Origin of the sequence: Paenibacillus wuxiensis (genome assembly GCF_040195695.1) — a bacterium.
GTDB lineage: Bacteria > Bacillota > Bacilli > Paenibacillales > Paenibacillaceae > Paenibacillus_B > Paenibacillus_B suaedae.
The window spans coordinates 1-57,671 of the sequence record NZ_JBEFZI010000016.1; the positions used below are offsets into that span (position 1 = coordinate 1).

25 protein-coding genes and 2 tRNA genes (1 of these 27 running past the window's edge) are annotated in these 57,671 nt (G+C 50.8%); 11 read left to right on the forward strand and 16 right to left on the reverse strand.

The genetic code is table 11. The features are described 5' to 3' along the window. Together ABN764_RS26960 and ABN764_RS26965 are read right to left on the reverse strand one after the other, a co-directional pair. On the reverse strand, positions 1-25,850 hold a 25,850-nt coding region (locus ABN764_RS26960; protein ID WP_446673666.1), incomplete at its 3' end, for a non-ribosomal peptide synthetase. Positions 25,851-27,634: 1,784 nt separating this feature from the next. After that, positions 27,635-30,661 (reverse strand): adenosylcobalamin-dependent ribonucleoside-diphosphate reductase, encoded by a 3,027-nt coding sequence (locus ABN764_RS26965; protein ID WP_446673703.1) that lies wholly within the window; start codon positions 30,659-30,661, stop codon positions 27,635-27,637. Positions 30,662-30,927: 266 nt separating this feature from the next. Here ABN764_RS26965 and ABN764_RS26970 point away from each other — a divergent pair, with 266 nt between their 5' ends. The 3 genes from ABN764_RS26970 (at position 30,928) to ABN764_RS26980 (ending at position 35,398) form a co-directional block, all read left to right on the forward strand. Next, a complete protein-coding gene (locus ABN764_RS26970; protein WP_446673667.1) occupies positions 30,928-32,817 on the forward strand; it encodes a DEAD/DEAH box helicase in 1,890 nt (629 codons plus the stop codon). A 25-nt stretch (positions 32,818-32,842) separates the two neighbouring features. Continuing rightward, positions 32,843-33,982: a YqhG family protein gene (locus ABN764_RS26975; RefSeq protein WP_446673668.1), complete on the forward strand. Its 1,140-nt coding sequence runs from the start codon at positions 32,843-32,845 to the stop codon at positions 33,980-33,982. A 180-nt stretch (positions 33,983-34,162) separates the two neighbouring features. Then, positions 34,163-35,398 (forward strand): hypothetical protein, encoded by a 1,236-nt coding sequence (locus tag ABN764_RS26980; protein ID WP_446673669.1) that lies wholly within the window; start codon positions 34,163-34,165, stop codon positions 35,396-35,398. A 66-nt stretch (positions 35,399-35,464) separates the two neighbouring features. Here the strand turns inward: ABN764_RS26980 and ABN764_RS26985 are convergent, their stop codons facing one another. Further along, positions 35,465-35,779: a YqzE family protein gene (locus ABN764_RS26985; RefSeq protein WP_021253182.1), complete on the reverse strand. Its 315-nt coding sequence runs from the start codon at positions 35,777-35,779 to the stop codon at positions 35,465-35,467. Positions 35,780-35,953: 174 nt separating this feature from the next. On the opposite strand from ABN764_RS26985, the gene ABN764_RS26990 reads away from it, so the two are divergent. Further along, positions 35,954-36,763: an N-acetylmuramoyl-L-alanine amidase gene (locus ABN764_RS26990; RefSeq protein ID WP_446673670.1), complete on the forward strand. Its 810-nt coding sequence runs from the start codon at positions 35,954-35,956 to the stop codon at positions 36,761-36,763. Between the two features lie 324 nt (positions 36,764-37,087). Here the strand turns inward: ABN764_RS26990 and ABN764_RS26995 are convergent, their stop codons facing one another. Continuing rightward, positions 37,088-37,495 carry a hypothetical protein gene (locus tag ABN764_RS26995; protein ID WP_021253184.1) on the reverse strand — a complete coding sequence of 136 codons (408 nt, stop codon included), beginning with the start codon at positions 37,493-37,495 and terminating at the stop codon, positions 37,088-37,090. A gap of 729 nt (positions 37,496-38,224) precedes the next feature. Here ABN764_RS26995 and ABN764_RS27000 point away from each other — a divergent pair. Then, positions 38,225-38,461, forward strand: coding sequence for a DUF6953 family protein (locus tag ABN764_RS27000; protein ID WP_065293771.1), 237 nt, complete (start codon positions 38,225-38,227; stop codon positions 38,459-38,461). Between the two features lie 62 nt (positions 38,462-38,523). Here ABN764_RS27000 and ABN764_RS27005 read toward each other — a convergent pair whose 3' ends face one another. Then, positions 38,524-39,549, reverse strand: coding sequence for a hypothetical protein (locus tag ABN764_RS27005; RefSeq protein WP_446673671.1), 1,026 nt, complete (start codon positions 39,547-39,549; stop codon positions 38,524-38,526). Between the two features lie 147 nt (positions 39,550-39,696). On the opposite strand from ABN764_RS27005, the gene ABN764_RS27010 reads away from it, so the two are divergent. Continuing rightward, positions 39,697-39,984: a hypothetical protein gene (locus tag ABN764_RS27010; protein WP_446673672.1), complete on the forward strand. Its 288-nt coding sequence runs from the start codon at positions 39,697-39,699 to the stop codon at positions 39,982-39,984. Between the two features lie 519 nt (positions 39,985-40,503). On the opposite strand, the gene ABN764_RS27015 is transcribed toward ABN764_RS27010, so the two are convergent. Next, complete coding sequence (locus tag ABN764_RS27015; protein WP_446673673.1) at positions 40,504-41,952, reverse strand: amidase; 1,449 nt, start codon at positions 41,950-41,952, stop codon at positions 40,504-40,506. Positions 41,953-42,105: 153 nt separating this feature from the next. On the opposite strand from ABN764_RS27015, the gene ABN764_RS27020 reads away from it, so the two are divergent. Both ABN764_RS27020 and ABN764_RS27025 read left to right on the forward strand, forming a co-directional pair. Further along, a complete protein-coding gene (locus tag ABN764_RS27020) occupies positions 42,106-43,374 on the forward strand; it encodes a MerR family transcriptional regulator (protein ID WP_446673674.1) in 1,269 nt (422 codons plus the stop codon). A 367-nt stretch (positions 43,375-43,741) separates the two neighbouring features. Then, positions 43,742-44,605, forward strand: a complete 864-nt coding sequence (locus ABN764_RS27025; protein WP_446673675.1) for an EamA family transporter — start codon at positions 43,742-43,744, stop codon at positions 44,603-44,605. A 318-nt stretch (positions 44,606-44,923) separates the two neighbouring features. Here the strand turns inward: ABN764_RS27025 and ABN764_RS27030 are convergent. The 4 genes from ABN764_RS27030 to ABN764_RS27045 form a co-directional block, all read right to left on the reverse strand. Continuing rightward, a tRNA-Leu gene (locus ABN764_RS27030) sits at positions 44,924-45,010 on the reverse strand. 260 nt (positions 45,011-45,270) lie between these two features. Beyond that, positions 45,271-45,357: transfer RNA gene (locus tag ABN764_RS27035), tRNA-Leu, on the reverse strand. A 183-nt stretch (positions 45,358-45,540) separates the two neighbouring features. Then, on the reverse strand, positions 45,541-45,756 hold the full coding sequence (locus ABN764_RS27040; protein WP_072729734.1) for a hypothetical protein: 216 nt from the start codon (positions 45,754-45,756) through the stop codon (positions 45,541-45,543). A 79-nt stretch (positions 45,757-45,835) separates the two neighbouring features. Further along, positions 45,836-46,162 (reverse strand): hypothetical protein, encoded by a 327-nt coding sequence (locus ABN764_RS27045; protein WP_268626305.1) that lies wholly within the window; start codon positions 46,160-46,162, stop codon positions 45,836-45,838. Between the two features lie 259 nt (positions 46,163-46,421). Here ABN764_RS27045 and ABN764_RS27050 point away from each other — a divergent pair, with 259 nt between their 5' ends. Further along, positions 46,422-47,069 (forward strand): hypothetical protein, encoded by a 648-nt coding sequence (locus ABN764_RS27050; RefSeq protein ID WP_021253192.1) that lies wholly within the window; start codon positions 46,422-46,424, stop codon positions 47,067-47,069. Between the two features lie 41 nt (positions 47,070-47,110). On the opposite strand, the gene ABN764_RS27055 is transcribed toward ABN764_RS27050, so the two are convergent. Next, a complete protein-coding gene (locus ABN764_RS27055) occupies positions 47,111-47,725 on the reverse strand; it encodes a DedA family protein (protein ID WP_174810535.1) in 615 nt (204 codons plus the stop codon). A gap of 123 nt (positions 47,726-47,848) precedes the next feature. Between ABN764_RS27055 and ABN764_RS27060 the strand changes: the two genes are divergently transcribed. Next, positions 47,849-48,982, forward strand: coding sequence for a YkvI family membrane protein (locus tag ABN764_RS27060; protein ID WP_021253194.1), 1,134 nt, complete (start codon positions 47,849-47,851; stop codon positions 48,980-48,982). A 69-nt stretch (positions 48,983-49,051) separates the two neighbouring features. Here ABN764_RS27060 and ABN764_RS27065 read toward each other — a convergent pair whose 3' ends face one another. The 3 genes from ABN764_RS27065 to ABN764_RS27075 are packed head-to-tail and all read right to left on the reverse strand — an operon-like array spanning position 49,052 to position 54,904. Beyond that, positions 49,052-52,369: an AAA family ATPase gene (locus ABN764_RS27065; RefSeq protein ID WP_446673676.1), complete on the reverse strand. Its 3,318-nt coding sequence runs from the start codon at positions 52,367-52,369 to the stop codon at positions 49,052-49,054. After that, the gene (locus ABN764_RS27070) at positions 52,366-53,766 is read right to left on the reverse strand and encodes a metallophosphoesterase family protein (protein WP_446673677.1); all 1,401 of its coding nucleotides are present in this window, start codon (positions 53,764-53,766) and stop codon (positions 52,366-52,368) included. Before ABN764_RS27070 ends, ABN764_RS27065 begins: the two co-directional genes overlap by 4 nt. A gap of 4 nt (positions 53,767-53,770) precedes the next feature. Further along, on the reverse strand, positions 53,771-54,904 hold the full coding sequence (locus ABN764_RS27075) for a glycosyltransferase family 4 protein (RefSeq protein WP_072729739.1): 1,134 nt from the start codon (positions 54,902-54,904) through the stop codon (positions 53,771-53,773). A gap of 100 nt (positions 54,905-55,004) precedes the next feature. Here ABN764_RS27075 and ABN764_RS27080 point away from each other — a divergent pair, with 100 nt between their 5' ends. Beyond that, on the forward strand, positions 55,005-56,171 hold the full coding sequence (locus ABN764_RS27080) for a GGDEF domain-containing protein (protein WP_446673678.1): 1,167 nt from the start codon (positions 55,005-55,007) through the stop codon (positions 56,169-56,171). A gap of 67 nt (positions 56,172-56,238) precedes the next feature. Here the strand turns inward: ABN764_RS27080 and ABN764_RS27085 are convergent, their stop codons facing one another. Both ABN764_RS27085 and ABN764_RS27090 read right to left on the reverse strand, forming a co-directional pair. Next, a complete protein-coding gene (locus ABN764_RS27085) occupies positions 56,239-57,000 on the reverse strand; it encodes a DUF2705 family protein (RefSeq protein ID WP_174810842.1) in 762 nt (253 codons plus the stop codon). After that, positions 56,997-57,671 carry the 3' portion of an ABC transporter ATP-binding protein gene (locus tag ABN764_RS27090; protein ID WP_036590707.1) on the reverse strand. 255 nt of this gene lie beyond the right edge of the window, so 675 of the gene's 930 nt are visible here — the last part of the coding sequence; its start codon lies off the right edge, out of view — the gene reads right to left on this strand; the stop codon is at positions 56,997-56,999. The genes ABN764_RS27085 and ABN764_RS27090 overlap by 4 nt, the downstream gene beginning before the upstream one ends.

Consider the following 57,671-nt stretch of genomic DNA (forward strand, 5'->3'; position numbering starts at 1 on the left):
GGCGTCGTCTGCATCAGCTGTACCGGATGCTCCGCCAGCAAATCGCCCAGCAGCGCAGGGTCCTGAAGCTCCGCTTCATTGGCGAGAACGATCTGCATCCCGTAGCTTAGCGGTACCCAGCTCTCGGTCACGAAGATGTCGAAGGACACCGTGGTGACCGAGAGGATCGATGCAGATGGCGCAAACGGCAGCGAGCGCACCATCCCCGCGATAAAGTTCACGACGTTCCGGTGTTCTACCACCACGCCTTTCGGCTTGCCGGTGGTGCCCGACGTGTAGATCACATACGCGCTGTTCATCGGCGTTGTCGGTACATTCGACTGTACATCCGTTGATCTCGTGGAGGTCGGTGAATAGGCTTCCAGTTCCTCCGCGGAGGCGAATCTCACCATGGCGGAGCAGTTCTTCTGCCCTTCGGCATCCGTGGCGGCCAAGCGTTCCTTCTTTCCTTCGACAGCCGCAGCGGCTATTTCCGTAACGGCAGAGCGTTCCTCATCCAAGCACGTAACAGCCAAACGTTCCTTATCCAAGAACAGGACATGTCGCAGCGGCGTTTCTTCCCAGTCTGCCACCGTTTCCGTCTGTGCCCCTTCGCTCAGCAAGATTTGGATACCGGCATCCTGAATCATCCCCTCGATGCGCGCTGCCGGCAGCGCCGGGTCCAGCGGCACATAGGCCGCGCCAGCTTTCAGCACGCCTAGCAGACCGGCGATCAGTTGCGGTGAACGGCTGAGCAGCACCCCGACGCGGTCTTCGCTTCTCACCCCGTGCGCACGCAGCCAACCGGCGATGCAGTTGGCTTGCGCTTCCAGCTCGCTGTACGTCCATACCGCCTCGCCGCTTACGAGCGCCGGTTGCTCCGGCGTCCGTGCAGCCTGCTGTTCGAACAGCATATGCACCGTTGCTTCCGCCGGCAGCTCAACCGCCGTATCGTTGAATGTCACCAGCAGTTCTTTCCGCTCTTCGGCCGTCAGCACTTCCAGCTTTTCTACCGCCACGTTCGGGGTGGACACGATCTGCTCTACCATCCGCATCCAGTGACCTTGCAAGCGCTCCATCGTGCATTGCTCGTACACCTGTCCGTTGTAGTCGAAATGAATGTGCAGCTCTTCTCCCGGCTGAATCATCACATTCAGGTCGTAATTCGTTTGTTCGTCCGCCTGAACCCCCGTAATTTCCAGTCCGCTTGCATCCGCTGACGCTTCCGTCTGCGCGGTTTGCATCGGGTAATTCTCGAACACAAGAATATGGTCGAACAGCTCTCTCGTTCCGGCGCACTGCGCCTGGATCTCGTGCAGCGGATAGTAGGCGTAACCTTGCGAGGCCAGCGCCTGCGCCTGCATGCGGCGCAGCAGGTCCGCAACCGTTTCCCGGCCCTCGCACACTACCCGGACAGGCAGCGTATTGATAAACAGTCCGATCATCCCTTCCACGCCGGGCAGGTCTGCCGGTCGGCCCGACACGACGCCGCCAAATACCGCATCCCTGTTGCCGCTGTAGGCGTGCAGCACCAGTCCCCATGCCGTTTGCATCAACGTGCTTACCGTTACGCCGTGCGCAGTGGCCGCTAGTGCGATGGCTTTGCTCTGCTCCCGAGGGACACTCCAGCTCACTCGTTTCGCTTCAAAGCCTTGCCCCTGACGCTGCCGCTTCGGCAGCGATGATAGCGCTTCGCTGCCCTCCAACTCCTCCTTCCAGTAGCTTCGTGCCGAATTCGCGTCCTGTTCGGACAGCCAGCGGATATAGTCGCGGTACGCGCGGACGCTGCGTAACGGCGGCTCTTCTCCGGCGCGCAAGGCGTTGTAGATCCCCAATACTTCTTCCATCACCAGCGGCAAGCACCAGCCGTCCATCAACAGGTGATGGAAGCTCCATATCACCTCGTGGGTTTGCTCTCCTGTGCGGAGCACCGCCACACGCATCAGGCTCTCTGACGCTACCGCAAAGCCTTGCTTTCGGTCGTCTAACTTCCACTGCGCTATGCAAGCTGCCTGCTCGCCCGCGTCGTGCATCGTCAGATCGCGATAGGCGATGTGGAACGGCCGTTTACGGTATACGACTTGCAGCGGCTCGCTTCGCCACTGACTGTCGATGCTCGTTCGCAGCACCGCATGCCGCTGCACGACGGTTTGCCAGCTTTGTTCAAACGCTGCCGGCTGCAGCTCACCCTGCAGGGTCAGATGGATCTGGTTCACGTAGGCACCAGCTTGCGGGTCAAGACGGCTGTGGAACAGCATCCCTTGCTGCATCGGCGTCAGCGCGTACACCTCTTCGATCTCACCTAACGCTGCGCTGCGCTGCATGAGCGCATCCAGCTCTTCTTGCGTAAAGCCAGGCTGCAGCACATCGCTTGGCGTCAGTTCCGTCCTCTCCTGCGTGACACAATGGGCTAGCAGCTCTTGCAAGCTGATCTGCAACTCGTACGCAAAGCGCTCCATCGTCGCTTGGCGGTACTGCTCTGCGCTGTAGCTGATGTGCAGGCGAAGTGCTCCATCCGCGATCATGCCGTTGCATTCTAATGCCGCCGCACGCTGTCTTCTGCCGCTTATCGCCTCTCCCGTAGAAAGCGACGAGACTCGCAGCGCACTGCGCTCCAAATCCTGATCGAACTGTCCCAAATAGTTGAATGATATGTCTGGATCGCACGCCCACTCCGCCTCATCCGACGCGGACATGTAGCGCAGAAGACCATAGCCGATCCCTTTCTGCGGAATCGCACGCAGCGTTTCCTTCACACGCTTAATCCGCTGCGACAGGCTCATCTTCGGCTCGATCTCCAGCACCACCGGATACGCGCTCGTAAACCAGCCGACCGTCCGGCTTACATCCACATCCTCCGCAATCGGTTCTCTGCCGTGCCCTTCCAGCAAGACCGCCACGCGTTCGAGTCCGCTCCACGCTTGAACCGCCATCGCCAGTGCGGTCAGCAGCAGATCGTTGACCTCCGTACCGTAGGCCCGGTGTGCTTCTTTCAACAATTGCTGCGTCTGTGCCTGCGACCACTCCACCGTCAGCGTCCGGCTGACGGCCAGCGTGGACGCGCCTTGCTCATCATCTTTAGGCAGAGGCACTAGATCCTTCTCTACAATCGATTGCCAGTAAGCGCGCTGCGCCTCCATCGCCGGACTTGCCGCATAGGCGCCAAGCTGACGCGACCATGTTTGAAACGAGTCCGTTTTCAGCGGCAGCCGAATGTCCTGTCCTTGCGCCGCTTGTTCGTAAGCTGTAGCTATATCCTCAAAAAGGATGCGCCAAGATACTCCGTCGACGACCCAATGATGAATCGCGATCAGCAAATGATCCCCGTCCGGGCACTGGAACAAGCCCAGTTTCAGGAGCGGACCAGCGGCCAGCGAGAAGCCGGCCTGCAGCTTGCCTGCCTCCGTCTCTACTCGCTGGCTCCATGTTTCTTCGCCACGGAAGTCCAATACGTCCAGACTGTAGTTTTCGCCGTCTTCCACGCTGCGGTTCCAAGCAGCGTAGCCGTCTTCCGTCTGCGTGACAATCATCCGCAGCGCGTCGTGATGCCTAGCGATGCGCTGCATCGTCAGGCGCAGCGCCCCGATGTCGAACCGGTCTTCCCGATGCAGCATGACCGCATGGTTGAAATGATGCAGATCCACCGGATCATGCTGCACAAACCAGCGCTGGATTGGCGTAAGCGGCACTGGACCATGCACCTCTTCTTGTTCCGCACGGCGAGTGACCGCTGTCATCTGGGAGCTAAGCTCGGAGACGACCGGATAGCGGAACAGATCTTTCATCTCGACCTTATACCCTGCTTGCAATAGCCGTGAAGCGACTTGAATCGCTTTGATCGAATCGCCGCCAAGCTCGAAGAAATGATCTAGGATGCCAATCTTCTCTACGCCCAGCACCGACTGCCAGACGGACACGAGCGCTTTTTCCTCGCCCGTGCGTGGGGCGACGTATTCCGTCCCCGCACTCAGGCCTGCTTCCGGCGCTGGCAGCGCTTTGCGGTCCACTTTGCCGTTGGGCGTCAGCGGCATCTGCGCAAGCTGCACGAAGTACGACGGGATCATGTAACCTGGCAGTTTTTGCGCCAGAGGGTTTCGAAGTTTATCGGCCTCTAGATCACGTGTCGCTTTGATGTACGCACACAGCGCCTTCCGGCCGGTTTCGTCCTCGCGGGCGATGACCACCGCTTCCTGAACGTCCGTTACGCGAAGAAGCTGCGCTTCGATTTCTCCAAGCTCAATACGATAACCGCGGATTTTCACCTGATCGTCCATGCGACCTGCATACTCTATTGTTCCATCCAGCAGCCAGCGGGCCAAATCGCCTGTTCGGTACAACCGCTCGCCTGCTGCATACGGATGCTCCACAAACTTCGTCGCTGTTAACTCCGGATTGTTCAAGTATTCGCGTGCCAGTCCGCTGCCGCCGGTATACAACTCTCCAATCACGCCAATAGGCAGTATCTCTTTGGCTTTGCCCAGCACGTATACTTGCGTGTTGCTGATCGGACGGCCGATCGGAATCGACGCGCGCTCCACATCCGACATGCGGATTTCATGGCAGCACGTAAACGTCGTGTTTTCCGTCGGACCGTAACCGTTGATCAGCCGTATTTCGCTGAATCGCTCCAACACTTTTTTCGCATGCGGCCTTGAAACAACGTCACCGCCAACCAGCAGCTGCTTCACCCCGTGCAAACCTTCCAACTGCTCTTCCACCATTACATGAAACAAGCCAGCCGTTAGCCACAAAATACTGACGTGATGCTGCTGAATCGCCTGCACCCAGTCCGTTAGCGACAATTTGCCGGGCGGCAAAATCGCCAGCGCCGCACCATTCAGCAAGCTTCCCCATATCTCAAACGTCGCAGCGTCAAAGGAAATCGTCGAGCCCTGCAAAAATACGTCTTGTTCGCTAATGTCCACATAATTCGATGACAAAACAAGTCTGACAACCCCGCGATGCGTCACGCATACCCCTTTAGGCGTTCCTGTTGAACCCGACGTGTAGATGATGTACGCCAGATCATCGGCCATTGCCGCCACAGCCAAGTTCGCACTGCTTGCAAGGTATTCTTCTGTACCGGCCAACGGCTCTTCTTCCAGTTCCACCTGGATTCCCGCAAAAGAAGCCTTCTCCTTCAAATGCTTCTGAATCAGCAGCACCTGCGCCCCTGAATCCTCTAACATATAGGAGATGCGTTCCTGAGGATACTCGGGATCGATCGGCACATACGCTCCACCAGCTTTTAGTATCGCCAGTATGCCTACGATCATCTCCAGCGAGCGTTCGGCCATGATGCCTACCAACTGCTTACGCTGCACCCCTTGCACCTGCAACCTTCTCGCCAAGCGGTTCGCCCGCTCGTTCAACTCTCGGTACGTCAGCTGCCTATCTTCAGATGCCACAGCTACCGCATCCGGATTCCATGCAGCATGCTGTTCGAATAATGCATGCACCGTTGCTTCGACGGGCAGCTCCACCTCCGTATCGTTGAATGTCACCAGCAGCTCTTCCCGCTCATCAGCCGTCAGCATCTCGATGCTACCCAGCATCGCCTGCGGATGACGGACTGTTTGACGCAGCAGCTCGGTGAAGTGACCCGCCCAGCGCTCGATCGTCGTCCGTTCGAATAGTTTCGACGCATATTCCAGGGAGCACCGCATCCCCTGTTCGTGCTCTCTGACCGATAGCGTCAAGTCGAATTTCGCCGCTCCGCTCTCGATCGGGTACGGCGCCCATTGCAGTCCCGCCAGCTCCAATTCGGTCTGCTCGGTGTTTTGCAGCACCAGCATGGCGTCGAACAGCGGATTGCGGCTCATATCCCGCTGCTTCACCACCTGCTCCACCAGCTCCTCGAACGGGTAGTCCCCATGCTCCAATGCTCCGAGCGCCGTCTGCTTCACTTCCTGCAAGTAAGCCGAGAACGGCTTTTCTCCGGACGGGTTCATCCGCAGCGCCAGCGTGTTCACAAACATCCCCATCATCCCTTGCAGGTCCGCATGGGAACGTCCGGCGATCGACGTACCGAGAATCAGTTCTTCTTGACCGCTTAACCGCCCGAGCAGGGCGCTGTATGCGGCCAGCAGCACCATGTACACGGTCGCGCCGTTTTCCCGCGCCAGCTCTCTGACCGCTTCCGCCAGCATACGATCCAGCTCGAACTCCACCCGATCCCCCTCGAAGCTGCGCACCGCCGGTCGCGGAGCATCTGTCGGCAGGCTCAGCACCGGCAGCTCGCCTGCAAACTGGCTCAGCCAGTAGCTTTCCATCTTCCGGTAAGCCGCACTTTGCCGGTAGCCTTGCTGCCAGAGCGCATAATCTTTATACTGCAGCCGCAGCGGTTCCAGTTCTTCTCCCGCATACAGCTTCGTCAATTCCTGCACCAAAATGTTCATGGAGGTGCCGTCGGAAATGATATGGTGCATATCGAACAGCAGCACGTGCTCCGCCTCGTCCAGCCGTACCACCGTCGTTCGCAGCAGCGGCGCAGCGCCAAGGTCAAACGGACGGAGGAAGTGACGAATGTACGCCTGTGCATCGGCTCCTCTCGCCTCCTCGTACGCGACGGTGAAGTCCGGAGCCTCTACGATGCGCTGCATCGGCTCCCCGTCTACCGCCGCAAACGCCGTGCGCAGCGATTCATGACGGGCGATGAGTGCCTGAAGGGCGATTTCCAGCCGCTGGCGATCCAGCGTTCCCGTCAGGCGCAGCGCTGCGGGCATGTTGTAGCTCAGTTCAGCGCCTTCCAGCTGCTGCAGCACATACAGCCGTTTTTGCGCGGACGACAGCGGATACGCTGCCTGCAGCGGAGCGGGCACAAGCGCTTCAAAGGTGCGGCCCTCCGCCGCCTCCAGGGCAGCCGCCAAGCTTTCAATCGTTGGTGAGAGGAACAATTGCCGCAGCGGCACTTCCGCTTCCAGCGTCTGATGAATGCGCGATACGAGTGTCATCGCCCGGAGCGAATGGCCGCCGATGTCAAAGAAGTTATCGCGAATGCCGACGCGTTCTAGACCCAGCACCTCTTGCCATAGCTGCGCCAGCTTCGCTTCCGTCGCCGTACGTGGCGCTGCATACTCCGTTCCCGTTCGCAGCGTACCTACTGGTGCCGGCAGCGCTCTGCGGTCGATTTTGCCGTTGTTCGTCATCGGCAGTTCTTCCAGCTGCACGACATACGCCGGAATCATATAGTCCGGCAAGTTCAATCGCAAGGCTTCGCGCAGTTCGGCGAATGTAAATTCGCGTTCGCCTGCCACATACGCGCACAGCTCATGGCTGCCTCGCTCATCGGGCAGCGCGATGACGGCCGCTTCTCGAATTCCTTCCAACGCTAACAGTATGGTTTCGATCTCGCCCGGTTCGATCCGATATCCTCTTATTTTCACCTGATGATCGATACGGCCCAAATACTCCAGGTTGCCATCGGCCAACAAGCGGGCCCGATCCCCGGTCCGATACATCCGTGTCCCTTCCAGCCATGGATTGGCCAGAAACTTCTCCTGCGTCCAGCCCGGCTGATGCAAGTAGCCTCGGCCGACACAAGCGCCGCCGATATACAGCTCGCCCGCTACACCGATCGGCTGCAGCTGTCCGAGCTCGTCCAAAATGTATACAGACGAATTGCTGATCGGCTTGCCGATCGGCGGCAGCGCCATCATCGGCTCTTGCGGCCTGATCGTGTACGTGGTGGCTACATGCGTTTCCGAAGGGCCGTAATGATTGTGAAGCGTAACGCCCTGCTCCTGCAAGTAGCGCTGCAGCGCCGGGCCAACAATCAGTGCCTCTCCAGCCGTAATCAGATGCTGCACGCACGTTGGCCAATTCACTTCGTATGTTGGATCGTTCCACACGAATTTGACGAACGACGACGGCAGCAGCAAGGTTGGAATGCCTCGTTCCTCCACATAACGGAAGAGCGCAGTCGGATTTTGGCGCATGTCCTCCTCGATCACATGCAGCGTTCCGCCCGCCAGCAAGGTGGAGAAGATTTCCTGATAACTCACATCAAAGCTGTACGACGCATACTGCAGCACCTGCTTGTCAAATGGAATGGATGTACGCTCGTATTGATGCATAATCAGGTTCACAAGATTACCATGCTCCAACATGACGCCTTTCGGCTTACCGGTCGTACCTGAAGTATAGATAACGTAGAGCAAACGGCTGCTTTCGTTATCCGGGCTATCAGGGCTTTCAGGGCTTTCAGGGCTTTCAGGGCTTTCAGAGCTATCACGGCTCCGCGCACTTTGTTCGCTTGCCGCAAGAAGCTCTTCGATGATGAGCGTCTTGCCCTCATATCCAAGACCTCCGCTCGTTGAAGCGGAAGGGGCATCCGCCAGCAGGCAAGCCACTTTCGAATCTTCCAGCATGTACGCTATGCGCTCCGCCGGATAGGAAGGGTCGACTGGAAGGAAGGCCGTTCCTGCTTTCAAAATGCCCAACAAGCCAATCATCATATGGGCGGAACGTCCCGCCATCAGCCCGACAATACCGCCGCTGCCGATCTGTTCCCGGCGCAAAGCATCCGCCAGGCGATCCGATAACCGATCCAGTTCTTCGTAAGTAAGGCTTGTACCGGCACATACGAGCGCGACAGCTTCCGGTGTTGCCTTCGCCTGCTTGCGGAACAACTGATGCACCGAGGCATTCGGCATTTTCTGTACAGATCCGTCCATCCAGCCTTGGAGCATCAACCGATCCTGTTCGTTCAACAAGCTCGCATTGCCGAGCTTGACATCCGGGTTAGCGGCCGTATGCCGCAGCAGCGTGAGGAAATGATCTTTCCACCGTGAGATCGTATCCGCCTCGAAGAGCGCTGTCGCGTACTCCAGGCTGCCGTGCAGTTCCTGTCCCTCCTCGTGAATAAATAGCGACAAGTCGAATTTCGATGTCGGGTTATCCAACGCGTAGGGTGCGATGTTGACATCGGCCATCTGCAGCTCAGCCCGGTTCATATTTTGCAGCACGAACATCGCATCGAAAATCGGATTGCGGCTCACATCCCGATGCCGCACGACGTGCTCCACCAGTTCTTCAAACGGGTACTCCGCATGCTCAAACGCCGTTAAAGCCAGTTGTTTCATTTCTTCCAAATAGCTTCGGAATGTTTTGTCGGCGGATGGCATCGAGCGGATGGCTAAGGTGTTGACAAACATGCCGAGCATGCCAGACAGGTCGGCATGCGGCCGGCCAGCAATCGGCGTTCCCACAATAATCTCGTCCTGACCTGCCAATTTGCCTAGGAACATGCTGTAAGCAGCGAGCAGTACCATAAATAATGTAGTTCCCGTGTCTTGCGCCAACTGCTTGATGCCGGCCGTCAATTCTGCATCGATCGTGAAATCCATTCGGCTGCCCACGAAGCTTTGGATCGACGGACGGGCGAAATCGGCTGGCAGCTGAAGAACCGGAAGCTCACCGACAAGCTGCTGCAGCCAGTACTCTTTTTGTTGGACATACATAGGCGAATGACGGTTTGCCGCCAACCAGACGGCATAATCCTTATAATGAAGCGACACGGGCTCAAGACGATCGCCGGCATATAGCCTTGTCACCTCTTCAATCAAAATGCCCATGGAAGTTCCGTCGGAAATAATATGATGCATGTCAAACAGGAGCAAATGCTGCGTATCGGTCAGCTTGGTCAACTGAACGCGCAGCAGCGGTGCCTGGCTCAGATCGAAAGGACGAATAAACTCCCGGATGAGGTCTTCCGCTCTCCTGTCCCCGGCTTCCCGATAAGGCAAATCGAACGCGACCTCAGCGCTAATTCGTTGAACAGGCTCGCTGTCCACCATACTAAATCCGGTTCGCAGCACCTCATGGCGGGCGATAAGCTCCCGGCAAGCCTGTTCCAATCGGACAAAGTCCACGCGTCCATGGAATAACAGGGCTGCAGGCATGCTATAGCTTAGTTCTGCGCCTTCAAACTGCTGCAAAATGTACATCCGTTTCTGCGCCGAGGACACCGGGTAGTAGTCCCTTGCTTCGGCCTGCGGAATGACGGCATATTCCAACCGCTCCAGCTCAGAGATCGCCTGCGCCATCTCTTCAACTGTCGGATAAAAGAACACGTTTCTTAGGGGCAGGCTCACGCTCATTTCCTTATTTACTCTGCTTACAAGCGTCATCGCTCGGAGCGAATGGCCCCCGATTTCAAAGAAGTTATCGCGGATGCCGACACGTTCCAACCCCAGCACCTCTTGCCATAGTTGCACCAGCTTCGCTTCCGTCGTCGTGCGTGGCGCTGCATACTCCGTCCCCGTTTGCAGCCCACCATCTGGCGCCGGCAGCGCCTTATGGTCCAGTTTCCCATTTGGCGTGAGCGGCATCTTCTCCAAGCGAATGAAGTGCGAGGGGAGCATATAAGACGGAAGGCCCGCTGCCAGCTTGCTTCGCATCTCCTGCGCCGTTAGCTCGCCACTGCCCGTTACATAGGCGCACAGTTCCTGCGTTTCCCCGGTAACAACCGACACGACCGCTTCTTTGACGCCTTCAATTCGCAGCAAATGCGCTTCGATCTCGCCCAGTTCGATCCGGTAACCGCGGATCTTCACCTGATGGTCGATCCGTCCCAGATGCTCCAATCTGCCATCTGGTAGCCATCGGGCCAAATCGCCCGTCCGGTAGATCCGCTCTCCGGATAGAAACGGATGATCGACAAACTTCTCCCTGGTCAGCTCTTCGCGCGCCCAGTATCCGCGGGCGACCCCGGCGCCTCCGAGGCACAGCTCGCCTACGGCTCCGATCGGCTGCAACTGCAGCGCTTCGTTCAGCACGTACGCCTGCGTGTTCGCCAGCGGACGGCCGATGCTGACTTTTCCTCCTTCGCTATCCTCCAGATGTTCAAACGTAGACCACACCGTCGTTTCCGTCGGGCCGTACATATTGTACAGCGACGCATTGGTTTGCTCCCGAAGCTGCTTCAGCAGCGCCGCAGGCAGCGGCTCGCCGCCGATTAACAGAGCTGGTATACGGCACAACTGCGCGGCGCTGTGCTCCTGCTCCAGCATCATCGACAGCCTCGAAGGCGTCGTCTGCATCAGTTGTACCGGATGCTCCGCCAGCAAATCGCCCAGCAGCGCAGGGTCCTGAAGCTCAGCTTCGCTCGCGAGAACGATCTGCATCCCGCAGCTGAGCGGTACCCAGCTCTCGGTCACGAAAATGTCGAAGGACATCGTGGTGACCGAGAGGATCGACGCAGATGGCGCAAACGGCAGCGAGCGCATCATCCCCGCGATAAAGTTCACGACGTTTCGGTGTTCCACCACCACGCCTTTCGGTGTGCCTGTAGTGCCAGACGTGTAGATCACATACGCGCTGTTCATCGGCGTTGTCGGTACATTCGACTGTACATCCGTTGATCCCGTGGATACCGGCGAATAGGCTTCCAATTCTTCCGCGGAGGCGAACCTCACCATGGCGGAGCAGTTCTTCTGCCCTTCGGCTTCCGTGGCAGCCAAGCTTTCCTTCTTCCCTTCGACAACCGCAGCGGCTATTTCCGTAACGGCGGAGCGTTCCTCATCCAAGCACAGGACATGCCGTAGCGGTGTTTCTTTCCAGTCCGCCACCGTTTCCGTCTGTGCCCCTTCGCTCAGCAGGATACGGATACCCGCATCCTGAATCATTCCCTCGATGCGCGCTGCCGGCAGCGCCGGATCCAGCGGCACATAGGCAGCGCCGGCTTTCAGCACGCCCAGCAGAGCTGCGAACAGTTGTGGCGAACGGCTGAGCAGCACCCCGACGCAGTCTTCGCTTCTCACCCCGTGCGCACGCAGCCAGCCGGCGATGCGGTTGGCTCGCGCTTCCAGCTCTCCGTACGTCCATACTGCCTCTCCGCTTACGAGCGCCGGTTGCTCCGGCGTCCGTGCAGCCTGCTGTTCGAATAGCGCATGCACCGTTGCTTCTGCAGGCAGCTCAACCGCCGTATCGTTGAATGTCACCAGCAACTCTTCCCGCTCGTCGGCCGTCAGCACCTCGATGCTTCCCAGCAGCGCCTGCGGATGACGGACTGCTTGGCGCAGCAGTTCGGTAAAGTGGCCCGCCCAGCGCTCGATCGTCGTCCGTTCGAACAGTTTTGACGCATATTCCAGGGAGCATCGCATTCCCTGCTCGTGCTCGTTGACCGACAGCGTCAAATCGAATTTGGCTGCTCCGCTCTCCATCGGATACGGCGTCCATTGCAGACCCGCCAGCTCCAATTCGGCCTGCTCGGTGTTTTGCAGCACCAGCATGGCATCGAACAACGGATTGCGGCTCATATCCCGCTGCTTCACAACCTGCTCCACCAGTTCCTCGAACGGGTAGTCCCCATGCTCCAAGGCCCCGAGCGCCGTCTGTTTCACTTCCTCTAAGAAAGCCGAGAACGGCTTTTCTCCAGACGGGTTCATCCGCAGCGCCAGCGTGTTCACAAACATCCCCAGCATCCCTTGCAGGTCCGCATGGGAACGTCCGGCGATCGACGTACCGACGATCACCTCTTCTTGACCGCTTAACCGCCCCAGCAGGGCGCTGTATGCAGCCAGCAGCACCATGTACACGGTCGCGCCGTTTTCCCGCGCCAGCTCTCTTATCGCTTCGGCCAGCACGCTGTCCAGCTCGAAATCGACCCGATCCCCATCGAAGCTGCGCACCGCCGGTCGCGGAGCATCCGTCGGCAGGCTCAGCACCGGCAGCTCGCCTGCAAACTGGCTCAGCCAATAGCTTTCCATCTTCCGGTAAGCTCCACTTTGCCGGTAGCCTTGCTGCCAGAGCGCATAATCCTTGTACTGCAGCCGCAGCGGTTCCAGTTCTTCGTCGGCATACAGCTTCGTCAATTCCTGCACCAAAATGTTCATCGAGGTGCCGTCGGACACGATATGGTGCATATCGAACAGCAGCACGTGATCCGCTTCGTTCAGCCGCACCACCGTCGTCCGCAGAAGCGGCGCAACGCCAAGGTCAAACGGACGGAGGAAGCTGCGAATGTACGCCTGCGCATCGGCTCCTCTCGCCTCCTCGTACACGACGGTGAAGTCGGGAGCTTCTACGATGCGCTGCATCGGCTCCCCGTCTACCGCCGCAAACGCCGTGCGCAGTGATTCATGGCGAGCGATGAGCGCCTGGAGGGCGGCTTCCAGCCGCTGGCGATCCAGCGTTCCCGTCAGGCGCAGCGCAGCGGGCATGTTGTAGCTCAGTTCGGCGCCCTCCAGCTGCTGCAGCACGTACAGCCGTTTTTGCGCGGACGACAGCGGATACGCCGCCTGCAGCGGAGCGGGCACAAGTGCTTCAAAGGTGCCACCCTCCGCCTCCTTCAGGGCAGCCGCCAAGCTTTCAATCGTTGGCGAGAGGAACAATTGCCGCAGCGGCACCTCCGCCTCCAGCGTCTGATGGATGCGCGATACAAGCGTCATCGCCCGGAGCGAATGGCCGCCGATGTCAAAGAAGTTATCGCGAATGCCGACGCGTTCCAGCCCCAGCACCTCTTGCCATAGCTGCGCCAGCTTCGCTTCCGTCGCTGTGCGCGGCGCCACATACTCCGTTCCCGTCTGCAGCGTCCCTTCCGGCGCCGGTAGCGCTCTGCGGTCGATTTTGCCGTTGCTCGTAATCGGCAGTTCTTCCAGTTGCACGACATACGCCGGAATCATATAGTCCGGCAAGTTCAATCGCAAGGCTTCTCGCAGTTCGGCGAATGTAAATTCGCGTTCGCCTGCCACATACGCGCACAGCTCATGGCTGCCTCGCTCATCGGGCAGCGCGATGACGGCCGCCTCACGAATTCCATCCAACGCTAACAGTCTGGTTTCAATCTCGCCCGGTTCGATCCGATATCCTCTTATTTTCACCTGATGATCGATACGGCCCAAATACTCCAGGTTGCCGTCGGCCAACCAGCGGGCCCGATCCCCGGTTCGATACATCCGCGTTCCTTCCAGCCATGGATTGGCCAGGAACTTCTCCTGCGTCCAACCCGGCTGATGCAAGTAGCCTCGGCCGACACAAGCGCCGCCAATATACAGCTCGCCCGCTACGCCGATTGGCTGCAGCTGTCCGAGCCCGTCCAAAATGTACACGGACGAATTGCTGATTGGCTTGCCGATTGGCGGCAGCTCCATCATCGGCTCTTGCGGCATCATCGTGTACGTGGTCGCTACATGCGTTTCCGAAGGTCCGTAATGATTGTGAAGCGTGACGCCCTGCTCCTGCAAGTAACGCTGCAGTGCCAGGCCGACAATCAGCGCCTCTCCAGCCGTAATCAGATGCTGCACGCACGTTGGCCAACTCGCTTCGTAGGCCGGATCGTTCCAAACGAATTTGACGAACGACGACGGCAGCAGCAAGGTTGGAATGCCTCGTTCCTCCACATAGCGGAAGAGCGCAGTCGGATTTTGGCGCATATCCTCCTCGATCACATGCAGCGTTCCGCCCGACAGCAAGGTGGAGAAGATTTCCTGATAACTCACATCAAAGCTGTACGACGCATACTGCAGCACCTGCTTGTCAAATGGAATGGATGTACGCTCGTATTGATGCATGATCAGGTTCACGAGGTTGCCATGCTCCAACATGACGCCCTTCGGCTTCCCAGTCGTACCTGACGTATAGATAACGTAGAGCAATCGACTGCTCTCGTTATCCGACTCGCAAGAGCCGCTATCAGAGCTATTAGTGTTATTAGTGTTATCAAAGCTATCATGGCTCCACGCACTTTGCGCGCTTGCCGCAAGAAGCTCTTCGATGATGAGCCTCTTGCCCTCATATCCAAGACCTTCGTGCGTTGGAGCGGAAAGGGCATCCACCAGCAGGCAAGCCACTTTCGAATCCTCCAGCATGTACGCTATGCGTTCCGCCGGGTAGGAAGGGTCGACCGGAAGGAAAGCCGCGCCTGCTTTCAAAATGCCCAGCAAACCGATCATCATGTGGGCGGAACGTCCCGCCATCAGCCCGACAATACGGTCGCTGCCGATCTGTTCCTGGCGCAAGGCAGCAGCAAGGCGATCCGACAACCGATCCAGTTCTTCGTACGTAAGCCTTGTATCGGCACATACGAGCGCAATCGCTTCCGGTGTTGCCTTCGCCTGCTTGCGGAACAACTGATGCACCGGGGCATCCGGCGTTTTCTGTGCAGGCCCGTCCATCCAGCCTTGGAGCGTCATCCGATCCTGTTCGTTCAGCAAGCTTGCTTTGCCGAGCGTGACATCGGGGTCAGCAGCCATATGCTGCAGCAGCGTGATGAAATGATCTTTCCACCGTGAGATCGTATCCGCCTCGAAGAGTGCTGTCGCGTACTCCATGCTGCCGTGCAGTTCTTCTCCCGCCTCGTGGATAAATAGCGACAAGTCGAATTTCGATGTCGGGTTTTCCAACGCGTAGGGGGCAATGTCGACATCGGCCATCTGCAGTTCGGATCGGTTCATATTTTGCAGCGCGAACATCGCGTCGAAAATCGGATTGCGGCTCACATCCCGCTGCCGTACGACGTGCTCCACCAGTTCTTCAAACGGGTACTCCGCATGCTCAAACGCCGTTAAAGCCAGTTGCTTCATTTCTTCCAAATAGCTTCGGAATGTTTTGTCGGCAGAAGGCATCGAGCGGATGGCTAAGGTATTGACAAACATGCCGAGCATACCGGACAGGTCGGCATGCGGCCGACCGGCGATCGGCGTTCCCACCACAATCTCGTCCTGACCAGCCAGTTTGCCCAGGAACATGCTGTAAGCCGCGAGCAGTACCATGAATAACGTAGTTCCCGTGTTTTGCGCCAGTTGCTTGATGCTGGCAGTCAATTCCGCATCGATCGCGAAATCCAATTGGCTTCCCGTGAAGCTTTGGATCGACGGACGGACGAAATCGGCTGGCAGCTGAAGAACCGGAAGCTCGCCGCCGAGTTGCTGCAGCCAGTACTCTTTTTGTTGAACATACGTATTCGAATGACGGTTTGCCGCCAGCCAGACGGCATAATCCTTATAATGAAGCGATACGGGCTCGAGACGATCGCCGGCATACAGCCTGGTCACTTCTTCAATCAAAATGCCCATGGAAGTTCCGTCGGAAATAATATGATGCATGTCAAACAGGAGCAGATGCTGCGTATCGGTCAGCCTAATCAACTGAACGCGCAGTAACGGTGCCTGGCTCAGATCGAAAGGACGAATAAACTCCCGGATGAGGTCTTCCGCTCTCCTGTCCCCGGCTTCCCGATAAGGCAAATCAAACGCGACCTCAGCGCTAATTCGTTGAACAGGCTCGCCGTCCACCACATCAAACCCGGTTCGCAGCACCTCGTGGCGGGCGAGCAGCTCCCTGAAAGCCTGTTCCAATCGGACAAAGTCCACGCGTCCATGGAATAACAAGGCTGCAGGCATGTTATAGCTTAGTTCCGCGCCTTCAAGCTGCTGCAGCACGAACAGCCTTCTTTGTGCGGATGACAGCGGATAATAATCGCATGGCTCGGCCGGCTGCAATCCCTTAAACAGATCCTTCGATTGCCGCTCGACAAGCGGAGCCAACGCTTCAATGGTTGCAAAGCGGAAAATGTCACGAATCGAGACTTGTACATGCAACGCTTGATGGATGCGCGATGCCAACGTCATTGCCTTTAGCGAGTGGCCTCCCAATTCAAAGAAGTTGCTGCTTACTCCTACTTGCGAAATTTGCAGCACGTCTTCCCAAATTGCGGCTAGCTGAGCCTCCGTCCGTGTACGAGGAGCCATGTACGGCGCAACGGCTGCCGTTTCATAGGCCGGTACAGGCAATGCCGATCGATCCAGTTTACCGTTTTTAGTGAGCGGCAGCTCCGCAAGGCGGATGTAATGCTCAGGTACCATATAAGCAGGCAGCGCTAGGCTCATTTCATGTCTTAATGCGGGAAGATCTAACGTACTATCGCTGACATAATAAGCGCAAAGCACTTCGCTTCCAGGCTTATCTTTTCGAATGACGACGGACGCTTGCCGAATATCGGCATTCAGCAGCAGACGGGCTTCAATTTCACCCGGTTCAATCCGGTATCCTCGAATTTTGACCTGTTGATCGATCCGTCCCATATATTCAAGAGTGCCATCTGGCAGCCAGCGGGCAAGATCCCCTGTTGCATACATCGTTTGGCCTTCGTTGAAAGGATCGGGTTTGAATTTCTCTCGCGTAAGCTCAAGCTGATTCCAGTAGCCTTTGGCTACTCCGGCGCCGCCGAGATGCAATTGCCCAGGCACGCCAACAGGAAGCACCTGTCCACCGTCGCCCAGCACATAGGCTGTCGTTCCGCCAATTGGACGGCCAATTGGGATACTTGTCATGCCGTCCGTTTCGCTGACTCTGAACACGGTTGAAAACGTCGTATTCTCCGTAGGCCCATATCCGTTCCATATCGTGATATACGGGCATGCTTGCTGAACGGCCTGGACATGCTTCGGCAGCAGCACTTCTCCCCCCATGATCAAATGCTGAATTCCAGCAAAAAGTTCGTCACCCGCATCGGCCAAATGATGGAAAAGAGATGTCGTCAAAAACATAACCGTAATGCCGTTGGTTGCGATAAACTGTCCCAAACGGCTAGCGTTCAGCAGTACTTCTTTCTCCACAGGGTATAGTTGACCGCCATGAAGAATAGCGCCGAACATTTCAAAAGTCGCCGCATCGAAGCTGACCGAACCCGTCTGTGCGAAGCGATGTCCGTCATGAAACGGTACATATCCGCCGCCTGTGACCAGGTTGACCACATTGCCGTGTGTAACCAGCACGCCTTTCGGCCTTCCCGTTGTGCCGGAGGTGTACATGATATAAGCGGGATCATCGGCGCCGACCGTACGCGATTGCTCTTCTGCCACCGGATCCTCATGTAAAAGCCACTCGGCGTCGAGTCTGGCGACCGTCCCTTCATACGATTCCGGCGGGCACAAATTGCCGGCAACCAGCAAAAATTCCGCTCCACAATCGTCCAGAATATACAGATGACGCTCCTCCGGAGCTTCAGGGTCCAGCGGCACATAGGCGCCACCCGCCTTCAAAACTCCCATGACAGCTACAATAAACTCAATGGATCGATCAGCTAAAATTCCGACAGCCGCATGAAGCGGCAGTCCTTCGCTAAGAAGCTTGCCGGCGAGAATGCCCGACTGATGCTGCAGCGCTTCGTAGGTAAGGTGACGTTCGCCGCATACAACCGCCAATCGTTCCGGGTAATTGCGGACGACCTCAGCAAAACGCCCCGTAATCGAGACATTCGGCATCGGAGAAACAGGTAATCCGCTATAAGTCATAAGCTGTTCGATCTGCTCTTCTTCATTAAGCAATCTTGCTTCAGCAAGCAGCGTATCCGGGGCCGTAATCACATCATGCAGCATGACTGTGAAGTAACGGCACCAACGCTCTACCGTTTCGCGAGCAAACAAAGCCGTAGAAAACTCCATAGAGCAGCGATAGCCATCCGAGTGCTCGTTAACCTGAAGCGTAAGGTCAAACTTCGCCGTTGTATCTGCGAACGAATACGTGTCTACGCTCAAATCAGGAAGCACAATCGGTAACGAATCAGTATTTTGCAGCACAAATACGGCATCGAATAACGGATTGCGGCCCATATCCCGCTCTTTGACAATTTGATCGACCAAATCTTCCAGCGGGTAATCCCCATGCTCTAAGGCATCCATCGTCGTTTGTTTGATTTCTTGTATAAAATGCAAAAATTTCTTTTGTCCCGAAGGAAACGTGCGCAATGGCAATGTATTTACAAACATCCCCATCATAGACGACAAATCTGCATGGGGACGCCCGGCTACCGGGGAGCCGATGATAATCTCGTTTTGGCTGCACAATCGCGACAAAAACATGCTGTATGCCGCCAGCAATACCATGTACACGGTCGCCCCTTCATTCAGCGCCAACCTTTGCACGGACTCCGACAATGCCTTGTCTAGATGAAAATCAACACGTTCTCCGGCAAAACTGCGCAGCAACGGGCGTGAGTAATCGGTCGGAATATGCAGCACAGGCAGCTCGCCACCCAGATGCTGCAGCCAGTAGTCCTCATTCTTCCGATAAGCTGCACTATGAGCGTATTGCTGCTGCCATACGGCATAATCTTTGTATTGCAATCGAAGAGGCCCCAGTTGTTGTCTGGCGTACAGCTTCGCAAATTCTTCTACAAAAATGCTGATGGATACGCCATCGGAGATAATATGGTGCATATCAAGCAGCAAGTAATGCAGCTGTTCTCCCGCACTTAAAACCTCGACACGCAGCAAAGGCGCTTGCTCCAGATCGAATGGACGTACAAACTCCGCTATCCTTGCGTCAAGCTCTTGTTCCTCCGCTGCTCGGTAAACGACGGACGCGTGCACATGCTCGTGCACTTTCTGCATAGGCTGATTGTCGATGAATGTAAAGGATGTTCGCAGAGCGTCATGACGCAGAATGATCTGTTGCAGGGCCGACTCGAATCGCGCGGGATCCAGACTGCCTTCCATCCGGAGAACGGCCGGCATGTTGTAACTGACGTCTACGCCTTCCAGCTGCTGCAGCACGTACATCCTTTTTTGGGCCGACGTCAGCGGATAATAATCCATCGGCTCCGCCGGCTCCAGCGTATCGCTTGCTTTAACCGATCGGGAAGCGAGCGCCTCCGTCAATGCTTCAACAGTGGAGTATTGGAACAAATCTCGGAGCATAACGTCAGCCTGAAGCTCTTTTTGCATGCGGGAAACGAGTACCGTCGCTTTTAACGAATGGCCGCCTCGTTCAAAGAAATCATCCCTCACTCCGATTGGGCGAACGTCAAGCACTTCTTGCCACAATTCGGCCATTTTTTGTTCCGCATCGGATCTTGGTGCCAAATAACTTCCGCTTTCGGCCAGGTTGCTGCCCTCAGGATGCGGCAGAGCACGGCGATCCAATTTTCCATTGACAGTCAGAGGCATTTGCAGCATGGGAACAAAATAAGACGGGATCATGTAAGAAGGTAACGCAAAGTCAAGCCGTTGTCTCAGTTCCTTCGCCGTATAGTCCCGATCCGCGACAAAATAGGCGCACAGACTTGCATCGCCCTCCGATCCATTGATTACAGTCACAACTGCCTCGCTTATCCCAGGAAGCGTTAGCAGATGCGCTTCTATATCTCCGAGTTCGATCCTATTTCCGCGGATTTTCACCTGATGATCAATGCGTCCCAAGTACTCCAAAGTTCCATCCGGCAGCCACCGGGCCCAATCGCCAGTACGGTACATGCGCTCTCCAGGTACGAAAGGATCGGAAACAAACTTTGCTGCCGTCAATTCCGGCTGGTTCGCATACCCTCTTGCCAAACCAAGACCGGCAATGCAGAGCTCTCCCGGTACGCCGAATGGAGACAGCCTTCCCTGTGCATTGACAATATAGACACGAGTATTGGGTATAGGGCGTCCGATGGATACAGCAGTCTCTTCCGTTAATTCCACAGCCGTCGTTACGACCGTATTTTCGGTTGGGCCGTATTCGTTCATCAATTGCATTTCAGGATTCATTGCTTTCAAACGGCGAATTAAAGGCATGCCTACGGCCTCGCCTGCTACTACCGCACTGCGCACCGAGCGCCAATCCTCGCGGCTCATGTTTTCCAGCATGGCGGAGTAGAAGCTCGGCGGGCTCTGCAAATGGGTGATTTGATGATGGACGATAGCTTCGCGAATGGCTACAGCATCCTTGCTGTTCTGATCGCTCAGCATAACAACGGCTGCTCCTGAGACGATAGGCGCAAAAAAGTGAGTCACAAACGAATCGAATATAAAAGGATTCAGCATCAACGCCCTGTCGCTCGGGCCAAACTGGTAGTGGCGCTTTTTCCACTGTATGGTGTTCGCAAAGCTCCCGTGTTCGATAATAACGCCTTTGGATCTTCCTGTAGTGCCGGAAGTGTATATGATATAGGCCGAGTGCTTCGGATCGATCGAGCGTCCTTGCTCTTTCACGGGAACTTCTTGCAGCGGATTGTCTTCAAAGTATAGAACGGAAACATCCTGACGAAGCTCGGCAATGAGCGGCTTATACTTCTTGAACGTAAGCAGCGCTTGAGGGCGGCTGTCCTCCAGCATAAATCGAATCCGATCCGCGGGAAATTCCGGATCAATCGGGAGGTAGGCTCCTCCTGCTTTCAAGACGCCTATTATACCTGCTGCCATTTCTAACGAACGGTGAGTCATGACGGCGGCGATCGTATCCGTCCCTACACCGCGCCTGCGGAGTTCGGCGCCTATCTGCTCCGCCCATTCGTTTAGTTGCCGGTAGCTCAGCTCCCCCTCTCTCCCAATAATCGCCGGGAGGTCGGGAGTTAGCGCGGCTTGCTGCTCAAACAACGTAAGTACAGATGTTGCAGGATCATACGTTTCTTCTATACCGGCGAACCGCTCAAGCAAATGTTCTTTATCTTCGGCTGAAACCAAGTCGTAAGCGCCAAGTTTGACATCCTGGAAATGAACGGCCTGAAGGAGAATCTCTTGGAAGCAGTCACTCCAACGTACAATCGTATGTTGCATAAACAAAGAAGAATCGTATTCCCAACTCAATAAGAAGCTGTCCTCTCGCTCGGTTACAGTGAGCGTCAGGTCGAACTTGGCTGCCGTATAATCCAACGGATACGGAGTCAGATTGACATTCTCCAGTTTCAGCTCTTCATTTTCCCCATGCTGCAGAACGAGCATTGCGTCGAATAGTGGATTGCGGCTTAAATCGCGCTCTTGAACCATTCGCTGAACCAGTTCCTCAAACGGATATTTCTCATGCTCAAACGCAGATAGCGCCGTCTGCTCCACTTCGCGGAGATAGGCAGCAAACGTTTTTTCTCCTTCCGGGTACATGCGGAGCGCCAAGGTGTTTACAAACATCCCTAACATGCCTGACAAACCTGCAAGCTGGCGTCCCGCCACCGGCGTGCCAACAACGATCTCGTCTTGTCCGGCTATACGCGACAGAAATGCGCTGTATGTGGCTAGCAGTACCATGTACACAGTGGTGTTGCTCTTGCGAGCCAGCTCGCGCACAGCCGTTACAAGCTCGCCGCCCAGTTCGGCGTCTACCCGGCCGCCTTTAAAGCTGCGCACAGCAGGCCGCGGATTGTCGGTCGGCAGCCGGAGCACCGGTACCTCCTCGGCAAACTGCGACAGCCAATAGGCTTCCTCCTTAGCGTAATCCTCCGTATGACTATAGGCTTGCTGCCATACAGCATAGTCTTTATATTGCAGCTTTAGCGGCTCCATCGTCTCACCGGCATAGGCCGCAGCCAGCTCTTTCGTCAAGATTTGCACAGAAATACCGTCCGAGATGATATGATGCATGTCAAATAAGAGCAGATGCCGTTGATTCCCGAGATGTACGACTTTTGCCCGCAGAAGTGGTGCCGCGCCCAGATCGAACGGCTTGATAAACGCCCGAATAGGCGCGTCTGCTTCCCCGTCCTCCGCTTCCTCTTCCGCGATAAAGAAATCAACTTGCTGCTGCACGCGCTGAATGGGCTCCCCATCTACAATAGCAAATGAAGTACGCAAAGCATCGTGCCGAGCAAAAAGCGAATGGAACGCAGCTTCCAATCGTTCCTTATCCAGCGTCCCTTCCATAAGAAAGGCGGCCGGCATATTGTAGCTTAGTCCTGTGACATCCAATTGCTGTAGCATAAATAACCGCTTCTGTGCGGACGATAGCGGGTAATAGAGCTGCTCAGGAGCAGATTCAAGCGACTCGTAATTACGTTTCGCCGCCGAGCCGACCACCTCGGTTAAGTCTTTTAGCACTGACACCTGAAAGATGTCCCGCAATCCGAGTTCGATCTTGAACTCCTCATGAATGCGTGTCAACAGCGTCATCGCTTTCAGCGAATGGCCTCCAAGTTCAAAGAAATTATCCAGGAGTCCGATCTGCTCGTGATCCAGCACTTCTTGCCAAAGCTTTGCCATCCGTTGCTCAACATCCGTTACCGGGAGCAGATATGGTTTGGAGGAAATCCTTTCATCCAGCGCAGGCAAGGCTCTTCGATCCACCTTACCGTTTGTCGTCAAAGGAAGCTGATCCAGCTTCATAAAAGCGACAGGAATCATATAGTCCGGCAGCATCGAGGATAAGAATCCTCGCAGCTCATCTGTCTCAAGCTCCCTCTCGCCCGTGTAATAAGCGCAAAGCACCTGCTGACTATGGCGATCTGGCATAACGGCGACAACCGCATCACGGATGGATACAATTTGAATCATGCATGATTCAATCTCACCCGGTTCTACCCGATAACCCCGTATACTGAGTTGGTCATCAAGACGCCCAAGAAATTGCAAATTCCCGTCCGGAAGCCAGTAAGCGCGATCTCCGGTGCGATACATGCGTCCATCCGTCACGAACGGATCTTGAGCGAATCGCTCTGCTGTCAATTCCGGCCTGTTCAGGTAACCACGAGCTACCCCAGCTCCTCCAATGCACAACTCCCCCGGCACGCCAACGGGTTGCAATGTCCCGCCCTGACCAAGCACATACAGGTTGGCGTGTGGGAGCGGTCTGCCAATCGGCACGCTTCCGTCTTGAGGCAGTATACTTCCATTCATTGCCTCATAATAGGAAGCATCAATGCACGCTTCCGTCACCCCATAACTGTTGACAATACGCATGATAGAGCCGAAACGACTGTATACCCTCTGATAATCTTTCGCCGCAAAGCGGTCTGAGCCCATAATTAACAAACGCAAGTGTCCCGTACTTAAACCATTCTCGTAGATATAATCCATGAGCGGCACAAGCAATGCCGGCGTCGATTCCAGCAGTGTAATGCCTTGTTCGACGATGACCTCATGAAGACGAGGCAGGCTGAGACGAGTTTCATTCGAACATATAACGAGCTGTCCTCCGCTCAGCCATGCTCTGGCCAAATCGCCGGCAAATACGTCAAAAGAAAAGCTCGCCATTTGCAGCAGTCGTACTTCCATATCTCCGAGCTTGTATTCATAAAGCCATGACCATGCGGTTGAAATCCAACTGCGATGCTCGATCATAACCCCCTTGGGTCTTCCCGTAGTTCCGGAGGTATAGATAACATACGCAAGTCGCTCAGGTGAACAACCGTGAAGTAAATTGGTCGAATCGTTGTCATAGCTTGACGCATGCCTCAAATCTACGACTCGGCAACCGTCAGGCACGGTCATCATGTCATCGTCGGCAGTAAGCAGTACTTTTGCTTCGCTATCCCTTACCATATAAGCCAGGCGCTCGATAGGCAATGAGTTGTCCAATGGAACGAAAGCGCCGCCTGCCTTTAATACAGCAAGAACAGCAGTTACGATAAGCGGAGAACGTTCCCCCAGAATGGCCACAGGCTCCCCACTGCCTATGCCCAGGCGACGAAGCGTCCGAGCAAGCCTGTTCGCTTGCTCATTTAATTGTCCATAGGTCAGCGACAATCCGCCCAGTTCCGCAACAGCGATTTGATCCGGTGTATTTGCTGCATGGGTCTCAAACAATTCGTGCATAGAACGGTCAAGTCGTTGCTCGATCCGTTGCCCCAAGCTGTAAGTGTGGAGTATATTCTTCTGTTCTTCAGGAGGCAGAATATGCAATCGCCCTACCGACTGCAAGGGGTTCGATATCGCTTCCCGGATGACATGCAGCAATCTTTGGAACAAACAATCGATGTCTTGGCGCGCATACAAATCTGTCAAATAATCGATTTGAATGGCCATTTCTCCGGTTCCTACATGTTCGCGGATGTGTACCGTCAATTCGTTATCCTGGTGCCCATTTCCCAGAGGCAGCGTCTCGTATTGAAAAGGCGCATCGTCAGGCAGCGTGCCCCACTCCATCGGGTGATAATTGAAGAATACTGGCAGCAATGCCTCCGTAAAACCGAAACGGTTGCGAAGATCCGGGACAATCCGGTTAAACGGGTACTTTTGATGCCGAATCAGCTCGCTCTGCTTGTTCTTCACTTGTTTAAGAAAGTCTGCGAACGACCAAGAAGCGTCAATGCGCATGCGAAAAGGCGTCGTGCTGACGAGCATCGCAACCATCGACTTCTGTTCTCGAGATGTCCGATTGGCGTACATCGTTCCAAGCACAACTTCTTCTTCACCGCAAATCCGCGACATATACAAGCAAAGGGCAGATACAAACAAGTTAAATGGAGAAACATGCTGTGATTCGCAGAACGTACGGATGTCGTTGCATTCAGATGCCGGAATTTCATAATGGGCATAATTTGCCAAGCTGCCGGCCGTCTGCACAGCGTTTTCGGAAGTGCCAAGCCGTGTGATGGAAGGCAGCGTACGGAACTCGCCCTCCCAAAATGCCTTGTCTTTCTGAAACCGGGAAGATTGTAAATACTCCTCCTCGATACGGAGCAGATCCGTGCAAGCAGGAGCCTCTTCTTGAGGAAGCTCTCTATTGCAAAGCAAAGCATGATAGCCCTCAACGAATTCATTACCCAACAAGTTGAGCGAATAGCCGTCGGCAATAATATGATGAATGCTCAAAAACAGTCTGGCTTCTGATTCACCAGTCCGAAACAGCGTAAATTTAAATAAATGGGAGTCAAAAAGGGGAAACGGTTGACATGACAGAAACTCGACTTCTTCTTTCCATGCCTCTGGTTCTCTATCGCATAAATTCACAATATCAATGTCAATTGGTAGAAAAGGAGCAATATAACTTAGTGGCTCCTCACCTTCTCTCTGCTGCAATCGCATACGCAGAGCGTCGTGACGGAGAGCGAGGCTTTGCAGCACCTCTACGATCTTATCCTCTTGTATCGTGCCCTTGATAGTAAGCAAACTATTAAGCGTGGCAACTGTCGTGTGCGGATTCAAAAGCTCCATGTACCAAATTCGACGCTGCGCTTCCGTAAGCTCGAAATAAACTTTCTCATTTTGCTGAAGTTGCAGATTGGCTTCGCTCATTGACATAAATACCCTTCCTTCTCTTTGGAATCCTTGGAATGCCGGTATTGGTCATGCTGTCGACTGTGGGGTGAATGTAACACAGTAGCTCTCAATTTCCTGAAAATTCACCTTGTTCTTGCTGATGAATTGAATAATTATATGTCTGTCTGTTTTAATGAGAATTGTACGATTCTGGTTGTAAGAAAGAATTTGTTTGAGGTTTTTTAAGGTTTTTTAAATACAGAGGAGTATCCTTATTTGGATCAAAATTGTAGGCATTGCTAATAGTTTGCACTTTTCGACAGCGGATCTGGTGAATACATTCTCCTTTCCTACCTTTCTCTTTATTTTAACAATAGAGTGACCTTAAGCCCTTCGGGGTAAACGGCTTCTCAGCTCTTTCGCGTAAGGACGAATATTCCTCCATTATTGGGTATTTTTGGTTTGATCACCAATAAACTTCGCCAAGTTGGGGGGAAGTTCCTTTTTTATGACTGAAAATCCTTGCGTATCAAGGGCTCAGATTCATGCAAAATACTCAAATAAAAAGAGCCGCAAGAAAGTTGACCTTTCTTACAGCTCAAAAAATAAAGCAAACCCAACCCTACGCAGAGTCAGATAAGGATATATTTTGAGTGAAAAGAATAAGGTAACTTTCTTGCCAATAAAGAATAAAACAGAACAAATAGAACTGGTTTTATTCTTTAAACGTTAGCAAGAAATTCTACATTACCCTCTTCAACTCCTATCGTAAGTGTTAGCGCAATAGTAACATACCAAATTTTTCTTTGCAATATCCAAATTGTTAATTAATAACTTTTTCTGACATACATACCGCTCGGTATTCGGCGGTTCCTAAATATTTCATTCGATTTTTTAATAAGTAAGAATTCGTATTTCCAGTATATTATTTTGAAATTGAAGCACTGCCAGGTAATTTTTTTTGTATTTTTAAATGCGCTGCAAGATTAGTCAACTGCTCATATGAACAACAATTTTTTAACCAATCCACTCTCTTCACTTCAAACTTTGCCAGCAACACATTGATCGTCATTTAATTGGCTCTAGCCAATATCTAATTAATAACTGAAAACACTCTCATCAGGATACCATTTAGGTCAGTTTTGTTATTTCCGGCTCCGCCCGTGCAGCCCAAAGTAGAACCCAATAGAACCCTTGCCAGATAGTTACATCTGTGATATAATATGATATTGTAAGTTAAATTTAACCCCTTTTACGTTCCTCGCTAGAAGAATAACCCTTCGTGACCACGAGGTTTTAAATTCTTATTTTGAATAACCCAAACGAAGTATGAGTTTATGTAAAGACGAAATTCTGATTCACACTGGCGCGGTCATCGGAGCCGCAAGGACAAAAGAGAGGTAGGGCTTTTGTTGTTTTAGAAGTGTCATTATTCTGTTAACCTATATAAAATGATCTGAAGTTTAAGGTAATCTCCCGTTCATTTTATGCAACTAGAAAACAACCAGGGACCGGCTGCAGCCATACTACAGGCTGTCAGGGGTTAAATAGTTGGCGTCATGCTGCGCCAGACCAAAACACAAACCCCCGGGGCGCTGCCACAGCAGCTTCACGGGGGTTTTCCATTTGCCCTATACTACTTTGTAACCATTAATCGGCGATTTGATCTGCGCGCCTCTCTTCATTATTCAAGCAACGCCACCGAATTGTTATCCATGCCGCCACATTGACAAGGTAGCCGATGTATTGCCCCGACTATTATAATGAACGTTACATACAAATGATTCACAGCACTCATTTCTCTCAAATCATCAAACATATGCTCTTTATGAACAACGGCTGTATCCACAGTTCGCACACGTCTTGCAGCCTTCCATATTGATAAGAGAAGCTGAGCCGCAGGAAGGACATAAGTCTCTCGACATCCCGCTCATCATCGGTGGAGATGTATCTTTCTGAGCAGATGATGAATCTTCAATTGCAGCTGCGATTGGTTCCTGTTCGATCGATTCCTGTCGTGAAGAATTAACCTGTTGATGATTGCCACTGGCAGTCTGATTGTTGTTGTTTGACTGATAGCCATTTTCACTCGATTGTTGGTTATTATTGTTGTGCGACTGACCGCTGTCATTTTGATGGTTCTGCTGACCGTTTCTCCCTTTACTATTTCGCTGACGCTCTTGATCACATGCCTGCTCCTGCATATGTGTCTCCAGCGCTTTTGCGACTGCATCTGCAATCGACTCCACCCGATTAGCACCGAAGCCAACGGAGCCTGAACCACCGATTCCCTTCAAATGCTTGATTAACAGCTCTACTTTGTTGCCATGGTCGCCATAGCGCAGGAACAGGGAACATACGCGGCCTAGCGCTTCCGCCATCGCAAATACATCGGATCCAGCCTTGCCGACGTTTAAGAAGATTTCTGCAGGAATGTCATTCAAATCATTAATCGTAATGTACGCCATCCCGAACGGCGTATTAATCTTATACGTTGCGCCGCGCAATACTTGTGGACGGCGCTTGTACACATTATTTGAGCTTGCTGATTCAGATTCTTCCCCCTTGGTTGCAGTTACCTCAGCAGAAGGAGAAGTATTGCCATGTGTAGATTCCTGACCGTCATTACTTTCCTGCGCTCGTACTCCATCCTTCTGTTCACGATCTGAAGAGACACTCGAAGACGATGCACCAGACGAGCCAGTATCCTGACGATGAAGCTGCTGCTCATTTCCGTCCCCATTGTTCTTCGTCTTCTGTTGACCCTCAGAGACAAAGGAAGACTCGCAATGAAGAACCCCTCCTTGTGTTGATTGTGGCTCCTCCTGATTGTTCGTATGGGAATCATCCTGTTCAGACTGCTTTTGCTGCGAGTTCGAATGGGAATCAGCTTGCCCCGATCCTGAATGGTTGCTCTCTTCCTGCTTCGACTCTTTCTCCGTCGACAGCACTTGCACGTCTCGACTTCCATCTCGGTAAATGGTTACACCTTTACATCCGAGGTCGAACGCCAGTTCATACAATTCCTTCGTCTGCTCAACTGCGAAGTCACTCGGGCAGTTCGCCGTTTTGGAAATCGAGCTGTCCACCCAGCGCTGAATCGCTGCTTGGGCACGTATATGATCCTCTGCTGACAGATCCATCGCTGTTACAAAGTAATCCGGCAGCTGGTCGTTCGGATGCGCATCCTTCCATTGCTGCGCAATCGGCACGAACTGCTCGTCATAGCCGAGACGGCTCTGGCGGTAATATTTGAAGGCGAAGTACGGCTCGATCCCGGTGGAAGTGCCAACCATGGTACCCGTGCTGCCCGTCGGCGCTTGTGTAATGACCGTTACATTACGCATCCCCTTCGCTTGAATTGCTTCTTCGACCTCAGGATATACACCGCACATTTGCTTCATGAAGCCGCTTGACAAGTATGGCTCTGCTTGGAAGGCAGGGAAAGCCCCTTTCTCCGCAGCAATATCCGCAGAAGCCAAATAGGCCTCGCGGGCAATAAAGCCGAACAGCCGGTCAAGGAATTCGAGCGAGTAAGGACTTCCATATCGGATGCCAAGCTTGATCATCAATTCTGCCAATCCCATCGAGCCCAGCCCGACACGCCGCTCCTTCTGTTGATTGTTTTTATTCTCCTCAAAATGATACGGAGTCTTATCTATGACGTTATCGAGGAAGCGCACCGCATAACGCGTTACCTTCGATAGCTCCTCCCAAGCAACATCCCGCTTCTCAGCATCATAAAACTTGGACAGGTTGAGCGCAGATAAATTGCAGACACCCCACGCCGGCAGTCCCTGTTCTCCACAAGGATTCGTACAGATAATCGGGTTAAAATACCAGCTGTTCGACATCTGATTATAATGCTCCATGAAGACAACACCCGGTTCCGCAGACTTCCACGCCGACTCTATAATCGTATGCCAAATGTCGCGGGCCTTAACTGTCTGATAAGGAATGACGGACTTGCCCGCCTTCTTCCACTTCTCCAAATCTCCATCCCACTGCTCATCATAGTCCGGATCACTCGTATCTGGGAATACAAGCTCCCAGTCCAAGTCCTCCTTCACGGCTTTCATAAATCCATTGCTAACACAGACAGATAAGTTCGCATTCGTCACTTGACCTGCGGTCTGCTTCACCGTAATAAAATCCAAAATGTCCGGATGCCAATCATACATCATTAACATTAAGGCACCACGCCGGCTGCCGCCCTGCTCGATAAGTCCTGTCGTATAGCTGAATAAGCCTCCCCATGAAACCGCGCCACTGGATGAGCCATTAACACCACGCACAATAGCCCGTCTTGGACGAAGCGAGGATAGATTGATGCCAACGCCGCCACCCCGAGCCATAATTTCTGTCATTTCCGAGAGCGTCTGCATAATCCCGCCTCGACTATCCTTCGGAGACGGAATGACATAGCAATTGAACAAGGTTAGCTCCTCGCTTGCTCCTGCTCCTGCTGCGATTCGTCCACCCGGGACAAGCTTCCAATCATCGAGAATATATCTGAATTTATCCGTCCATTCCGCTTGCTTCTCCGTAGTCTCAACGGAGGCAATTGCAGATGCCAATCGATCCCACATTTCCTCCGGTGTTTTCTCCACGGTCAGCGTCACATGCTCAATAGACGTCTGGATGGTCGCCCCGCTTCGGAGTGCAACAGATAAGTTCCGGCCATTACGTGCAGTAACCTCTCCAACCTCCTTCGTCGGAAATTTCGGATCATCTTTCGTTAATACAAGTACAACGTCCCCCACTCGGGTATTATTCGTATCTGCATCCTTTTTTGCATATCGATCTAGAAATATCTTCTCACTTAGTCCTTCCAAGCGTTTCTTCTGTGGCATATTCAAAGAGAACAACCTCCTGTGCTTCTTCATTTCATCAAATCTTTATCAACAACCACGTGCGTTAGACCTGCTTACATGGTATGTACTCAACACTATATCTAGTGTCCAAAAAGTATTTTACATCAACATATACAAAACCACTGTGATAAATCCCTCATTTCAAACTCTTTCCATCGTATCGTATGAACAGTTATGAAATAAGAAGATTACGTCCATACTACACGGTAATGAAGAATAACGAATCGATTAAGGAGGGAGATAACATGCGTACGTATCAGCCGTCGAACGAAGAGTCTCGTACACCGAGTAACGCTTCTACGACACTAGCTTACCCCGGAATCGAAGCATCTATGGGAACTGTGGGTATTAATGGAGATAACCCCTCCACATCCTCCCGTACTAGCACAGCTGCAATAGGTCGCATCCCCCTTACTATCGAGAACGGATGGACGGACGAGCTTCTTGCTCGCATTGACAAAAACAGCCCTTGGGATGACTGGACCTTATTCCGGCTTGCATACGAAGCCCAGCAGGCAAAGCGAATTCATGCATTTGACGAGCTTCAATGCTTAACTCATATTACAAACGTCGATCCACTGCCGCATCAGTTAGAGACAGCCCGCAAAGTGCTGCATGATATGCGAGGCAGAGCAATATTAGCCGATGAGGTAGGTCTCGGGAAGACGATCGAAGCCGGTCTTGTTTTAAAGGAATATATGATTCGTGGACTTGTGAAGCGAGTGCTCATCTTAGTGCCTGCCTCACTTGTGCTGCAATGGGTTCGTGAGCTGAACCATAAGTTCGACATTCCTGCGATCGCCCAAAAGAAGGGATATCAATGGGCAAATGACATCGTAGTCGCTTCCATGGATACTGCTAAACGCGATCCGCACAAGGAAATTCTCATGGAGCAGGAATACGATATGTTAATCGTTGACGAAGCCCATAAACTGAAAAATCGGAAAACAACGAACTATCAATTCATTCAGCATTTGCGCAAGAAATACTGTCTTCTGCTAACAGCTACACCCGTTCAGAATGATATGAACGAGTTGTATAACTTGATCAATCTGCTGAAGCCAGGTCAGCTGGGCGGTCAAGGGGAGTTCAGCACGAACTTCGTCGCAGACAAGCGGATGCCGAAGAATGAGGGCATGCTCCAGAGCGAGCTATCGAAGGTCATGGTGCGCAATCGCAGAGGTGAAGGCAATGTTCATTTTACGAAGCGTATCGTTAAGAATGTTCCACTCACCCTCTCGCCGGAAGAACAGGCGCTCTATGATGGCGTCACTCGATTTGTAAAGGAGCAATATCGAACAAGCAGCGGGGATATCGGCAGCATGTTCTCCCTCATTACGCTGCAGCGGGAAGTATGCTCCAGTCGGGATGCCGTCTTCTTAACACTCGTGAATTTGTCAAAGAAGCTTGCCGAGGACTCCCCTATTCGCAATTATATCTGGGATCTTGTCGATCTCATTAAAGGCATTAATGCGAATACCAAAGCCGAAACGGCGATGAACATTATTCGCGAGATTAATGAAAAAGTTATCGTGTTTACCGAATACAGAGCTACCCAGGAGTACTTGCTGCAGTATTTCCGCAATGCCGGTCTAGTCGCAGTTCCTTACAGCGGAGGGATGAACCGCGGCAAGAAGGATTGGATGATGGATCTTTTCCGCGGACGGGCACAGGTCATGATTGCAACAGAAGCCGGGGGCGAAGGTATCAATCTGCAGTTCTGCCATCATATGATTAATTTTGATTTGCCATGGAACCCGATGCGCGTAGAGCAGCGGATTGGTAGGGTACATCGGCTTGGTCAGAACAATGATGTGAAGATCTACAACCTATCAACGCAAGGAACGATTGAAGAATATATATTGAACCTGCTTCATGAGAAAATCAACATGTTTGAGATGGTCATCGGCAGTCTCGACATGATCCTAGAACGGTTCGAGAAGCAGGATTCTCTCGAGAAGAGCCTCTCCCGCATTCTTCTGGAATCGGATTCGGAAGATCTGATTCGCACCGAGGTGGAGCGTTTAGGCAATTCGTTAAATGCGATACGTGAAGAAATAGATATGGAAGACGACGAGAAGAGTGCAGCAATAAGTAATCTCCTGCATAACATGAGTGCCGAGATTGAAGGATGATGACAGGAATAGGAGGTAGGAAGGAATGAATACGGAGCAAGTACGACGATTTGTGCTCGATTATTTGGAGGCCACCGATTGTCATATCATGGAGACCTCACCTGCCAGTGTAACCGTGAAGCTGTCAGAACGAGCCGACCGTAAGCTTACGAACCGTCCCTACTATTGGGGTTTTGTTGATCGCACAGGGGCAGAGCCCGAGACGATGCGATTCACCTTCGTATTCGATCCTTCTGCGATGCCGCCTGAACCCCCTCGTGGACCTTCTGCCCCGCCAGTCCTGCCACCTGCGGGTAACGCCACAGCTCCGCCAACTGGTGCAGCTATTGCTCCGCCTCCGGGCTCTACCCCTGCCGGTACAGCCCCCGGCGACTCCATCCTCGGTCGCTACTTCGGCGTAGCACCCGCCTTCACAGGCGGCGGTGGAGGCTTAGGACGAATTCCACGCGAGGATGTTACCTTCGGCAGCCGGCGGTTGTCGAGCATCATGCAAGCGGTTCATGACGAGGGTCGATTCATTCAATTGTTCGCTGAACCAGCCAATGCCGGCAGTACTGCTGCAAGCAGTTCCACACGAGGTAGTAAGCGTTCTACTGCATATGAGCCATGGCTTCTCTTAAATCTTAACGTCGAATTTGCTTGCGATCTGAAGAGAGAGGAAATTCATTCGTTCGGAATATCTCTTGTAACGGGACGCATCCGGACTGACTTCATGGAACAATTGCTGTCCATGCCCTTGTCCCCTAAGCTTCCTTCCAATGTGCATGTTGCGCCTTGGTCGTTGTCTATTCAACAAGCCCGCGAGGCTGTAGAAAGACATTTAATCGATCTCATCTCTACCTATGACAATACATGGGCTGTGGAGGCGTCAGAACGATTGGAAGAAGAGCTTGCGAGATTGAAGTCTTATTACGAACCTCAGCTTCAGCAATTCAGCACCGATGCCGAGCAGGCTGCGAATATGCCATCCAACAAGGACAAGCATGGCGGGGATGATTCCGACACGGACCCCGAACAAGGGAATACAAATTCCCCTTCGAAACAAGAACAGATCCAGCAGCAATATGACATGAGGTGCCAAGAGATTCGGTGGCAATTCGAGCCTCGGATTGCGGTCAATTTTCTCAATGCAGGTCTGATTCATCTTCCTTCGACATTGGCCTAAGCCTATCAATCATGAACAGTGCAGAAACGCCACATTGCGGCAAAAATAGAACGTGTAAAGGACAAGCACCTGAACAATGGAACGACACCATTTTTAGAGCTTGTCCTTTACAATTAAGGAAATCAACTAACAGCAACCGATACAGGAAGCCTGTAACAACGGAAATTAGAGGTGATTCGCATGAATAATGAACCTTGGTGGACGAAATTGGCATATATCGCCGCATCCGCTGCACTGACTTCCCTTGTAGCTGGCAGTGTTACTGTCGGCATTCTGTTTGCATCAAGCGAAGCCAAACCACTATCGGGCAGAACCAATGAGAACTTGGTAAGCGAAGCTTATGCTCCGCTCTCCTTTCAACAATCCTTATTTAGTGAACATTCGATCATCTTGACGTCTACTTCTGCTTCGTCTACCTATCACACCTTCCAGTCTGCACCCGCATCTTTGACCCCGCTTTCAGGGGGTGGAGAGAACAAACGAATTGATGAAGCAATTATCCACTATCAGCAGCAGCTCGCCAAGAAAGCCCCATTCCAGCAATGGGAGCATGCAGATACGGAACGCTTCCCTCTTGGCCCTGGCATGCATGGGTGGTTCATCCGCGTCATGGACAAGCAAAAGCAAATTGGATATATGATTCTACAGGCAGATGCCGATGGTCGAATACGACTGTCGGAATATGGGATTGGCGAACAGCAGCCCTTCGATGAATCAACCTTACAGGATGCATTGTTAGATCGACAGCAGCAGCTTGCTGAGGAACGTAATAAGGAAGTTCAGGTAACGAGTATTTACCCGTACCAGCTAGCCCCGCTGCTTACCGTATGGCGAGTGGAATGGCACAACGGGATCGTTGATTGGCTTGATGCACAAAGTGGAGAATGGCTCCCGCTGCCGAAGCAGTATGCACCAGCGCCAACAAAACGAGATGCAAATGATGGTCCTACATTGCTGAGTCAGCCCTCAGAGAATCAATCTAGTCGCTTGGACGGCAAGGAACGATTGCTTCCGACACAATTGCTATCCTCCCATGCGGTCGCCTCCTCGCAGAGCTACAGCGAGGTTGCCTCATCAAGCAGTTTGATTGCACCATTCGATCCCTATGAGAATGTTAAGTGGATGACTAAGCTTTCTATGAATAGCTCCAAGGAGCTTCCTCTTACTTATCGTGATCAAAATTGGGTTTATGTACAGCGCATAAGTGGCGGGGCTGTTAATCAACCTTTTTCGTATATCGGGATTCAGAGATGGATGCTTGGAGGAGGAAATAGAGATGGTCAGAGCAATTCAAGCGATTTGGCAAATACAGGAGACAATGTGTATGTAATTGTCGCTTCTCCTGACATGAAATCCGTGCGCTGGCTCCCCTCCTCAGATGCACTGCAGGCGGGGGCATTTATTCCACAGTCATAAAAATATGTTCATAGCTTGATCCCTGCAAAGAGGCACGACCTTCAAAGGCGTGCCCCTTTTTTTTGCCTAAGGTTGAGAAGGCGTCCCAGATCCTGATGATGGAGAATTTGAGGCTGTTTTGACTTGTTTGCGCAATAGTCGGAGCACATTTAGTTCTCTGGCCCGCTTGAGCAGAGGCTTGCTTGCACTCCCCCATTGGCCAGCCCACATTTTGACTCCGAATGGCACCATTCCGAACCACTTCGTTTGCCACGATTCCTTTGCACGATTTTTCCGCTCCATTTGACGCTCCCGACGCGCTTCAACCGGCGTATCCATATAGGTGACAACGCGTTGTGTAATGTATTTAATCAAGTCTTCTCCTTTTCCTGCTTTAGCCATAACGGTTCTCAATCCTCTCGTCGTTATCTCTTGGCTGCCTCGCCCCGTCATTCTTAGGATACCCAGATCTACGGCGCACCAACCCAAATTGGCAGGAATGAGGTTGGGCTTCGCTGTACACGATAAAGATGGAGTGATTATGTTGACCATGTGACAGAAAGAAGGGATTGCTTCATGCTACATCAACCGTCATGTGCATCGCGATTGCGCCGAATGGTCGCTGGCATTATAGCTATTGTCATCGGGTGTACCGCTAATATTGGGGTCGGACATGCTGGACGTGCTGCCGCCACAAATGAGACAGCCGTATATCAGGAGTTAGCCGTGGACGCAATCCCTGTTCCTTTTGCAGCATCTGTTCCACCCAATACAGAACCAAATGGAGCCCTTCCGAGTCTTCCATTCTCTAAGCTGGTCTTAATTGATGCAGGACATGGGGGAATTGATGGAGGAACAACTCACGGCAATATCTTGGAGAAGGACATTAATTTAGCTATCGCTCAGAAGTTGTATCTTATGCTGAAATCGAGGGGCATTCCGGTCATTGTCAACCGGACCGGTGATTATGCGCTTAGCGATGATAACCGATGGTCGGCCACCCGCTCTAGACATCGCAAGGATCTTGCACAGCGTCGGCAGCTAAGTCAAGAACTCCCCGTATCCGTATTCATCAGCATTCATGTCAATTGGAACAAAAACAAAGCTGCACGCGGCCCGATTGTGCTGCATCAGAAGGAAGGGCGAAGCCGAATGCTCGCTTGGTTTATACAACAATCATTGAATCCAATCTTTGCATCGCATCAGCAGCCAGAGCTTGGCCCTACTTATTATTTGCTCAAGCGGGTGGAGCAGCCAGCAGTGATTGTTGAGGCCGGGTTTATTAGCAATGATCGGGATCGCAAGCTGCTGACCGAACCACGAACTCAGACGCTCATTGCATCACGCATCTGTGATGCAGTTATGTTCTATCAATCCATGTTCTAATTGGGAAGAGCGCTCTCTTCATCTGTTCAAGCAAGGGGGCGCATTCCAGCCTTATATTACAATTAGGGCAGGCTCTGCTTTAGGCTCTTTAGAAAAAAAAAGCGAGGGGCTTAGGGGAATGATTTAATAAGTTAATTTATTAAAGTAAATGAAAATAAATAAACCTCTTAAGTTTTTATCCTTAAGAGGCTGTTAACGTTCCATACTTTCCAAAAACATATGCTCACCCAATCGTTTAAAATGAGATGCAATATGAGATGCTAAAGCGGACGAGAACTGTCCGTGAGATGACAGTTTATAAAATCCTGATCGCATCCTATACACTTACGCTGTGCGCTGTTGTACAAAATTCATAATCACATAGCCTTCAACAATACGATACTGAATCGCTCCGTACTTCTCCATCAACTGCAATGCCGCAGTAAGAGCATCAATCGCTTCGGAAATGACACCAGGTTCAATGCCTCGTTGATTGTGCATGTAACGCGTATTCAATGCATCGCGATGTACAGCATCAAGTTTCGAGCATGCAGCATGGAAGATCATTTCTTGTTCCTTCGCACGTGTAATGGCATGACGCAACTTGTCTTGTTCACGACGCGCACCCACCATGTTCATCTTCATATCTTGTACATAAGACATGCGATAAGTCAATCTACGCTCATTCAATGCACGGCTTGCACGGTAATCACCCATGTGATTCAACCAATTGTTTACTAGTATTGTATTCATTTGTATTCCTCCAACTTCTTAAGAAAAAACCTCCTAGCTCTATTTTCAATGAGTCAGGTTTCTTAAAATTCTCTTTCTTTAACATGATTAAACATTTCACAACATGTTCAAACATCATCCCAGCATAGGATGATCAATCCTCATAACATTTCACAACTAAAATAGCCAATAAAAATAAAGCAAACTTCACTACAATTACAATTCCAAGCTTAAAAAAGGGACGAAGCAACAGTGAGTAACGAACCATTGGACAGACAAGTGGTTGGCGAAATGGACGGTGAAATGACGGTTGAGGGAGTGTGTTGCGCTATTGAATAGTGATTATACTCTCATTACTCCACCATGTCAATACCATTTTTCAAAAGTCAGATCATTTACGCCTCTTACTCCTTTATCATAATCGAAATTCCTCTACATACAAGTTAAATAATTGTATACAAGTTCTCAATCGTAGTCGCAAACCGCTCACCTTAGCATAAGATAATGGGAAAAGGATATGATTATTTAAGAAGTAGATTCTACTCAACTGTGTGCTCCATTTATGTTTTATCACAGTAAAGCAACTATGCACTCAAGCATATAAGCGTTAAATGACAAAAGATCTTCACATTTACATAGCAGGATTGGGTAGGATCTTGTAGTAATATAAAGATACGGGATCAGACTTTAGGACGGAGAAGCCCAAAACTGTCAGCCGTGAATATAGGAATTATGAAGGGAGCAAGTAAAATGAACGAACAACACGTTGCACTGTGGTTGTACAACAAGATTAAAAGAGATATCGTCGTAAACTTGGCTGATGCAGTTCAAAGCATTGAAGAAACATTCGGCAAGCGTTTCACTTTTGCCTTTGACAACGGGATGAAAGCAGTCAACAAAACAGTTGCTATGGAATTTGGAAAATTGAACAAGGATGGAAAGATCGAATGGAATCCTTCAGAATATAAATGGGTTTTTAAAATGTAAATAGCATCTATAGAAAATGACGAGCCGCTGGCCATTAAGCCAAGCGGCTCTTTTGTATTACATCATTCCGACGACATTCCGATTCTCGACAATAGAACCTCCGCTTGGGCATATCCAGCAGGCATACTGAGATATATGCCATAATCATAGTAGGAAGCATCATAGCTTTGAACCGATTTTGTCGTTCCATCAGCCTTCATTCCCTTAACACCCAAGATATGCGCATTCCTCTTGTTCCAGGTTGAATTCGGATAAAATACGTCAGCTGCTTGATTTTGATTTAAACTAACGGTTATGGCTTGAGTTAGCGGGACATCATATCCGTGGACTTTTGCGTTCCCGCTGCTCGTTATTTGCACAAGATATTCCCAATTTTCGATCTGAGCAGATTTCCCTCCTGGCAATTTCATGACGACCACTTCCGCTTTGTCCATGTTCGCCTTGTTGGAATCCGGGTTGAACGAGCCATCAGCCTTATCATTGTAGTGGATTGGTGCTGCCAAGCCATAGAAGAGGCCGCTCTGTTCCCCAATATCTTTGTTCCACAGCCCATGTTGAACATTCCAGCACATTCCGTTATAGGCAAACACATAATCTTGAATAGGACGCTGCGGGACTAAGCTTCCACCGCTGAATTTACCCAGTGAAAGCCTACTGAGCGGGGATATGCCTGAGCCGTCAATTTCAATGCCTGATCCTCCGATCGTCACTCCCCCATATGAGTCACACATAAACAGATTGTTCCATCCCAGCATGATTCCGAACTCACGCCAGCTTCCATCCGGTTGCAGAGCCCCGATATCTTCACCGGTTTGGTCACGTGCAGGATCCCCTACACTGTATGCCTTTTTCCCGTTAGCCTTCCATAAATTCATTCCCTGATTGTCTAAATCTCCGATGTTTTCTTCACCCGGATACGTGCCGCAAGCCTGCATTTGCCAACCGAAGCTAAAATTGTCGACATTGATCCGCTTGAATCGCTTGGCGGTCTCATCGTAGCGTGCGTTAATAAGCAGCCACAACTCATGTACTTCGACTCCGTTGCGAATCGTATGGATCGTGGCTGTATTAAAAAATGGATCCTGCAATCGCATCCCCTCCTAAACCATAGTATCGATTGAGGTGGCCGATTGTTACGGATGCTTATTATTGAATACCCTTGCTTGTCTTGCATTCGATTAAAAGGATACATGTGGAAGATGTCGAAATTATATTGAAGAACAGGAGGAAGCTTGATGGCAAGTATATTACGGCTTATTGGAATTTGTATATTAGTGGGAAGTCTTATTATGGGTGTTCGTGCTGAGGAATCATTGAAACTATTCAGCAACTTGTTCGATTTACATCCTGCATGGGCTTGGTGGATAAGTGGAACGATTGGTTCAGTTTTGTTTTTTTCCATAGCTATGGTGATAGATCGGCTGGAAAGAATCGAGAGGATGCTTACTGCGCCAAGTGTAACAACTGCAACAACTCAATCAAATATCGTAAAAACCAATCACAACTTAAAAATTAAACCGTAGCAGCATAACAACGAAGCGGGTTAGGATAGCAAAAACAAGCCTTGTATTGAACGGGTTTAACATTTTATGTTAAGCAGAAAGGCCAGGCTAGGAAAATTAGTTTTTCCAAGCCTAGCCTTTTCTAATACATTAACGCTTATCTTACTTATTTGGGGCTGTCTTTCCTTGCCCCCCACTTGGATCATTTGGCTGATCAACATACCGAGGGGGCGTTTTGCAACTCCTCGTGCGATTCCAGACTATGCAAGCCCTACCGATTCTCTTCCTCAGTTATGATGAGTTTGAGTCGTTTGCCCCGCCATTTTCATTAAGTTCTCAGAGTACACATTCTCTATGTCATAGGAATCATTTGCATATACTTCTGCTAATCTATCCACATCCGCATTATTTCCGCATATGCTCTCCTTTTTGTGATTTTCCATCCCTATCATAAGGAACCTAAAAATAACCTACATGCTATCACTATCTTTTTACTAAGTCGACCTGGGTTTCTGTTCGTCTGATCAGAAAATGAATCGCTTATTGGCTGCTAGCTGCATGAATGACGGGACGCTTATGATTCCATGGTCGGGCGGCTTCCAATTGGGCGGAGAGCCGCAGCAGTGTAGCTTCGTCGGCGAATCGCCCAGCAAATTGCATCCCGATCGGCAGGCCGTCCACGCTCCAACCGAGCGGAAGTGATACAGCAGGCTGGCCTGTCGTATTAAAGAGACTAGTGAACGGAGCACGGGTGAATACTTGTTCTGTCCAGCTTCTTAGATCGATATCCGGATTGTTGGCATTCAGCTCGCCCAACGGAAAAGGCACAGACGCAATCGTTGGGGAAAGCAGCACGTCGTACTGTTCAAAGAAACGACCGACGGATCGAGACGCTTGCGCACTGATATCGAGGGCATTAAGTAGATCATGGGCGGTTAAGGTAGCGCCGTATTGGTAAGCTTTCAGTATCGTTGCTTCCAGATTATGTTCCGAGGGCTTCCTATTCAGGGCCTTCGCAAGCCGCTCAATTCCATGATACGTGTTGGCCGCCCATATGTGCATCGTCGCTACAAACAATGCTTCATAATCCACTTCTGGCAATACCTCCACTAATTCATGCCCGAGTTCCTCACATAAGCCGACGGTCTCATGCAAGACACGCAAGCATTCCGCATCAACGGGGGTGCCTGAAAAGGGCTTGCCCGTCCAGGCTATCCGCAGTCTCCCCGGCTCCTCATCAAGTTCTGCTGAGAAGGGACGGTTCGGCCGCTCGGCCCAAGCATAAGCCCCCGGGTCTGGCCCCGCAACCGCATCCAGCAGTGCAGCCGTATCACGCACCGTCTTGGTCACGGCAAATTGTATACCCAGTCCGCTCAGTACTTCTCCGTTGTCAGGACCGTTGGGTGTTCGTCCACGCGTCGGCTTCAAGCCGACCAGACCGCTGCAAGCCGCAGGAATGCGGATAGAGCCGCCACCGTCATTGGCATGTGCAATAGGCACAATACCTGCCGCGACCGCCGCAGCAGAGCCGCCGCTTGAGCCGCCTGGACTCCTATCCGGATTCCAAGGGTTTCTCGTCGGCCCATACAGAACCGCTTCCGTTGTTACATTGAAGCCAAATTCGGGCGCTGTGGTAGATCCGAGTGTCACCAGACCTGCCTGTCGGAACCGCCTCATCATCTCGGAGTCGTACGGGTAAATCATTCCTTCCCCCAGTCGGCTCCCGCTATTTAGAGGCACTCCTGCCGCATGCAAAGTTGAATCCTTGACCAAAAACGGAATTCCAGTAAACGGACCATTCGGCAAAGCAGACTTGCTTTCTTTTTCTGCTAGCTCCTGCATCGAGACGGCCATCACATTTAGTTGCGGATTCAGCAGCCGGATAGCTTCGCAAGCTAATGCAGTCAGTTCCTGTGGCGTAACTTCGCCGCGCTTGACCAACTCAGCAAGCCCCAGACCGTCATAACTAGCATATTCGGATAACTTCATTGCACTCACCTCTTTCTTCGTTATGCGCTTATCTTAAGAGATGGAGCGTACTTGAGATCAAGCCTGCAATAAATCTCATTTTCCAAAAAAATCTGGAGTGCCCCCGCAATTTTAGTTTATTATTATATTAAGGGAAATATGGGAGGTACTTACATGAAGATTGGAGCATTCGCCAAGAGATTTGACGTGTCCGTCGATACGGTACGCTACTACATTGAAATCGAGCTGCTGCTTCCGGATAAAAAAGCAAGCGCCCAATATGAATTTACTCCTTCATGCGTTGAGGATATGGCCTTTATCAGTGAAATGAAGCAGTTTCATTTTACACTTCAGGAAATTCGCCAAATGCTTTTGAGGAAGCGAATCTCTGATTTTACCGTCATAGAAGACATCCGCTGGCATTATCTACGTATGATGAACGAAAAGAAACAGCGGCTAATGAAGGATAAAGAGCAACTGGAAAACGCTCTTCATCGGCTTGAAAATAAATTAATCACTTTACAGGACGAGCCTAGGACGGAAGCAGAGACCGGAGTGCCTTACTCCTTTTTGCCCCTGCTTTACTGCCCCTCCTGCCGCATTCCACTGCAAATACGAAACGCCTGCCTTCAGGGAAAATATATGCTTAGCGCACAATTACACTGCTCCTGCTCTTATCGGGCGGAAATCAAGGACGGCATTCTGCTTACCTCCGATAAAGAAAACGCTCGTTCCGCATATACCTATGGCTATGAGCACGAGCGTTTTCAATTGCTTTCCTCTGCTTTTATCAACCTGACGGAAAAGGGCAACCAATGGTTGGCCGACCGACTTAGAAGCGAATCTGCCAAGCATCAGCTGATTGTGGAAGCCAACGCTGATGTGTACACGGTTCTACCTAGGTACATCTCATCTCTCCCACCGGAGACGATGTACATCTTTTGCGGTACGTCGAGCGAACTGCTGATCAGGCTTAAAGAGAAGCTTTCACAGAACCATACCGATTTGCAGGCGCTTTATATCGAGAGCAGTGATTGGCAGCTTCCTCTAGCTCCCGTTACCGTTGATTTGATCGTCGACAGCTTTTCGTTCAACGACTTTTCGTTGCACAATCGGATCTTCCCGCTTCTCCCGATGCTGACTTATCTCAAGCCGGGCGCCCGTGTGCTGGGGCACTATTTGTATTATCAGCCCCCCGCCGCTTCACTTTCGCGAATTTGTCATCTGTTTCCGCAAGCTCATGAGCGAACCTATCATCCAGATTATTTGGATGAAAACTTCTCCCGTGTCGGCATGAAATTAACAGAGCGCGAACTGCTTGGTTACACAAAGGAACCAGGAAGCTATCTACGCTATCATGTCCATAACGAAAAGCTTCATCTGTTGGCTTACTTGGCTGAGCATCGTGGCAGCGGTGATCGTCCAAATCTTTTTGTGCAGTGATGCGGATGACGGATTCCTAACCTCTTTCCAATTCCCTGTTCTTCCACTATAATGATAATCATTATCAATTATAGATAGAATCAATAAAACTACCATCCCTGAAATCTGGGATTTAATATACGGAAAACGGAGAAGTTAGAGGTTTGAGGAGAACAAATACACAGGAGTATCCAGCCGCAGAGAGCTCATCTGGCATTTGTTATCACGATTCAGCATCGCATGACTGGGAAATCGTGAGTGTATCAATAGGTTAGCTGAAGAAATATAGTAAAATGAAGGATATGCTATCTTCCCTAAACGGGGATGATCATAAGCTCCATGTTACCTGGGTACATAGTGTTCTACATAGAGTTTGGAGGATACCTACATGTGGATGATTTATGCTTTTGGTGCGGCGCTATTTGCAGGTTTAACTTCTATTCTTGCTAAAATCGGAATTCAGCGTACGGATTCCAATCTAGCTACCGCCCTTAGAACCGGAATTGTTATCATTTTTGCGTGGGCTATCGTGTTTGCAGGGAACTTACAAACGAACCTGTTCGACATCAGCTCGAAGTCTCTCTTCTATCTCGTATTATCAGGACTGACGACCGGTGCTTCTTGGATCTTCTATTTCAGAGCGCTGCAGCTAGGCAATGTAAATGTCGTCGTTCCCATTGATAAATCAAGCACGATTATGACAATGCTTTTTGCAATTATCTTACTGGGGGAACCAGTTACCTTACTAAAAATCATCAGTATGGCGTTGATTGGAATCGGAACGTATATGATGATACAAAGAAAACAAGATGCTGGACAATCCTCTGACAAAAGCGGGAAATGGGTTTGGTATGCCGTACTATCCGCTCTTTTTGCAGCAATCACAGCAATCCTAGGCAAAGTCGGCATTGAAGATGTTGATTCCAATCTAGGCACCGCCATTCGAACAATCGTTGTACTGATCATGGCGTGGTTGATTGTATTCGCAACTAAGAAGCAGGGCGGCATCAAAGAAATCGACAAAAAGAGTTGGATTTTCCTTACCTTATCGGGTTTGGCCACCGGCATGTCCTGGCTGCTCTACTTCAAAGCACTGCAAGAAGGGCCCGCAAGTATCGTAGTCCCTATTGATAAATTAAGCATACTCGTGACGATTATCTTCGCTTACATTGTGTTTAAGGAAAAATTGTCTATGAAAGCTTTTGTCGGTCTCCTCCTGCTTGTTGGCGGAACCTTTATGCTTCTGTTATAACTACCACTTTCTGCGCACATGGTTGATTTGAATAATGGTAAGATGATTCATAAGATCAAGACTCTGGCTGTTTTTAGTCTGGAGTCTTTTCTCTTGTATCTAACTAGATATTGAATGACTGTCGACCTTGTACTAACACTCTCACTCGGATAGCCAAGATCGTGACTTCACCTATAATGGGGACACAAAAAGGCCCGTAAATCATCATGCATCCGATTTACGAGCCTGTTCAAAGCTGCTATGATAAAACATCTTATCGAAGAATTAGAGACAAATAAAAAAATCCTTAATGACGTAAGGATTCTGCTAATTAGAGTATGGTGCGGTCAAGAGGACTCGAACCTCCACGATATTGCTACCACTAGAACCTGAATCTAGCGCGTCTGCCAATTCCGCCATGACCGCATATAAGATGTTGCGTTTGAAACCGATAATAATTCGGAATCAGTAATCATTACTATACACGGTTGGAACCATTGTGTCAAGCACCGTCATAGCAAAAATGAAACGATTGCGATTAACGCATACAATCTGATGGGAAATTGATGATTATTAAAGGGTGAAACGTAAAAACACCCCGCTGCCGAAAATCATCGACGACGGGTTATTAGATCATGTAAATATAAAAAAAACCTCATAAGCATGAGGATTCATTGATGAAAGTATGGTGCGGTCGAGAGGACTCGAACCTCCACGATATTGCTACCACTAGAACCTGAATCTAGCGCGTCTGCCAATTCCGCCACGACCGCATATTTAGTTACTTCCGATTGAGTCGCTAAGTTGTTTTCCTGGCGACAAGGTATATAATATCACGTCATTATAGGATCGTCAACACTTTTATAAATTTTTTGCAATGATATCTTCTTATTTCTGCTGCAAGGCAGCTGACAGGTTTCCCTCCCCGCTGCCATGCAGTATTCCAGTATATCCGATCAAGTCTCAGGGACTGTTCTTGGCTCATCTGCAGGTTGAATCATATAGCTGCGACTCAGCTTCACAACACGCCGATTCCGCTTGCGAATCATGACATACTCATCATCCCATGCAACCACGAATCCTCGAACATCGTTCATCTCCAGTATGTCCCTAATGACTCTGACAAATGTTCCTTCCACTCGATAGCGATCAAGCTCCGCTTCCTCCATCATCATGTACTTCACACCTCCGCTATGTACAACATGCAAGGCCTGCCATCATAGCAGGCCTCGCACATACGCATGCTTCATCTCAATAGCCCACATGTTCCTTCGTATCGTTCGTTTCAAACCAATAGTCCAATACCTTGGCAGACATGACACGCTTGTTAATATACGCAACTTGTTGCGCGGAAAATTTCCCTGTCCAGCCCACCTGCATCTGATCGCACAGCTTTACGATCGTCAGCAATTCTGACCAAGCGACATACCTTTTGTACCAGAAAAATTGAGGGTGTTCGATCATATACGGGTACAAATCATCGAATTCCGTGTGTTTGCATGCTAGTGCCCGTTCAAAATGGTTTTTAGCCTCCGTCACTTTTTCTTCCAAAAAGCGAGCCGTTCGTTCATCCACCATCTGCGTTGCCCCCTCTCACCATCTTATCTTTTATTATATGTCAAAGTGGTGAATGGAGAAAAGCAGACAATTCTTTTCATCAACTGAAACTAAATGGAGCTTTGAAGCGTCTAACTATATAAGAGGGTTATTTTTGCTTATTTTTTATTATTTACTGTTGATAACTAGTTCATAACGTCCAAATTGGCAATTGATTCAAATTCCGTATATAGGGTAATATGTTCTAGGCCCGTCGCGAGGCGGTAGAGGAGGATTTACGATGTGGCGATCTACTCGGCAACGCAGTATAACTATTGTACTGGCCGCAGTCATGATGACGTGGCTGCTTCAAGGATGCACCTCACAGGAGCACAGCATCCCCCCAATTGAAACGGATACACCTTATTCGCACCAGAAAGATTCTCAGGTGAAGCCAGATGAACGCAAGCCTGTAGGGAAACAAAACGAGAAAACCGAAATTGCATCACCAAAGAGCCAATCCTCTCATAACGGTGATTCTACATATACGGATCAAGCTTTTGATCGTGCACACCCTCAATTGAAAGGCATTGTGCTTGCTTCGAACAACGCCGCAGTTAAGGAGCTATGGGGAGAACCTGAGGAGCATTATGTCATGGATGATACCGATCCAATTGACGTGTATCAATACGAAGGCTTCTCTTACGGATGCAAGCAGGATGGGCGAGTCATATTTGTTGAAGTATCTGGCGAGGATACCTCGACAGGAATCCAGGGCTTAACAATTGGAGACAGTGAAGCTACCGCCTCCAAGGTGCTCGGACGTCCAGATCATGATACAGATTATGTGTGGAGCTATGAATTAAAGAACTGCTTGTTAAGACTTGATTTGGATCCCACGACAAACAAGATCCAAGCAGTTAAGCTATTTTCCAACGAGCGCGTATAATGGATTCTATAATAAATAAAACGCCTTGATTCCACGTGGAGTCAAGGCGTTTTATTGGTTCGCATCCGATAACGAATAATAAAGTATGTGATAGTGCCTCCTACCGCAAGCACTACAAGACCACCAAACAGAATCGGGTTCCCCTTCGAGTGAAGCCATCGCACCGCATCACGCCAATGATTTCCCACAATATGTCCAATCGTTAGAAATGTAGCCACCCACAATAATGCACCTGATCCAGCCGCAAAAAGATAAGTTGTCCATTTCATTCTAGACATCCCCGCCAAATAACAAGTCAAATGACGAAGTCCCGGCACGAAATAGCCGAACACAATACTCCAACTTCCATATTTCTGAAACCAGCGCTCTGTTCGTTCAACTCGCTTCGGCGTCAACTTCAACTTCTTCCCGTACCGATCCAGCAAGGGCTTCCCCACCCGACGACCGACTATATAACTGATGAACATCCCGGTCATACTCCCCGCAAGACAGACAGCGAAGGCAGGTGCGTATTGAAATGGGCCATTTACAGTCAAGCTGCCTACAAAGACCATCAGCGTCTCATCCGGTACAGGGATGCCGATGATGCCTAGCGCAAGCAACATAAATAAAGCTATGTATCCATAATTGGACAGCGCCCACATGACTGTCTGCACCGTAAGCCCCCCTCCCGTAATTCGATATCTATTTTATCATAACCATGCAGTCATGTCCGAACCTACTTGCTCATATTTTATAGTAATGCGTACAAGCCTGGCTGGCAAGGAGGCGTCTTAACGTTGAGAAAAGCAGTGTTAGTTATGCAAATTGCATTCACGTATATTGGAACCGTCGTGGGGGCAGGGTTTGCGACCGGACAAGAAATATTGCAATTTTTCACAGCTTATGGGTGGTGGGCTCCCTTTACCATCGCATTGTCGACAGTGCTGTTCATCTGGCTGGGCACGAAGCTGATGCTCCTGTCTCATGACATCAAGGCTCGATCCTATGAGGACATTAATCGCATGCTGTTTGGAGATCGGATTGGCGGAGCAGTCAGTCTATTCACGATGGTCATTATTATTTGCGTCAATAGTGTAATGCTGGCAGGAGCAGGATCCGTGTTCGTGGAGTATCTGCATTTGAACTACCAGATTGGTCTGCTGCTTACATTGGTTGGTTCCTATTGGTTCGTTAGCCGAGGAATGGGCGCCATCTTGAAGCTGAACTCCATCGTCGCACCTACAATGCTTACGTTTACCTTGTTCATTATCATTCATACCATCCAAATGCCAAATGCTGCGCAAGCACTAACGCTGAGCACGGACAAGGCCTTCTATGCAGCATGGAGTGCGCCGCTCTTGTATGGCGCCTTTAATTTAGCAATGGCGCAAGCTGTTCTCGTCCCGCTTGGAGCTTCGATGCCGAACAAAAAAGTGATTCAACTTGGGGGCATTATCGGAGGCGTACTAATTGGATTAATGCTGCTTTCCGGACATTTTGCGTTGGCTGTGTACATGCCTGGTATTACGCAATTCGATATTCCCATGGGCCATATTGCATCCGGACTTGGCGTATTCATTCAATTGATTTATGTCATGCTTATTTTTTCCGAGATCTTTACAACCTACGTTGCCGATGTGTATGGGATTACCCTGCAGATGCATCAACGTACAGGAATTCATCCGAAGCTCCTTATTATCATGATCATGCTATTTTGCTTTCTGTTCAGTCAATTCGGCTTCAAGCCGCTGGTATCTCACTTGTATCCAATATTTGGAGTGTTCAGCCTTGCGTGGATATACCTGCTAATTCGTTCATCTGGACAGCGTCCGACTCATACTCATCGTCCGCCGACCGACGCTCCATTTCCTGCAGCGCTGCCACTGCAGCCTGCACGTCAGAAGCATCCAACTTCTCCGCCTGAGAGCTAACGACAGTGAACCTTATATCTAGGTGCAAATAAGGCGCAGTCCCTCTACTGAAGGGAACCGCGCCTATGCTTAAGAGCTATATGCCAATCGTTGCATTTCAATCAACCGCACTTCCGGCAATTCACACTTTATCAAATCAACGACATGAGGATGGCAAGTCGTCATCATGACATGATGCGAATCGGAGAGCGCAATAAGCGCCTTCGCTGCCAATCCTAGCCGTTCCTGATCGAAGTTGACTAGAATATCATCCAGCACGAATGGCACGGATGCCCGGTTCGTTAGCGCTTCTGCAAGCGCAAATCGAATAGCCAGATATACCTGCTCTGCAGTTCCTCTACTGAAATGGTGACTCCATACTACCTGACCATCCGGCCTTGCCAGCGCGATCGTCTTCTCGCCGAAGGGAATCAGCACGCGAGTATATCGCCCAGCACTCATCTGCTCCATATAATGGGCAGCACGTTTCAGTACAGCAGGCTGCTTCTCCTCCTCATACAATCTGCGAGTATGCTGCATGAGTGTCTTGGCAAGCGCCAGAACTGCATAACGGGACGCTTGTTCGTCCAGCTTCGATTCCTGCAGCGCAATTTCCTGGTGATGGGAAGCCCCCTCCACCTCTTGCTTCAACCTCTCCCGCTCCTGCTCCAATCTTCCCTTGCGTCCTTCCAGCTCTCGAATCCGTGTATCCAGCTGTTCCATTTGACGTGCGATGGAAATACATCGCTGCTCGAGCTCACGTCCATCATACTGAATCAGCAGTTCCTCCATTGGTCGAAATGCCATGCGTTCTCCTCCGCGATACAGCACAGCTTCCAGCTCCCGAACCTGCCGCTCCAGCTCAAGCTTATAGTTGTACGCATCAGCACAATGCAGCAATTCAAAACCAGTGTTCACACCGGCTTCCAGGAGAAGCTTATTCATCGTCTCCTGCATCTGACTGGCATGAATGTGCTTCTCCTTCCACTCATCATCTAAGGAACTGCTGTGAAGCAACAATTGCTGATATTCCTGCTCGATAGCCTGTTCACGCTCGATCCGCTCCAGCAGACGGAATAATCCACCTATCATTGATCCTGTCAGAAGCTCCACGCCCTCATCATGAGCAGCGACTCCGTATTGAAATACAGCTTCAGTTCCTTCTTCCCACGAACCAGTGTCATTCGCCTTCATCGCTTGTTGAGCTCGAGTTGTGATCAGATGCTGTGCGGTATGCAGCAAGCTGTTGCAATCCTGCTCGAACAATTCCAGCTGGCCAAGCAGGCGCGCATGCTTCACAGCCGCGCGATGGCGCTGCTGCTCCACTTCTTCGGCTTGTTCCCACCTTCTGCAATGTTCCTTTACACCCGCAGGGGTGAGTCGTTCTGGAAGATTCTCTTGATCGAGCCATGCATGCCAATCGCGTAGACGCCCTTCTTCTTTCTTATGCGCAGCATCCAGTTCCGCTGTAAGCAGTCGACAGCGTCGTTCAGTCACAATCACCGTCTCATACAGAGAACGACAGCGTTCTTGTACATGTAATCGTTCACGATGCCAGGCTCCAACCTCTTGTGCAGTCCTTCTTAGTTCATCGATGCCAGCATCGGGTATACTGCGTGCTGTGCTAGAGAGATAGGGCTGCAATAATTGACGGAGCGCCTCAGCATGCACACGGATTGCATGTTCCAATCCATCTTGCGCACTCTCGCTACGCGCCATCACATCCGCTTTGTCTGAAGAATGCGGTGGAGATTGTGAAGATACATATGCCATTACAGCGGTAGCTGCTAGGCCTACCAAGGCAATGACGAGAGCCATTAGCCATTGCTGTGCCATCCACCCGAGCCCGGCAGCCAGCAGCACTACACCTAATCCAAATCCATAGATAATGCGGGAGTGCGCAAACTTCTGCGGACGCGGTGCATTGCGGTTCCTTCGAGAATAGGATTCGTTATGTACTCGTTCCGGTGTAGGAACATGCTCCTTGCCGTCACTCGAAGCATTCCACACCCGCACCGCATCTGCTAATGATTGCTCTGCGCGTGCGATATCTGCTGCGCTTCCCTCGTTTGGGGCAAAGCCACTGCCATTCACTCCAGCCGTCTCACAGCGTTCGAGCTGCATCTTGGCATCGTCGTACTCTTTGGCCGCAAGCTCTGCCTCACGGACTGCATGTTCCATCCCGGCTTCTGATTGCGCGATTGCGAGACGACACGCATCCGCACGTCTCTCTGCCAACTGCGCCTGCTCCAAGTAGGAGGAAGTTTTGCTCGCCAGCAGCATCTCCGGTGTCCATGATGAATCTGTCTGACGAGAGAGCCGCCATAATTCAGCTTCGGCAGCATTGCATTCCACTTCAGCCTCTCCCGCTGCTTCTCGCCAATGTTGGACAGTATCCGTCAACTGCGCAAGCCGGCGTGTCTCCGACTCCAGATCTAGCAGCTGTTTGAACGGCTCCTTCCCTTTCTTACGGTCAGCTGCTGCTTGCCGCTTCTCTTCGATTCCTCTACAAGCAGCTTCCGTATCAGCAAGCTTCCGATCAAGCTCCCGCCACTGGGCAGCAAGCTCAGGCAGCCTTATTGACAGATCTGTCGGCTGTTCATCCAGCTCTTGCTTGGCGGCTATATAGCGAATCCACGTATCGGCCACGCCGCTTGCGCGTTCAGCCTTAGCCAGTTCCTCCCGTTGTACAATCCGCTGCTCTACACACTGATTCAGTTCTAGCTCTATTCGAGTCAACTGATCTTCTAACTCACTTAGCTTTCCTGCATGACGATGCGCTTCTCGCTGAACTCGTTCTAGCTTGTCCATCGTATGAAGGGTCTGGTTGATCAACTGATTGCGGCCCCTCGGCCGAAACAGTCCATCCATCGATTGCTGCAGCCAACGCTCCGCCTCAGTTATCCCTCTGCCGCCATACAGCCCTGTATCATATAAATAGGCCCCAACCTCGTCATCCTGCAGCGTTTGCAGCTCCTGCAGCTCATCTAGTGTTATGCCAAATAAGCGGCAGAAGAGTCCCGCATTCAATCCCCCTAACAGTTCATCCTCCAATTGAGATTGGCTGATATCTATCAGAACTCCTGTTGCAGACACCTTACGGATACTCGTATGGAGTGAACCATCCCGCTCCCACCGCTCAATCGTCCATTCGGCACCACTTTGATCGAGCACGCTCATCCGTCCCCCATATATAGCCCCTTCGATCGGCACATATCGGGTATGACTGCTTCTCCGCTTCGGCAATCCATACAGCATGTCCCGAATAAAATAGGTAATCGTACTCTTCCCTGCCTCATTAGGTCCATAGAGCAGCGTAATCCCCATATTCGAACCGCGTTCCGCAAGCGGGATTACCGCATCACGGAATCCTCCATACCCCATAAGGTGAATCTGTAATATTTTCATGGACGCTTCACCCCGCTCTGGAGCCACTCAACGGCTAACAGCATCGCTTCTCGCACCCATTCCTCCTGTGTCTCGCTGGATTGGGAGGCAAGCCAATTCCGCAAGCGTGGCTGCTGCAGAAGTGTCTGCAATGCTTCCTGAATCAACGCTTCTCTAGCTGTATCATGCTGTTGTGCCTGACTCGCTATTCGGATCAAGTCTCCTGGGAAGGTATCAGTCGCCTCCCACTGCTCAATATCAATATCAGGTGTACAGCTGATGCGAAGTGCGATTGGCCACAGAATCCCTGACACCTCTTCATAAGAAGCATGGTCAAGCTCTTGTGCTTGCCATGCTTCCCTCCATTGTTCGGTGAAGGATTCCTGCTGCAGCGAGGCATACAAGGGCGTTCGTCCGGTCAGTTCCACACGAATCAGCGTTAATCGCTCCCCCTCTTCACCTTTCCAAGCTGCCATCTTCTCATCAAGCAGCTGCATGATAGATTGAAGTGAACTTATCCCACTAACATCGATCTGCTCCTGACGCCAGCGAACCGTGTCCAATGTTTCGAATTGCAGGTTGACATCACCAAGCTCATTCACATTAACCAGGTAGCAGCCTTTCGCACCTGTTTCTTTTACATGCCTGCCTTGTGTATTGCCGGGATATACAATATAAGGAGATTCGTGCATCACTTCTCTCTTATGAATATGGCCTAGCGCCCAATAATCATATCCCTTTTCCACAAGCTCTCTCTTGGAGCATGGTGCGTAGGGATCGTGTTCTACACTTCCATCAACCGTTCCATGAAGCAGACCGATGCGGAACAGTTCATTAGCTGCAACTGTCTGTTGACTCCTATGTGTGCTCTCCTCTACGCTATCTGCATGCACCGTACATTCCTCATCCGTGGAAAGGCCTTTCCCCGCTTGCACAGCATTCCTTTCAGGACGGCTGGGATACATCGCTGCCAAATTCTCGTAAACTGCCATGTCTGCATAAGACATGCCGCATATAACCGCTACCGGCGAGGCATTCTTATTCGGAACAATAACGGCTTGTGGTTTATCCGTAGGGAAAACGGTCACATTGCTTGGCCACTCCCACTTCACCTCGCGATGAAGTGGATCGTGATTCCCATGAATGATATACACGGGAATCTGCTTATCCTGAAGCTGCTCCATCCCCCGCTGAAGCCTCCACTGCGCCTTAAGCGAGCGATCTCTGCCATCGTATAAATCACCGCTTATGACAACAAAGTCTACCTTCGCACGAATTGCTAACCGTACGAGATTGTCCCAGGCAGCGAACGTTGATTCCTGAACTTCTCCCTTCAGCTTATCCGGCAGAGCTTGTAGTCCGCGGAAGGGGCTATCAACATGCAAATCCGCCGCATGTAGAAAACGAAACGGAATCAATGCCTCACCCCCGCTTCAATTGATAATGTAAATATTTGCGCTTCAATTCATTCACGATACGTGTTAGCGAATAGGTTTGCTTCGCCTTTGCCCACGCAGCCCGCGCAAGTTCATAGCGGAATGATCCATCCATCATCGCTCTCTCCAGCGCATTACAGAGCGCAGTCGGATCATCAGGCGGTACAAGCAGTCCATTCACCCCGTCTTCAATCTGCTCTGCTATCCCGCCAACATTCGTTCCAATAAGAGAAAGCCAGCATAGCGCCGCCTCAGCGAATACAGAACCGAATGCTTCTGCCCGCGACGGTAATACGAAAATATCGAAGAACGGCATAAACTCCTCGGGATGAAGCATATAGCCGTAAAATATCGTCTCATCATATATAGACAGCTCCTGTGCAAGCTGCTCTAGATCCTCCCGAATCGGCCCATCGCCGATAATATGAAGTACATAAGCATGACCCCGCCGCTTTAGCTCTGCACATGCCTGCAGCAGTACATCGAGTCCTTTGGCAGGAACTAAGCGGCACATCGTGATGAGTTGAGGCACTGCATTATCATGGGCGATCGGCTTGAATCGCTTCTCATCAAATCCATTCGGCAGAACCTCTATTCGATCCGCATCATGAACATAAGCCTTCAGATACGTCCGGAAAGAATCGGACACCGTCATCATCTCATCCACTTGAGATTCCAACTCACGGTATAAGGATGTTAGAAATTGATGCTCCGGTCCATTGGGTTCAATCTTTCCATTTAAGATGAGCTCTTGTTCAAAGCTAGAGTGAACGGTCATAATTACAGGTGTATCCGGGTACAACTGCTTCATTACAAGTCCTACAATGGGATGATGTGCATGTATCAGATCATAGCGATTCGTAAGTCGCAGCTTCGACCACCAGACATAGTCGCGATACGTTTGAACATATTTCTGCACAATCGAACTATCCCCGTACTGCTTCCAATCGAAAGTATGAAAATGGACTTCTTCCTGCCCTTTGCCCCGTATTCGCTTCGGCAGCGAAAAGATCTCCATCTCCCAGTGGGGCGATTGAAATCGATCAAGTATATATGGAATCATGGAGGATACCCCTCCAGGCTGTTCAGGCGGAAAAAACAATGCTTGCAAAATATTCATGCGAGCGCCTCCTTCTTGTTCGCGCTTTTCGCCATTCAACCTTTATGATATATTAGAACATATGTTTCAGTAAAGAACCTTCCCAATGGAGCTGTCATTCATGACTCATTTGGCTAATTCCCTTTCTGAAGTGAACAATGTGATGGGATCAGTGTCTTCCTGTATCCTTTACATTACATTTATTATGATTCTGATGGCGATTCGTCTTTATATCCGTCAGCGATCACCAGCATATATTTTGCTCGTTATCTCCTTATTCCTTATGGCGGCGGAACGTCTGATTGATGTGATTCGTCTGCCATTGCTGGAGTGGAACCCTCATATTTATAACTGGTTTGTCGGTGGCGCGACCTTGCAAGCGTTTTCCTTTGTTCTCGTGAACATGGCGATATACCGGCTCTACAAGAGGCCTACTCGAGGATATCGTGTTCGCTTCTCAGCAATGCTGCTGGTCATCCCAATTGCGACGATGCTGTCTCTTCCTTTTGACACGAACATCACACCTACCATCGCTAACGCATGGCCACTGCTGCTATATCTTATGTTCGCAACGCTGTTTTGTTATGTGTGGGTAGCACCCAGAATCGGACAGCGTATCACTTATATATGCAGCTTAGCAGCTTACTTTGCCACGATTTTGCTTACATCTATGAATGCCTTGCTGTTTACATACAATAACAATCAGCTGTTCCTGTTGGAACGGCTACTCCCACTCGCCTATTACTCCCTATTGTTCTTCATCTTGTTCGAGCGCGTGGTCGAACTGCTTCATATGACTTATCGCACTTCCATTACGGATGGGTTGACAGGTCTATTCAATCGAAGACATATTATGAAAGTGATGCAGCAATATATCCGCAACGAGTACAAAATTTCATTTATTTTTTGCGATATCGACAATTTCAAGAAAGTCAACGATACATATGGTCATGATCAAGCAGACGAAATCTTGAAGCAAGTGTCTCTGATTATTCGGGAAGAGGTGGAGGACTATGGCGTACCTGGCCGATTCGGAGGCGAGGAACTAGTGGCGCTGATTACGCATCGCAATGCCCGTACCGAGCAAATCGCTGAGGCAATCCGGCATCGCGTAGAACAGGAGACAACGGTAACCCTTAGCATCGGTCATAGTACGCTGCGCAAATATATGACTTCAGATGATATTGTACGAGAAGCGGATCAGGCGATGTACTATTCCAAAACTCATGGCAAAAATCTAGTCACAAATTATCTCCATATCCAGAAAGCCTCGGGCAACATGTCCTAACAATAACAACGCCTTCTCCTGCATCTCCATGCAAGGGAAGGCGTTGTTCGTTATTCCAGATTAAGTGCTATTGAACGTCTCTTTTGTTGAAAATGATGAGAGACAAGCCAAGAAGCACGATCATATACACGGCAAAAATCGTAACACTGAAACCGAAGCTCGCTTCTTTAAATGGAAGATTGTCTCCACCGTTGAAATACGGCTGCCAGTTCAAATTCGGGAAAATTAAATACTTGTACCACGGCTTGCCAGAGAAGAAGTATATCCCCGCTCCAACGACTGACTTCATCACAATCGGCACGGTAATTGCCAGACCCAAGCTGCGTGTCAGCACAGCTGCTGTCATCGCAAGCAGTGCATAGAACAGTACATCTGGAATTCGGAAGACGATATCTTTCAATATGGACGCCAGTGTAACATCTGCTGACATGAAGCTGAAGAAGATCATTCCGATCACAACACTGCAAATGACCGTGAATACATACACCGACAACAAGATAAGTACTACAGTAACCATCTTAGAGGCAAGCACCGTTGTGCGGCTTGCCGGTCTTATCAACAACTGCTTAATCGTTCCATCTCGATACTCGTCGGTAACGATTTGTGCAGCGACGACCATGATAAAGATGCCAATGAGGGAGCTGAACAAGAAGTTAACGTCGCTCACAAAGGCCATATATGGATATGGATCACTTTTGAAAATAAAGAACCGCATTGCAGCAGCTACAATTAACGTAATAACCGCGATAAACGCGTAAAAATAAGGCACTTGGCGCTTGCTGTTCGCCTTCATCCATTCATTTTGCACAAGGGATACGAAGTATCTCATTCAATACGTCCCCCTTTCGTCATGGACAAGAACGTCTCCTCTAATGTAGGCGCCACTGTGCGCACCTCATAAATGAGAACACCCGCTTGAACGAACTTCTGTACGGCTGTAGGAACCTCATCATGCATCAGTTCAACTTTAACCGCACTGTCTTCCTCTACACTTGCCTTCCAAGCTGTAGATGCCAGCACTTCCATCGCTTTCGCGGCATCGTCGACCACGAAGCGAATTGCCATTGCTTGAGATTGTTCGCCCTCTTCATTCGGATCAAGCGATCGCTCCCCGACAAACTTACCGTTCTGAATGATGAGCACTCGATCACACATGAGTTCAATCTCAGACAATAAGTGACTGGATACGAGAATCGAGATATTTTCCTTCTTCGCGAGATGGCGCAAATAATCACGCAGTTCACGTATACCGGCTGGATCTAGACCATTCGTAGGCTCATCCAATATCAAAATGGATGGGTTATGAAGCAGAGCCTGCGCAACACCCAGCCTTTGGCGCATCCCTAGGGAGTACGTCTTAACTTTCTTGTCCAGCGCATTTTCCAAATCTACCAGCTTCACAATTTCCTTAATGCGCTCCTCCGTAATCGGCTTCCCGCTCATACGTACGAAATGCTGCAAATTTTTGCGTCCGGTCATAAATTTGTAAAGCTCTGGGTT

Coding starts and splice junctions, on each gene's coding strand:
- ABN764_RS27045 (WP_268626305.1), bottom strand. CDS start 46,162: ATGGTGGATGAACGAACGGCTCGCTTTTTGGAAGAAAAAGTGACGGAG.
- ABN764_RS27020 (WP_446673674.1), top strand. CDS start 42,106: ATGAAGATTGGAGCATTCGCCAAGAGATTTGACGTGTCCGTCGATACG.
- ABN764_RS27065 (WP_446673676.1), bottom strand. CDS start 52,369: ATGAAAATATTACAGATTCACCTTATGGGGTATGGAGGATTCCGTGAT.
- ABN764_RS27015 (WP_446673673.1), bottom strand. CDS start 41,952: ATGAAGTTATCCGAATATGCTAGTTATGACGGTCTGGGGCTTGCTGAG.
- ABN764_RS26995 (WP_021253184.1), bottom strand. CDS start 37,495: ATGAATACAATACTAGTAAACAATTGGTTGAATCACATGGGTGATTAC.
- ABN764_RS26985 (WP_021253182.1), bottom strand. CDS start 35,779: ATGGCTAAAGCAGGAAAAGGAGAAGACTTGATTAAATACATTACACAA.
- ABN764_RS27025 (WP_446673675.1), top strand. CDS start 43,742: ATGTGGATGATTTATGCTTTTGGTGCGGCGCTATTTGCAGGTTTAACT.
- ABN764_RS27040 (WP_072729734.1), bottom strand. CDS start 45,756: ATGATGGAGGAAGCGGAGCTTGATCGCTATCGAGTGGAAGGAACATTT.
- ABN764_RS26980 (WP_446673669.1), top strand. CDS start 34,163: ATGAATAATGAACCTTGGTGGACGAAATTGGCATATATCGCCGCATCC.
- ABN764_RS26975 (WP_446673668.1), top strand. CDS start 32,843: ATGAATACGGAGCAAGTACGACGATTTGTGCTCGATTATTTGGAGGCC.
- ABN764_RS26965 (WP_446673703.1), bottom strand. CDS start 30,661: ATGCCACAGAAGAAACGCTTGGAAGGACTAAGTGAGAAGATATTTCTA.
- ABN764_RS27080 (WP_446673678.1), top strand. CDS start 55,005: ATGACTCATTTGGCTAATTCCCTTTCTGAAGTGAACAATGTGATGGGA.
- ABN764_RS27050 (WP_021253192.1), top strand. CDS start 46,422: ATGTGGCGATCTACTCGGCAACGCAGTATAACTATTGTACTGGCCGCA.
- ABN764_RS27000 (WP_065293771.1), top strand. CDS start 38,225: ATGAACGAACAACACGTTGCACTGTGGTTGTACAACAAGATTAAAAGA.
- ABN764_RS26990 (WP_446673670.1), top strand. CDS start 35,954: ATGCTACATCAACCGTCATGTGCATCGCGATTGCGCCGAATGGTCGCT.
- ABN764_RS26970 (WP_446673667.1), top strand. CDS start 30,928: ATGCGTACGTATCAGCCGTCGAACGAAGAGTCTCGTACACCGAGTAAC.
- ABN764_RS27010 (WP_446673672.1), top strand. CDS start 39,697: ATGGCAAGTATATTACGGCTTATTGGAATTTGTATATTAGTGGGAAGT.
- ABN764_RS27075 (WP_072729739.1), bottom strand. CDS start 54,904: ATGAATATTTTGCAAGCATTGTTTTTTCCGCCTGAACAGCCTGGAGGG.
- ABN764_RS27085 (WP_174810842.1), bottom strand. CDS start 57,000: ATGAGATACTTCGTATCCCTTGTGCAAAATGAATGGATGAAGGCGAAC.